Origin of the sequence: Devosia aurantiaca, assembly GCF_011058215.1 — a bacterium.
GTDB lineage: Bacteria > Pseudomonadota > Alphaproteobacteria > Rhizobiales > Devosiaceae > Devosia > Devosia aurantiaca.
Genome location: NZ_JAALFG010000005.1, coordinates 115,344 through 157,961 on the forward strand (window position 1 = coordinate 115,344; position 42,618 = coordinate 157,961).

Here is a 42,618-nt window from a genome sequence, read left to right on the forward strand (position 1 = left end):
GGCTGAAGGACTTCGACACCCCGGAGCCGCAAACGCAGATATGCGGCGGCGATCAGGAAGTAGCTTTGGCTAAGGCGGCGAGCGCTAGAATGCTCGACTTGCTGAACAGCAACGACTGGACGATCAAGTATTTCGGCTACGATCGCACAAGCAGCCGGCGGCGCCTCGCGGCTATCAGCATCGACGGACAGGATGTTAGTAATATCCTGATTGGCGAGCACTTGGCGCGCAGCTGGCCAAACGGTGAAGAGTGGTGGTGCAGATAGGAGAGGAAAATTGGACCAAGACGATGAGATGATTGAAGCAGGTGAGCCGATATATAAGATCGTCCGGGTAACGCCTGGCAGCGGCCGCAATATCGATGTCGAATGGGAGAACGGCCGCTCGGCAAAGATCGATCTAGAAGCCCGCGTCACGCATCGGCTCGTCCTCCCAGCCTTAGCGACAGAGGAAACATTTAGATCAGTAGCCGTAGAAGAATGGGGCTCAGGGATCTGGTGGCCCGGTATCGAAGGCGCTGCCATTCCATCAAGCCTTCTCCATGCTTGGGCGGAAGGCAAGGATAGCGACTTTGACTAGATGAACCATGTCGAACCAGGACAGCGCATCGTCTGCCCTGGTACCTGCGTTTCATTCAAAGTGGTCGTCATCCAGACATAACTATGCGCATGAGGTCTGCGGTGTTGCGGGCATTGAGCTTTTGCATGATGCGGGCGCGGTGAACTTCGACTGTCCGATGCGAGATGTCTAAGATGTTGGCGCTCGCCTTATTGGAAAACCCGTTTACCAAAAGCTGCAGCACCTCGCGCTCTCGCGGGGTTATCTGCTTGAAGCCACTGACCGTGACCTCGCGTTTGCCTCCACCGTCGGTATAAACTCGTACGTTCTGGCCGAGCGCGCCACGGACGATCGCAAGCAGCTTTTCGTTGTCTACCGGCTTGCTCAGAACATCGATCGCGCCTTCTTTCATCGCTGTCACCACTTCCTCCAGTGGAGCGAAGCTTGTCAGCATAACCACAAGGAGTCCGTGACATTCCTTGCGTGCGGCTCTAAGGAGCGACTCACCGTCGTCGCTGCTCATCTTTATGTTCATGACAACAAGGTCGGGCCTTCTCTTCTCAAGTGCAGATAGAAAGTGATCGGCACTCAATGAAAATGTTGTCTCGTAACCCTCAAGTCTAAATAGCAGGCTTAAGCTCTCGCAGATGGTAGGATCCGGATCAACAATATGAATGAGGAAGTCTGCCTTGACTTTCCCTGGGAGCACAAATTCGGTCATCGTTAAACCACGTAAGATGTGTTAGCCGTGGTATTTTGACCTAACTTCTCACACTGGCAATTACCGTTTTGCTGTACGTAACTGCACACATGCGGTCGAGACATACCAAAAAGAACTACGAGAAATGTGCTAGTGAATTTGTGAAGTGTATTGATCAAAATAGCGCCAGGAGTAATCTCACCTGCCGGTGGACGCCGAGGTTTAGCAGTGATTGGACAGTTTTGGTTCAGCGAGGTAGCGCCTTCTGAACACGTGGTTTTGCAGCTTTCTTGGAAAAATGGATTTCCTGAGGGCACAGTGATCTCGCCGCCGGACGTGATCTCTAGTCTAAAACGCCAAGAGATACCTGCACGATCGAAAGATGAGGCAATGCAGCTTGGGATCGCTTTGGGCTATGCGGTGATGGTTTCATCACTCAGTCAAACGCCTTTGACCCTTTCGGGTGATTGCACTGCATGGCCAAGCGTTTGGGGTTCGCTAAAAACAAGGTCTGTCGTCAGTTTTGATCGAGCGCGAGCTCATTAAGCTGTAGAGCTCTAATGACAGCATGAGTACGGTTCATCGCACCCAGCTTCGTAATGGCCCTATTGGACAGCGCGCTTACGGTATGCTGTGAAATTCCAAGCCTGAGCCCAGCCGTCTCAGCTGTGTAACCTTCGGCGAAGAGCTGGAGAACTTGCCTCTCCCTTGCCGTTAGAACCGATGAATTTTGGCCAGCTGACGTATCGTGAGTAGCCCGACTCTGTTCGGCCAGAGCCTCAGCAGTTTTGACAAAGCCCATTAGTCCTAGATAGCTTAGATCCTCATCGAAATGGGGGTGCCATGACCGCGCGAGACTATGTACTTGCCGTCGGCGCGTCGCAGCCGGAAATCCGAAAGGTACTCTACCCTGCCATCAACTGCAGCGTGCAGCGCCCGGCGAGTCGGGATGCGATCATCAGGATGAATGTAGTTGAGCCAGTTAAGGCCTTCGGCGCTTTCGGCCCCGGTGTAAGCATACCATCCTGGACTCAAATAGACGCAGAGACCGTCTGAATCGCAAATCCAACCAAGCAGCCCGGGACCTTCAACTAAGCTTTTAAATAAGTTTCTGTTACTGGTCCACTTTGCTAGACGATACATGAAAGCTCACTTAACGCCGCATTTCTGCCATCTGATCAAGCGTTAGCACTCATGTCAATTGTTGCTTTAATTTTAAACTCAGAGGTGATCGGCACCCCAGACTAATGCATCTCAAGGGCAACGTGTTTGTAGAGCCAGCTAGGATGCCCTGCCCTTGCCGATGCACACCGGCCGACCATCATTCCAGCCACAATAGCTCAGCAGTTCATCGCCGCGCTTCTGCTGGAACGGCGCACCGCGATAGCCACAGCCTTCACAGAGGTAGATCGGTGCCGTCGCTGGCACTCTCTTGCCGTTGACGACGATCTCGGCTCCGGTAGGCTGGTATTCGGTGGGCATGGTCATCGCTATGGTTGAGCAGCTCGGAGCCGCACGGAATCGACGTGACCATATACGCTTGGACGACCTACGACGACGAGCTCGACGAGAAGGCGATCATTATTGGCGTCGGCGGGAGCGACGCATCCATGATTGCCATGGGCTTGAGCTACGTTGAGCCAGGTGCCGACATATACTGGTTCAGCAACATCAACCATCGAGGCTATTTCGTCGAAGGCAGCGAGCATGGCTTCACAGTATCGCAGGCGCTACTGCGCGCGGAAGAGCTTCGCCTGGAGATGGGTTACAGCCGCGTCGTCATCACCATTCAGGAGCGAGGCATGTGGCGTGACGAGTGGGGTGCCTTGGCCGAGCGAGAGGGCCTAAGCTGATGTGTGGACGCTTCACCCATGAGATGACCTGGGCAGACATTCATGCACTCTACAGCATCCACAATCCGCCGGCGACGAACATGCGGCCTCGGTACAACATAGCGCCGACACAGACCGTGGACATGATAGTGCTCGACAAGGGCGGCAATCGGGAGATGATCTCGGGCCGCTGGGGGTTGGTGCCGTTCTTCGCCAAGGAAATTGGCAAGCTCACTACTATCAACGCTCGAATCGAGACGGTCGACACGTCGGGCATGTTCCGTGAGCCGTTCAAGAAACGGCGCTGCCTCATACCGGCTGATGGCTACTTCGAATGGACGACAAGCGAGGCAGACGGGAAGAAGGATCCGTGGCTACTGCACCTGCCCCAGCATCGCGGCTTCAGCTTCGCCGGCCTTTGGGCCCACAACGACAACCTGGGCATCACCAGCTGCACGATCATCACGGCGCCTGCCGTGGAGCACATCGCCCATATTCATGGACGCATGCCGGTGATCTTGGAAGAGAGCGCCTATGACGACTGGTTGTCTGGCGAGGCTCAGGGCGATGACGCCAAGGCGCTTCTGCTGGACAACCACCTCGACAGCGAGCTCGAGTTTCATCGCGTCGATCGCGCAGTGAACAATGCTCGCTATGAAGGCACAGATACCAAGAAGCCTATCCTCAACCCACTCTGAGGCTATCAACCATGATGTCACCCAGGACACCGCTCACCGCTCGAGAGCAGGAGGTCTTTGACATATTGCTGAAAGGCGCGACTTCTCAACAGGTGGCCGAGGCGCTGTCGATATCCAAGCGAACGGTAGAAAACTACCGTGGGGAGATCGTGCGGAAGTATGGCGTTCGCAGGCTGATTGAGATCGCCAATCCCCCGACCGAACGAGTCATTGAGAACGGCGTCCCGAAGACCATAACTCTGGCGGACGTGCTCGCCACCCTCGAAGCGATACAAAGGCGGCTAGACACTATCGATGCAGCCTTGAGAGTGCTGCTCCCAAATACCACCACACCGGAGGCTGCACCCACTATGCCTAGACTATCGGACATCAGGGCCAAACGACGTGCGCGGAAGGCCAGGTAGACTGCCTTAGCCTTCGGGCCCGCGGGGTCGACATGGCCATCTAGGCCTGAGCACGCCCTGCAGTGCCAGGCGCCAACAAAGTTTCAGCAAACATCGCTGGCGCCGAAGCTACAGCTTGGCTTAGTCGCCTTCGTGGCCGAGAGCGATCCCGCCTTCGTTGCAGGCATCGTAGTCGATGGTAAGAGTATCGCCGTCATCGAAAGAAGCTATCAGGCGTGTTGCGCATACACCATCAGGCAGACGCAGAGTGAAGTTCCGGTTGCCACTGGAAGCGACCCTCTGGAAGTCAATTACTTGGCCGCCTTGTACGGCAATGCTGGTGAGGCCTGCCGAGGTCCGATTGCTGACCTCGAAGTCGTGGTCGGCGGCCACTGCCGGCGCGGCAGCAAAGAGTGAAACCGTAAGCAGTGCAGGCAGAAATCTGTTCATGGGAGCCCCTCCGAGTTGATGCTCAATCGATAATACGACCATGACAGCTCTGTCGATGCACTACCCTTCCCCAACACCAAGAAGCCGATCCTCAATCCGCTTTAGGTTTTCCGACGCGAAACCGATTCTGCTCCAGCCACTTAAGACGCTCCTTCTTCGTGGAAAAGTTTGGAGGCCAGAACCCTTTCGAGTTGAGAAGCGCGATCAACGTCGCCTGATCTGTCGTCAGCGGCTCTTCGTGATGGTGACCGCCACCGGTGCCGCCGCTTCGCGATCGAGCGATAGCTTCGCCGGCTGTCTGAGGTCGCTTGACGGGGTTCTGATAAGGCACCTCTCGCCACGCCCATTTCGGGCGGCGGACTTTCAGCACGCCTTCGTCAGCAGCGTCGGGCAGGCGCGTGCCGACATACAGGAAGTCCGAGCGATTGCATCGAGAGCACGAGCGGAAGACGTCGTGCATCTTGGCTGGTGCGCCGTAGACGGTCATCAGGTCGCTGGCAAGGAAGTGGCTGGTGCGCCGGCAATGGTTGCAGCGGACGACGATCAGCCGATTGTCCGCGGCGAGATCACCGAGGGTGATCTTCTCGACGGTGTTTCGGCTCGGCGTCATTCCCATGTCGGACCTCGCGGGTGGCAAGGTGCCGACTCCTACACCGTGAACAGGACAGGAACAAGCGTCAGGGGTTGGGGTATTGATCCGAAAGGGATAGAAGGTCCGTCCCGATTTCGGAGAGCGAAATGGCTGACAGCCACTCACTTCTTCGATTGCCCAATTCGTTTCAATCGTTCGGGCTTATATTGGACCTGCTATCCAAAATGAGCTTCTCCTACATCACGAAGTCGGAGCGCTAAGCCCCGTTGTCCGAATGCAATTGCGGCACCAGCATCATTTTGCCGCTGTCTCCGGCGACCGCTTGCTTGGATATCTGAGCTGGACCGCAACTGACGCTGAAGTTGCTAGCCAATGGGCTAAGCATGACCGTCCGCTTAAGCCTATACTCAATCAGCAAATCGATGCTGCGGCTTTAACAGTAATGGTGACAAGAAATCCTGAGCTGACCCGTCCGCTCATCCGGGCTGCTCGTGATGCGAACAAAGGAAAGCGTGTGTTTTTAAGCAGGACAATGCCGCGGGTAGCGCACCGGACAAGAAAAGGTCTGTCCTGAACAGATAGCAAATCCGCAACAGTAGAAAAAATACCGGCTAAGGCGAAGTAATGCCTCTGTTCGCTGCGCTTCGGTTGTGAGACACCAAATGCGTATGGGGGTCATTATGAAATTCGCGAGTGTTTGCATCACGACCGTGTCACTGGCGGCTATCATGGCATCTGCGCCAGCACTCGCACAGGACCGTGGCATTTGGATCGAAGCAATTGGTGCGGTCGTCTACGGCGACAATAGTGCTGCCGAAAGCTTCATCGCTGACACGACGACCACGGACGATTTCAGCATCAGCGATCTTGATGGTGGTTTCGGATCGCTTTATCTTGGTGTGCCGCTGAGCCCTACATGGGATGTCGCAGCGGGGGTTTCCATAACGTCGCTATCTCCAGGTGAGGCTGAATATAGCGAACCTGGCATCGTGTTCCCCATTGTCGTGCCAGGGGCAGCGGTCAGGTTGAGAACGACCTCGACATTCATGCATTTGATATCGAGATCGGCTACACGCCCGAGCTAGACGACAACCTGGACATTCGCTTGTTCGCCGGCGCGCGCGGTCTTCATGCAGCCAACGACATTTTTGTCACCGAGGATAAGCTTGGTGGTGAGTTTGACGAAAGCACCCTTATTGAAAGCAACTATTTCGGCATTGGTCCGCGCGTCGGCATGGACATTGCAAATCGCTTCGCTGACTCGCCATTCGGTATCTCGGGTTCTTTCGCTGGCGCCGTGATCTTTGGCAACTCTAGCCAGACGATCACCACCGACACTAGCGGCGGTCCCACTTCAACCGAAATCGATGACAACCGCACCGTCGTGAACCTCGAAGCCTCGATCGGACTCGATTATCACTTTACCGAGCAAGCCAGCTTCACCATCGGGTACCGCGGCGAGCACTTCGGCAATGTAAGCAATGTTCCCGGTGGGGAGCCAGAAAGCTTCACTTCGCACGGCCCGTTCGTCAAAGCGGCGCTGTCGTTCTAGCTTAAACGATGGTCGTCTGGATGCATTTCGGACGGCCATCTTTTTCTCTCGCCTAGACGGGGCCAGCGAGCAGGAAATACACGACTGCGGCACCCCCGACGACGCCAGTAATGAACCAGCCGACGATAATGTGGAGATGTTCGCGCCTCGGCAAATCTTCGCTCCCGGTGGCGGGTGCCGACAGTCCGTACATGCCGGCAAGAAATATCGCTGTGGCGATTAGGCCCGGTACAAAGCTGGTGGTGAGCCATTCCGGCAGATCCAGCGCGCCGGCGGTCAAGACGTAGCATCGATGCACCAGCAGCGTCGTCCACGCCAACCAAACGGTGAGGTTAATCTTGTCGGTGCCGCTTGAGCCACCGCGGCTGATGGCGCGAAACGCGGCAGCCCGCCAGGTCCACGCCATACCAGCAGCAACGCCAAGCACAAGCGGGTCGATTAGCCACTTCTCGGTCAAGGATTTGCGGAGCCTCCTTTAAAGACTTCGCAAATCCACGGCACATGAAATGGCACACAGAGTGCAAGAAGCATGACCGTTTAGGTCGCGCAGAGTCGTCGCGACTTAAGTTAAGTCGATCAAGGGCGCGCTGCTGGTTTCAGATCAGCTTTTGTAAACTCACTTGCCCCAAGGATCATTTTGAGGTCTCAGCCAGACATAATCGCCATGCGGAGCCTCCGAGAACATGTACCCCTTAGACAGCGGAGAGGACAATGTGATGCCCCCATCAGCGTTCACCCAAGGCTCTAATCGCCGGACCCGGAAGCCCAGTCCGGACAGAAGCACCCACAATCGCTCGGAAACGCCACGCAACTCTTCATTTTCGGTAAGTCGTGAACCTTGCCATTCTGTGATAATTCTTAGGTTTGGAGACCGCTCGATCGTGGCTTTGCCGCCCAGTAGCGCCTGAGCCTCGGCGCCCTCTATATCAAGCTGGATGAGATCAAGATCACGCCCCGCTGCTAAGTCGTCGATGGTGGTAGTCTTGACCCGGAAGGGAACCATCATCCCCTTTTCCACATCCACCTTCATGTCATCACCAGTCAACGCCTCGATGCTTCGGGCAGACCAAATCGCCTGATCTATCGAAGTTACTGCATGGGTACTCGGACGTTTTGTTACGGCGCCGCCACCGAGAAATTGAGGATCGAACGAGAAATCCAGCGTCAAGCCGCCCTGATCCCAAAGTGCCGCGTTGAACACGTCGACTCGGTCTGGCACTCCTCCCCAGTACCTCGAAAGCTGAAGATAGGGTATAATATGCGGATTGGCGTCAACCGAAATAACCTTTCCGTTCGAGCCCACTAATTGGCCGCAAAGCACCGAATAGTAACCAAAATTCGCTCCTGCATTTAAAACACGGTTTCCGCTTTTTACCAGCTCCTGAACAAGACGCGTTGTCCAAGGCTCGATGACGCCGTCCCTGACCAACCCCACAGCGACGTCGACATTGAAAGTGGGGATCACCAGATATCCACCCCATTCTGCTCGAACGAGCATTCGGTCGCGCCCGAGATAAGTGTTCGCGAATACCGCTGCAGATCCTCCATTAGGTTCTGCCTGTAGATGCATTTCCTTCGAACAAAAGAGCTTTTTAAGTTGACGTAGCAACAGCACCCTCCACTAGCATTCCCATATGCATGTGCAATTTACGTTCAGTCATTTCAGCTAGTAGAGCCTCGTTGTGGGAGGCGAATATGAAGGCCTCATTGCTCTTGATAAACCTGACAAGCCGATCGTGAGCCTTGTGCTGAAAGTCCCGATCCGCAACTCCCATCCATTCGTCCAGCAACAGTATGTCGGCTGATTCAACTGTACTCATCGCAAATTGGAGGCGACTCTGCATTCCTGGAGAGTATGTGCCAACTGGCAGGTCGAAGAATGCCCCAAGCTCAGCGAAGTCCTCCACGTCCCGTACGAAATCCAGCAAGGTCATACTTCTTATTCCAAGCAAGGAATATCTCAGTCGAACGTTCTGCCGTCCGCTGAGAGCCAGAGCCGTTCCGGCGCCAATACTAAGCATTGAACGAACTGACCCCCTCACCTCCATCCGGCCAGATGCTAACGGCAACATGCCACCAATAAGCTTGAGCAGCGTGGTTTTGCCGTTGCCGTTCCCCCTACAATCCCGACACGTTCTCCACGACGAATTTCGAGAGACACATCATTCAAGGCTCTCAGGAAGATACCGGGACCTTTTCGTATCAAGCGCGGATCCGCTCCAAGGTCCTTGTTTCGAAAACCGCGAAGAGGGATGTCGACCGTGGCGTGTATCAACCGCACAACTACATCATCGACAGACAATTTCATGCCACCCACCTGTAGATGACCAAATCCCGGTTCTTAGGGTAAAGCATTGCTGACAGCGCCAAGCCAAGTGCGGCCAGCGCGACTACAACAAAATAGCTAACCAAAGGCCAGCCACCATGAAGCAAGGGCGAACGCGCTGCCTCGATAACATGGTAGAGGGGATTGAAGTTAACAATCCAGATATGGCTATCCAGCCGCGATGGGTCCCATAGAATTGGCGTCATTAGGTAAATGGCAAAAAGCAATTGCGGAAGAAAACCGCGCAGTAAGCGGAAGCGGTCGAAGTAATAAGCAAACGGCAAAGACCAGGACAGCACCAATAGGCACAGCAACGTCACACCCAAAAAGAATCCCGGGTAGTTAGCGCCAACAAGAACATCCGGGCTAACGATCAGGATTACCAGAAACGACGCGCTGATTTTGAGGATCAAAGCAACGAGGAACTCATAACAGTTTACCAGATGCACGATATAGCCGGACACCGTGGGAAAATAGAGATAGCGTTCAACTTTATCGTTGGCGTGCGAAGAAACTGACACAAAGGTTGAAACAGCCTGCCAGAGCGAAAAGGACACTGCAAAGAAAGGGATAAAGGTGTCGACCGGCTCGTTAAACACCAAGGCCATAACACTACCTAACAGAGCAACATGCACCAACACGGAGATGAAGGGAGCAAATAGGCCTAGGCCGGAGCTTCGCCTTTGCTCCGCTACGTCGGCTAGATACAGCTGCCATGCCAAGCGTCGCTGCGTAATGAGGACCATCAAGTCGCGATGAAATGCCCGCTCCACCCATCTCCAGTCGTTACGATGCGGCGAAGTCACCGTCGGGTTTCCCCGAGCAGTGCTGCTGCTGCATCTATATAGAGCTGTGCACGACGCTCCACATTGTGATCGTGAAGGTACATCTCTCGGGCATGTTTGCGCTCGGGCAGCTCTCCATCATGTCGCAGCAGCTTCTGAGCAAGCTCAATGTAGTTGCCGATTTCGAAGAAGCTGATCAGCCCGGGCTGAAATCGATCCAACTCCTTGAAACAGTGGGTTCTTGAGCAATAAACCGGTTGTTGCATATCCAGCGCAAGCGCGGCTGGCCCCGAAGAGGTTTGTCCTACCTCCGCGTATGGAAGGACCACTGCATCGCAAGCTGCCATGACTTGATTGAACTCTTTATTGCCAAGAGGGCCACAGAAATGGACACGCTCCACCAGCTTAGAGTTTCCTCTGACCGAGACGGATCTGAAGCCGTTCGACTGCGCGGCCTTGCCAATCAATTCCGCAAGTAACTTTTGAATGTAGGGTTGTTCTACAGTATGCCTTGCGACACCTTCTGGATGAAGCCCACCAACAATCAACAGATGATATTCTTCCGGAAGGTGTCGCAGGGCTTTCACCGCTGTCTCTATGCCCTTGTATTCAGATAAAAAGCCGAAGCACCCAAGAACCTTTTTGCCTTCAACCGGGTAGCGGCCATTCAACCACTGGCGGTATTTTGCACTGGCACCAAGATCGGTTCGTGCAGACTCACCGATAAAAGAAAGGGGGCCGTGATAATGGTCTCAGGTGGAATGCCAAGCAGTCCAAAATTTGTGGCCTCCCTACGAGTTTGAACGATGTGCCTGAACTTGTACGGGGTTCGACGTACTGCTGAAAAGAGCTGATTGAAGACGAAGCTGCCTCGCCACGCTTGCGCGAATTCTCTAAGCCCCTGCAGGGACAGCTTAGGTCTGCTGCTCACCATAATCGGAACGGTGTGGTAAGTAATGAGCACCCTTTTGCTCACATCGATAATCGACCTCAGTCTCCTCCAAATCGAGAAGGGGCTCATCCCGAACAGGCCGGGCTCAAGTTGAATACTCACCACGTCGGCATCACGAGCTTTCGTGAGAATCTGCTCAAAAATCGCAGCAGAAGCTTTGCGAGCATATGGCCCGTTCGCGCGAAACAAGTCGACCGGAAGGGCAGCTACTTCGAACTGAAAGCTCCCTTTAGCACGAAGTGGGATTTCAAGAAACTCGACATACTGCGCAATGCCGCATGGCCTGCCGTAACTGGTGATCATCAGCAATTTGCGATTGATCGGCGCATTTCGGGCCGTGCCTATTTCTGTATTTTGCTGCACTTCAATCATTCATTCATATCACTCATGCCGACGCTGCGAGGCGCTGGTAGATTTGTAGATACTTGCTCGACATGCCGTCTTCGCTGAAGTGACTACGATAGCGCTCTATAGCGGCAGCCCCCATCTTCGCAGCCAACCCAGGAACGCCAGCGAGTTGTACCATTGCCGCCGACAAGGCGTCGGGATTTGCAGGGGGCACCACGATGCCAGTCAGTCCATCTACGTTTACGAAGCTAGTTCCGGTGCCGATTTCACAAGAAATCATCGGCTTGCCCGCCCGAGCCGCTTCAAGAAGAGCCACACCGAACGCTTCAGATCTGAGATGTGACGGAAAAACAAAGGCGGCTGACAAAGTAAGAAGTGCCTCTTTGTCCACTTCGCTCACTGGACCCAAAACGGTCACGTTGTCCGGAAGGTTTCGACCCAGGGAGCCTACGTCACCGCTCCCAACGATGACCACCCTCAGTCCATTTAGTCGAGCGGCTTCGATAAGATAGCGAAGTCCTTTGTAATATCGGAAGGTTCCGATGAACAGGAAAAAACCCTCGCCGACTTTGCTCTTCCAGTGCCTGACAAGTGATACATCCGGCGCATCACGAGCAGCTATTCCGATAGGGATTACAGAAGCTTTCTGACGGTACCGCTGCAGGATAGGACTGGATTTCAAGTAGTTCGGTGATGTCGCGACTAATGCATCTGCCTGCAACAGAAAAGCGTGCATGATTGGCGCATAGATCGGCTTCAGTAGCCGCTGCCTGACGATGTCGGAGTGGTAGGTGATTACCGAAGGAGTCTGCGAGCAAGAAGCTAGCTGCATAAGGTCCATCAGGGGCCAAGGATGATGGAAGTGAACTACATCCGCCTCAGCTGCCCGCCTTCTAAAATCACCGAAAATCGAGATTGATAAATCCGTTGAATAGAGCTTCCCCGCCCGTTTGACCTGGTAAAGATGATAACCATCCACCTCGAGCGGCTGGCTTGCTGCCGGTTGATCGGCCAGTGTCAGCACTGTGTTATCGCAACAAGTCGAAAGACTTTTTGCGATGCTATGTATGACCCTCGGAACTCCAGTAAAGTCATCAGGAGCGAAGGTCTTGTAGACATGAAGTACTTTGATCAATCGAATCGCGTTCCAGATGACGTGCCGATTGGATCAGGTCCGGCTCTAATGACATGCCCAGATACACGAGCGGATGCCAACGCGCAATCAATTGCGACCTTTCATCATCATCGGCTGGCGGTAACTGAAGCAGCACTTACGGGTCCTCCCTGCAGAACTGAAACATATGCGAAGACAGCACCTACTCCATGCTGGCAGCGCTAGGAGATGAAGAGGCTGTTCAGGATGCGGTACGGCTCCCAGTCCCAGCCGATTAGCGTGCGGTAGGTCGGGCAGATCATCGCCCGCCGGTCAGCATAAAGTAGACAATTGCGCCGCCCCCGACAGCGCCAGTGACAAACCAGCCGATGATCAGGTGCAGCTGCTCTCGTTTGGGCAAGTCCTCTGCGCCAGTTGCTGGAGCCGACAGCCCGTACATGCCGGCGAGAAAGATCAGCGTGGCAACCAACCCGGGCACGAAGCTGTCTACGAGCCACTGGGGACGCCCAAGGGCGCCGGTAGTCAGTACATAGCATCTCTGGACCAGCAGCGTTGCCCAGGCCAGCCACACGGTAAGGATGATTTTGTCGGTGCCGCTTGATCCGCCGCGGCTGATGGCGCGAAATGCTGCAGCTCGCCAGGTCCATGCCATGCCGGCAGCCACGCCAAGCACAAGCGAGTCGATTAGCCACTTCGCGGTCATCTGACTGAAAGCGAAGTGAGTTGCGACGTAAAGCACCAGGGCAAGGAGTGATAGCCAGAGCGTCTGGAAGCGGTAAAGTGCGGCCTTCATGTTCTGCCCCCACGCAGCTCGAGCAGCACGCCGGCCGCTAACGTTTCTTGGATTTGCCCGGCTATTTGCGCCGTCAGGATGCTTTCGCGTTGCAGGGCAAGCCCCGCGACGTCGCGCTGATACTCAATTTCTTCGTCCGGTACCGGCGCGGCAGGGACATCATCCACTAGCACGGCATTGATGGATGGCGATCTGCTAAAGGGCCAAAGCTTCATGGCTGCTTCCCCAGTGTGGCGAGGATGGCTTGCATGGCCGACCGAGCAGACCCAACCACCTCGACAAGCGCCTTGGTGTCATCGAGACGGGACTGCTGAAGATCAGCATTGAGCTTTCGCTCAGCGGCGATCTCCAGCTTGTGCGCCTCGTCCTTGGCGTCGAGCCGCTTCTGCAGCTGCCCTGCATACCAAAGAAGGAAAACGACAATGACGCCGAGCAGCCCCTGCGAAAGAAGCTGACTGACGCCACCGGTGAGGAGTTGATCGGTCATGCTGGCCTCGTTACGGGGCCCGGCCGATCAGCACGTCGCCATTCGGCATGACCGTGCCGGGAGGAACTGGGAGCTTCGGCGTAAGCAGCCGATCGAGCGTGGCGCGGCCGACATCGGTTGCAGCATCAATGCCGAACTTGGCCAGCGCATCAGGGACGGACTGTTCGACGTAACTGCGGGCAGCCGCCAGCAGCCGATCGGTCGGCTGGCCTGGCACCCACCCCATGCGCTGGATGGCAAAGAGCATGCCGTTCATCAGAGCCGATTGCAGCGCAATGCGATGCTGCGCCTCAACATCGATGCCCGTCTTTTGCTTCAGGAAGGCCAGGCCGATGCCGATCAGCGTGGTAATGACCAGGCCGAAGATCGGCACAAGGGCCACGATCAGCTCGGACAGGAACGTCGGATGAGTAACGACGACAGCATCTGTTGCCACAACCTGGGCAAAAGCCGCCGCCGGCGAGAAGGCAGGCACGGCAACGAACATGAGGGCAGCAAAGATCGCCGCCTGCTTGAGCAGTCGCATGGGAAGTCTCCGTTGATGTGAGGGGTTGCGCTAGAGCGCGGCTTCAAGCGCGTCGAGTTCGGCGCGGATGATCTGGATATGCTGGCGGACCCGGGTGTCAAGCTTGACGGGCTTTGGTGCCGGTTCAGCAGTGACGACAGCAGATGTGTCAGCCATCTTCATGGCCAGCACTCTGACACCATCGACGCGCTTTTTCCAGCCGCGACCGAACACAGGGTAAGTCGACAAGCGCTCGAGGAATGCCAGGCGCTGCGAGCACAGGTCAACGATCAGCGTCTTCACCGGCAGCTTTGCGGTCGCAGCAAGGGTGATTGGGCCGACTTCCCCATCGGGCGCGACTCCGACAATGGTTTGCAGCGTAATGGCAGCGCGTGCGGACCCGCTGTTTACGGCGTAGTCGAAGAGCGCATAGTCGAGGCCCGCCGGCAGATCATCGCCACGCACCTCGTCCCAATAGCGTTCTTTGTAGATGGCGGCCACCTCGTCACGGCCGAGCGCCTTTACGGCAGACTTGGGCAGTGCGGTCCAAGGCGAAACATTGCGCCAGCGCGCCAGCGTCTTTTGCGTAATCCCCATATTGGTCGCACCGCCCGGATCGGACGGATGGTCGACATAGCCACCCTCATGGGCGAGCACCGCCGGCAACGCCGCGGCGAAGTTGTTTTCGGCCATGGTGGCCTCCTGTTGCTGTTGGTGGTTGCGTCAGCCAAACCCTTGTGGCCCAATGAAATCCTGAGAAATACAGGACGATTGGCCAAGGGCCGTTCTAGGCAGAGGGTGAGTAAATGAACGTTTTTGTTTTGTGTACCGGGCGTAGTGGATCAACAACGTTCGCGCAGGCCTGTGGGCATTTCACGAACTTTACCGCTGGGCATGAAAGCAGATCATCCATCATTGGGCCTAGCCGCCTCGACTACCCGGACAATCACATTGAGGCAGACCATCGCCTAACGAAACAACTCGGTGCTCTAGAGATGCGCTACGGCGACAACGCCACATACGTCCATCTCTTGCGCGACCGTGAAACTGTGGCTCGCAGCATGGCCCGCCTCATCGACGGGCCGATGTCGAGCGTTAGGGCATTTGCGTCAACTGTGCTGGGGCGACCCAGCCTCACACCGGAGGAACTGATGCCGGTGTGCCTCGACTACGTTGATACGGTCACTACCAACGTGAACGCCTACCTGGTCGGAAAATCCAGAGCTTTCACCATCCACTTGGAAAGCCCGCACGCGTCCTTTGCTGACTTCGCCGAGGCGATAGGCGCAGAGGGCGATTTGGACGCTGCACACCGCGAACTAGACGTGCAGCATAACCAGAAGCGCGACCCATCATACGCCCGCAAGAAAAGCCAGTTCGCTCAGATAGCCATGTATCTAGCTAACCGTATTCCGTGACGTTGAACACCACCGTCATCTTTGCGCTTTGGCAACATTGGCCTTCTGTCGATGTTGGGTCTATCGCCCGCCTGAAAGCGTTGCTCTCTCACCTGCGGGGGCGCATCTCCGTGGGTGAGACTTGCCCCGGCCTTGAGCCGGGGTCTTTTCACAAGCAACTGGAACTTAGTTGGTCGCCCGGCTGTTCTATCGCCTGTCAGCGTGCTACCCTCCGAGAATGCTGGCACTCCCAAGAATAAGGCCCCAGTTCCTCCGAACGGCTGGGGCTTTTTTCTTGCCCATGCTGCGGAAAGCTTGTGCGGATTAACATAAGTTAGTCGATGTGTGTGCTATGGGTTTTGGTGGCGGGTATGAGTGGCGCTGAACGCTCATACCCGCCCCTCTAGGTGGATACCTCGCGGTATCTGCTAGGATAGTCGGGTTAGCCACCTGTTAGGTGCTTTGGGCCAGCCGTTAAGCCCATATTCAGTTTGATCCGGCATGTTTGTATGGCGCGAAATGTACTGTGTGCGCGCATCGTAGTCAGAAGCCTCAGCCGTCCAGGGCTGGGGCTTTTGGTATGCGTTAACCAGATGCTAAAATCGGCATTGCCGGCGCGAAACTAAATTCGATCTAGTGAGTACGTGGGCTGGTGGCGGAAGTGAACGCACGGGATTGCAACCCCCGGTCTCCTGGTTCAAGTCCAGGTCAGCCCTCCATCTAAGGCCTGCTTCTCGCGGGATCGGAACGCCGGTAATCGGTGAACCGATCGCCGGGTTGCTGCGTACACCGGAAGCCTAGCGGAACGTGGTAGCCCTGGGTAGCTCTTAGTCCGGTCCTCACTTGCAGGCGTTGCGTATGACAGATTTGCTGGATCACTACGCAAAGGCAGCAAAGCTCTTGGCCGAGGCTCGACAATGTCGGGAACTGATGGTGTCCAACGAAGGCGCGGCTTTAGAGAAACTGTCAGAAATCCTGAACATGGCGAGTTCAGCCACCTTCGAAATGCCCTTTACTGTCATGAAAATCTACGAACCCGTCTTTGGGCTGGTTCTGGCAGTGCTATCGCCAGACGATCGCTGAAGCCTGCCCTAAATCAGCCCCCTTAAGTTCCTGCTATAATGGGCTATGGGCTCACGATTTTATGGGCGCCAGTAGCTCGTCCGCCCTCTCAATGTTGGGCGCCTCGCCATCAGCCGACAGCGCCATCGCCACGGTCCAATGCAGCACGGCAAAAAGCGGATCGTCGGAAACGAAATATTCGACGGCGTAGAACATCTGGCGCAGCTTGGCATTGCCATGCCCGTTCAGCACCGCCTCGAGCTTGCCGACCTCGTCGATCCCGGCGTCTGGGTCGAATTCCATCCGGCTGATGAAGGTAGAACGATAGACCTGATAGGGCTCCACGATGATCGGCGCATCGTCGAGGGTCAGCACTTCTCGCGGACGGCCGTTGTGATCTTCGAGCGACCGAGCCGTCACGACCTTTCCGGCCGGCACCTCGCCTTGCCCGACCCGATAGAGCCCAAAGGTGCGTAGACGCTGCCAACTATAGGTATTGCCGGCATTGCGCGGCAGTTCCCAGGAGCCCTCGCCATTAAGCGGGCGCGGCTCGCCTTGCCAGCCGATCCACGAACCATCGTCCCCTTTGTATGCGAGCATGTTCTTGCCTCCTAGCGGGTAGCAATGCCAGCGGTGCCGCTGGCGAGTTTGGCGATTTCATCGGCCGTCAGAACCCGGCTCCAGAGGCTGATGTCATCGAGAAGACCGCTCCAGAACGTGGTGGTGTTGTTCGCGCCGATATATGCAGTTCCGGACGGCGTGGTGATCGTGCCAACGGAGACCGAGCCGGCAGCAACGCCGTTCACGTACAGCGTCAGGTTAGCGCCGCTGTTGCCATTCTTTACAAAAGCGACATGGTACCAAGTGTTGAAGGCCAGCACCGGCGTGAAGGTGTAGTCGGCGATATTGTCTTCGGTGAAGCGAAGTCGACCGTCCGACAGAATGGCAAAGCGGGAACGATTGGTCTGTGTTCCGTTGAGGAACAGCGTTCCGGTGGCTGCAAAGTTGATCCATGCAGCCAGGCTGAAGTTGGTCGTCATGGCCGACTGGATCGGAACCGCTATCCTGCTTGAGGATCCGTTGAAGCTGGCCGCACCCCTGATCTTGCCGGGCACGAAAGAAATGCTGGTCGGCGTGCCTGGAAAGGTGCCGTAGGCGTCCGACGCATCTGCGTCGAGCGGATAATAGGCCAGCAGACCAACCGGCGAGATCACCGGCTTCCCGCGCTTTCGACGCTGACGAAACCAGCCCGGAAAGGTCACGCGCCTGTCTCCGCAACGGTGTGGACCCTGACCTTGCCGCTACGAACGACACCCGAAATGAGGTATACGGACCAAAGCGGCGATATGGGCACACCGCCAACCTCGGTGAAGTCGAAAGCTGCCGTGTCATAGGTGTGGGCAAAGTTGCCGGTGAAGACGATCGTCAGCGGCAGGCCGTTTTTGAGATTGCTTGCAGTGATGGTCCGCGCGGCCGTCGCAGTCGCTGTCTGGTTCACTCCAGCAGCCTGGTCGAACGTCATTGTTGAAGCATCAGCTGGGCCCGCCACCCATGCCATTGCCGCCTGGGCGACGTCGGGCGCTATGGCGCGATCAGCGAGGCCGCTTCGAACCTCGCCGGCGGTTGCCTGCTCGATGATACCCGCAGCCGTGGCCGAACTGAGCGAGATCAGCGCCATCAGGGCGCCCTGGCTCGCCAGTGTCAGAAGCGCACGGCCATAGGTCGTGGTGATCAGTGCCGCGATCGCTGTAAGGTCAGTGTCCGCGGGCTGCAGATCGGCGATGGCGACGCTCGCTTGCTCCAGCTGCTTGCCGGTCGCATTGGAGAAAACGGCGATCCGCCCGCTGATCGATGAAGCTGGGCCTTTGACGTCGCCGTCGCCGGAGCCGGCATTGCCCGTGCGCGTGAACTGGAAGCTGACGGGCTGGCCATTGCCAAACGCTGTCGCCCCGGAATGACCTGTGACCCCGACCTTGAAGTATCCTGACGCGGCGACGGCTGAGACCACGGAGAAGATCGCCTGGGCATTGTCGGAGACACGCGTCAGCACAATCTCCCCCTTGATCGGGCTGGTGCTGTCGTCGAGCCGGTCGAGGAAGTTGACCAGGGACGAACCGGCGCGATTGACGTTGTCGACGTAGAGAAAGGCGGCCGCGGAGAGATCAGCGTTGCTGGCTTTGACAATACCATCAGTCGGATCGCTGTCGGCGGTGTTCGTCGACCAGATGAGCAGGATGCCAGGATCTCGGCCATCGATGCCGGCCGCACCCTGCCCGCCTGCAGCGCCGCGCGGCAAGGTGAGGTTGAGTTTGCCGCCCTGGGCCGTCGGCGTGATGCTGAAGCTGGCATCGCTCCCCGCAGGCCCGGTTGTCGTGGTACCGGCTTCGAACGCGAATACAGGGCCGGTCATATAGGCCGGATCGGTCCAGTCGCCCGACGTCGCCGACTTCTTGGCAAAGATCGCCGAGCGACCGGCATTGGCCGCACCGAACGTGTTGCCGACATCGGCAACGAGCACGGCAAACAACGCGCCCTCGGCGTTATAGGCCGCTCGATCTGCCATGGTGCTAACCATGACGTCGTACCGGGCGCCGTTGATCGCATCCTCGATGTCGAGCTGGCCGGCGGTACCGATACCGACATAGCGCCAGATTTGCTCGAAAGCGCCGACCGACGCTTTGACGCGATAAGCGCCGCCGGCGACGTGGAAGAAGACTGTGGCCTCTGCTGCCGTGAAGGGATTGCCCAAGGCCGCCGTGCCATTCGCATCCGAGAACAGCGCCACAAGCGAATTGTCGCTTTCCCGCCGCACCTCGACCTGCGCTCCAGCCACGGCGTTGCCGTTGCCGTCCTGCACGAGGCCGGTCCATCTTGCTAAAGCCATTGCTGTTTCCTGCTAGTTGATCAGACGACCGCGAAGGGTGTTGGTCGGGCCGGTCTTGGTCGAATACGAGTTACCGTCGATGGCAGCACCCGCGCCGCCGCCGTTGCCGCCGCTCAGTGTCGGATTGGTGCCGGTGCCGCCGCGATCACCTGCATTGCCGGGATTGCCGCCGCTGCGACCACCGCCAGCTTCGCCCCCGCCGCTGCCGCCACTACCGCCACCGGTGGCAGAGCCCCCTCGACCAGGGTTGTTACCGCTACCGCCAGCGCCTGCAGCCACACCAGCCCCGCCGCCGCCCCCGCCGCCGCGACCACCACCTGAGATGCTGCCAGATGGTCCGCCAGCACCACCGCCGCCCCCGCCGCCACCGCCCCAGAGTGACGCACCTTCAAAGAGCTCCAATTTAAAGGCATGACGAGCGTAAAGTGCCGTGCCGCCAGCACTACCGTTACCACCGCCACTACCCGCACTGCCGCCCTTACCGCCGGCACCGCCTTTACCCCGGATGCCGCCGCGTAAGCGGATGGTCAGGTTCGCAAAAGCTGGCCAGTCGCCCAGGACAAAGGCCGCAAGAGACGTAGAATTTGACCCGACAAGCACGCCGGGATTGATGATGCAGATAATCTCATCGTCGACAGTCGGCGCCGGGTAGAGCCGATCGTAAGAGGCACGCCAGTTGAAGTTCTGAACGTTGGAATTGATGATGATCGTGCGGTCGCCGAGGTCGATCGGCTCACCGACAAAGCGAAGCTCGGGCGCCTCTATCAGAAAGCCACTCTCCTGCGGCGTGATCCGGGTGATCTGAGAGGGTATGACTGCCGGCGCTCCGGTGTCGGTCTGCATCGGCTGGGCCATGACATTGCAGCCCATTCCAAGCTCGGGCAAAGGCTCCACACCGCGAAAGGTTTGAAACGTCATCAGCCGCGGCGGGAAACGGTATTGGCCGAGCACGATGTCCCCTGCCCGCTGTGCCACCTGCCGGCCGAACTCTGGAATGAACCGGGCATAGATTTTCTTGACCGCCGGCTGGCCGTAATCGGCCTCTGCCAACAGGTCGCCGGAGACATGCAAGGAGCGATAGTTGGTCGGGTCGTCAGCTTTGGTCAGCGGATTGACCAGCCCATAATATACCCACACCTGCGACAGGCGCTTCTCGTGCTGGTCCTTGATCCGCATCGAGCGCGACAGGATGTTCTGGTCATCGAAGAGCGCAGCGTCAGACAAGATCGGCCGCAGAACGCGCATGCGCATCTGTCGGTGCAGATCGTCCCACCAGACCGCCAGCGCAGCTTGCTGGACGAGTTCGGACGCAAGCTTGTTGACCCCTGTCGGCTCCGGGATCAACGCGCTATACAGCACGCCCAGGAAGGCGCTCGCCTCCTCCTGCCAGTCGTTCAGATCGATATAAGCAGCCGGCACGCCGGCATATGTCACGAACAGATCGCGCAGGATCGTCGCCGGGCTCTGGCCAACATATTCGAGGCACAACTGCACGCGGTCCTGAGATTTGTGCGCTACGGCCGCGGTGTTGTAGCGGGCTCGGGTGAGCGTAAGCACGTCGCCCGATCGGGTGAAGGCGCAGATCTCCTTGCCGCCGATGCTGACATAGCCCGAGGCGGGATATTCGAGGTTGCCGATGCCCACCGGCAGGAGCGTGACGGATGTCGTGCCGGAGCCGATATCTGCTGTCAGGTAGCCACGCGAAGGCTTCGGCGCCTGGGCCCGTTCGTCGTCTGCCAGCTTGAGCGCGTCCTTGGCGACGATGGTGAACCGCCCTTCGGGGCTTGGCCCATCGAAGCTTTCCATGACGAAGTGGCGCGTCTCCATCTCCTCGAGCGGCTGCCCGAGCTCGCCGCGAATAAGCCGGATCGCCCTGCCGCGAAGAAACGGGTGGCGTGACCGGAACTTCCCCAGAACTTACCCTGCTTGAACGGGTCGTAAGGGCGCTCGGCCACATACTTGTCGAAGCCGATGCCTGTGTCAGGCCAGCGGAAGTCGGAGAATGTCACCGACAGCGAGGCCCGCGTACCAAGGTTCTCCCCAGCGACACCGTCGGCGGCGAGAAGTTCTCCGCCTCGATCGCAGGGATGGCCTCAATGCCGCTTTCGGCCAGATAGGCTGTGCCTTTAGCAAAACGCAGCGTGACCGGCTGGTTCAAGAAAGCTTCGCGGACTTGGCACGTGGCTGGCGTGTTAAAGCACTTGTGGTCGCCGGTCGGACTGGCGCCGCTCATGGTTGCCGGGCACGCGCCTTCGCCATAGCGCAAGGAGCAATAGTCGAGGTCGACCTCGACGAAGGTCAGGAGCTTCTTGGTCATATCGCCAGCGCATCGAAGGAAAAGTCGAGATTGACGAAGACGCCGCGCGCCAACATCAGCGTCTCTGGTCGAATGTCGGACGTTGTCCAGGCGTAGGATGCTTCGTCAGGGTAAAGGTCGGGCATCCACGCAAAGAAGAACGGCGCGCCACGAGCCACGCGCACGAAGTCCAGCATGTTGGCATCGAACCAGTGCTTGCTGATGAACTTGAAGGACACGCCCGAGCTGAGTGCCTGGCGCGTCACCAGCCGGCCAAGATAGTCCCCGCTTTCGGCCAGGCCCGTTACGATGTCGTCGCTCGACGCTAGATGCGCCGGCACATGGCCCTCCTGCAGGCCGCGCGGCATCTGCAGCAACCGCCCGACATGCATCACCGCCAAGCGCGGCGGAACACCATTGGGCACGATGCGCAGCCGCACTCCTCCAACCGGTTGCCGCTCGAAACGAAGGATCGTCGGCTGGTCGTTGGGGAGCAACCGCTCTTCCGACACGGTCTGCCATGCTGACGTCGTCCCTATCGGCAAGGCCTGAACCTCGACCGTGGCGCCCGTCGATCCGAAGTTGTGCCGTGCAAGCCCAACGTAATCGACGCCATCACCATCCTGCACATCGATCGTGATGTACTGAACTGTGGACTGGGTCGACTGCCACCGGGCCGCGGTAGACGGGTTTGCAAGATTGGTGGCGGGATACGCCTCGTTCTCGTAGCTCGCAGAGACGTTGTTGATGGTGATCAGGTTGTGCCAGCCGATGACAGGGAAGTTCCCGTTCTCATCCTCGTCCCAAGGGTCGAAGGTGAGGACGAGATTGCGCGATAGATACAACGGCATCGGTCAGGGCCTCGTAAGAATGATCTGATGCCCATCGGATTGCAGATCGAGCAGCTTGCCGATCAGCTCCTCCACTTGTTGGGTGGGGTGATAGTCGCCCTGCAGGGTGATCGCGACGGCAGTCGACGTCTTTGCCTGCCCACTGCCCTGCCCCACGGAAGGAGCCGACGCACCGACGGTTGGTCGGGAGCCGCTGCCCTTCTTCGCAGACATGATGGTGCTGATCTGCGCGATGCCTGCAGCGGCCACCGCAGCGGCGCCTGCAAAGCCCAGAATGCCGCCCTGCGCCAGAGCCTTGGTGATACCCTCGGCAGTGTTGATCACCGCAGCTGCCACAGCGAAGGCCTTCGACGCGCCAAGGTTGTCCTCGCCGAAGTTCTCCATGATCGTGCTGAGCGAACCGAAAATGCCGGCCGCATGTCCCACCAGGCCGGAGCGGATGCGCGCCTCGTCTTCAACCTGCCGTTGCGTGATCTGCGACATGCGATCGGAATGCTGCTGATGGGCAGCCTCCATCATCGCGTCATACTCGGCTTTGAGGATCATGCCCTGATCGTAGAAGGCCTGGATTTGCTCAAGACGCTTTTCGTGGCTGGCGATCTCGGCCTGCTCTTCGGTCATCAGCGCCGTGCGCATGGCCTCCAGAGCGGTCGCCATCTGGTCGCGAACCGCGCCGCCCGCCCCGCCGGCCGCAACGCCAGTATTCGTCACGGTGTCGTTAAGAGCAGTCAGCGCGAGATTTGTCGTCTCAGCCTGAACGCCAACACCTTCCACTGCCTTGCCGAGTTCGCCGAGATAGTTGTGGCTGAAGCCTTCGGTGAAGGCCGACTGCACCACTCCACCAAGCTCCGCTAGAGCGCCCGAGGGCTCTCTGATGAAGCCCGTCAAATTGGCGTCCTGCAGGCCCTCCATCCCAGGAATCTTCCGAAGTGCACCTATGATCCCATTGACGCCGCTTTGAACAATCTCGATCGAGCCGTTCATTGCTAGGGTGAAGATATCCCCGAAAGCCGCTGGCAGCATGCCCTAAGCCGCCGTTACCGCTTTAAATGCACCGACGAAGAGTCCGATTGTGTTGTTCGCCGCACCTTGAACTATGCCGACGAAGTCGACACCAATGAGTTGTTTAATTTCGTCGCGGAATACAATCGCCGCTGTAACGGCTGCCGCCAGAGCGGTCACCAGGAGGCCAATGGGATTAGCCGCCGCAGCTTTGCCGACAGCAATGAAGGCGGCCTGAGCCGATGCCCCAAACGCAACGGCGGCGCCCGACATCGCTGCCCAAACAGTCGGCCCAAGCGCAACCGCTATGGCCGAGCCAACAACTGCTGCCGACTTCGCAAGAACACCCATGTTGGCAGTTACAAAGTCGAGCGCCCCAGCCACGGCGATCAGCCCCATCTCCATGCCGGCGTTTACGCCGAGGCCGGTTGCTACAGCTTCGAAGAACCCCTCAAGAGCCATCGTGGCGTTGGCCTGAGCTTTCGTTAGGCCGGTGAAACCAGCCTCAGCCACCCCCGCAACCTGCTCCTGCAGCGTGTCGAGGATGACCCCTTGGGCGCCGAGGAGATCGTTCGACTTCATGAAGCCGGCGATCATTTCCTTTTGCTGATCGGTGAAAGTGATGCCGCGCTTGGTGAGCATGGCAAGACCCTTTTCCGGGTCCGCCAGGGCGCGTGCCAAGCCCTCGACGTTCTGCTTTAGGTCTCCGCCCCAGGCCGCAGACATGTCGTCAGCCAACTCGATGGCTTCGAAGAATACCTGGCGGTTGAAGCCGAAGGTGGCTAGATTGGTAGACACCGCCATGATTTCTTCGGCAGCTCGTCCGGTTGACCGTTCAAGCCGATCGGCAAAGGCAGCCACCTCAGACCCGCTGGTCTTGGCAGTGTTTCCAACATTGGTTAAAGCCTGGTCCAGCTGGGCCGTAAGCTTCCGCATCTCCTCCATGCGGCCGACGCCTGCCCTACGCCCGTCGCCACGCCAGCAAACAAAGCGACGCCGCCCAGTGCGGTAAACGCCTTGGTCAGCCCGCCCAATGCGCCCTTGGCCCTGTTCATGCCCTGCTCAAACTCAGCAGAATTCAGGCCTAGATCGACTCGAAGGGCGCCGATGACAGCCGCCATTGTTGACTCCCCCATAATCCGATGTCACCCATTTCGGCTTTGGGAGGCGAAATGAGACGGTTTGCGTGCAGTGTTTTCGTTTTGATAATGAGCTCAGCCGCCGCGTTGGCTTCGGAGTGTCAGCAAGGATCGGCCACGCCCCTGAAGCTCATTTCATGGACGGCCGAAAATCGAGAAACGCCGTTGGGGACAGCCACCGATATCGGGATCAAGATTGGGAACTCGACAGACGTCGAGTACCGCCTTCTCACTACGTCGGTGTTCATAGACGACGCGCTTGGAAACCATATTGGTGGCTGGACAGTGCCAACTAATGGCCAAATCAAAGCCCGCGATCAGTTCAAGCTTGAGCTTACTTCTTTCGGGATCACCAATCTGCCCTCGCTCACTGCTACGGACGTGGCGATAACGATCTGTGCAGAGTCGGCGATTACGGCTGATGGCGAGAAAGTCGAGTTTTAGTGCACCGACTTCGAAGCCCAGGCTGACATGGCGGCAAAGTCGTCTTGCCAGTCTCGATTATGCGCGGGCGCACCCTTCTTGGCTTTGATTTGCAGCCTGTCGAGCTTCGTGAAGCGTTCGGGTTTTGGTGGGTGATAGCTGGTGAGGAATGCCGTTTGATGCGCCAGCCAGGCGCGGTCATTGTGGGCCCGGCGATCCCGTTCCGCGCAGGCGTCAAGCACCAGCAGGATTGTGCGCGGCGTCTCCCGCCAGAACGCCGAAGGGTCTTGGCCTGCCTCGACCCATTGCGATAGCAGGCCGAGAGGATCTAGCCCCGCGGCGCCTTGCGAGGGTTTGGCTTGGTGCCCGCCTTGGCCTGCGGAAAGGCAAGATGGATGGCCTTGATGATGGCCTCCATGACGATCGGCAGTCCTGCCTCCCCCGCGATGACGCCGGCCCGCTTTAGGTCAATATCGGGGTGATGATCCTGCAGAGCCCCCCACACCAGCATGCGGATAGTCGTAATCCGCAGCCCCTTTGGATCGGCCTGCGCTGCCTGGAGGTCGCCAATGACTTCTAGCAGCGGGCGTCCGAAGGCGTCTTCCAGTTCGCACATGGCGTTGAGGGAAAGCGAGACCTTATAGGTCGCGTCGCCGGCGATGAGGGGCACTTCGCCCAGATGCGGATTGGCCATCAGGTTGCCGCCACCACGTCTGCCGTTTCGGCGGTCGTGACCACCGTTTCGAAGTCGTCATTGCCGCCTGTCACCACCGCAGTGATCGGCTTGCCGACATCGGCCGCCACCGGCACATAGGCGCTGCCCGTTGCACCGACGACATCAACGCCGTCCACCTGCCACTGCACCGTGGCATAGCGGGCGCCAGCCCAGATACCCTGGTCGAGCTCCACCACCGACCCGACCTGAGGCGGCGTGGTCGAACTACGGAGAAGCGGCGCAACCAATGCGCGTGGAGCGGTGACTGGTGTCTGCAGCGGCTCGCCCGAGACTTTGAAGGACACACTTGCAGTCATGGCGTTTTCGGTTTCAGCCGTCTTCTCGTAGGACTGGCGCGATCCGGTGAACAGCACCTGCACGCCATTGGGGAAGGTGATGCGGATGCGCTTGCGCTTGCCCTTGGCTGCGATCAGCAGCGTGTCGGAAGGCGAGCCGGGAATGTAATTCATTTCGCAGCCGAATTCGCCCGGATCGCTGAAGCCGTCGATAAACTCGCGGGTCTTGTTCGGCGACTGCATATGCGACACGTCCTGCTGATCGGTCGTGTCGGAAGGCAGCGTAAAGTTCTTCACCTCTGCCACATATTCAAAGGCGTTCGGCAATTCGAACGGCGCCAGCTCGAGCGTCGAGCCATAGCCAAGCATTGCACCGGTTTCGGTCATTGCTTTTCTCCAGGGTGTGAATGTTGCGCCAGCCCACGGCGCGCTTGGGCTACGTCAGGCCGGAGCCCAATGAAGGAAGTAATCTCGGCTGTCGGTGAACCAGGTCACGTTGCCGTCTTTGTCGAAGCGTGTCCGCTGGCTCTCTTCGAAGCATCCGAGAAATTGAAAGCCGCTGTATTGTCCGCGGAATCCGGAGAGCCGTTCTCGCAAGGCATTTGCTACAGATCGCGCTTGGGCCGATGTAAGCCCCCGACTGTCGAACTGGACGCGCGTCTTAACGTACCCGCTGGGTCCTGCCATAGTGTAATCAGCAACACCCGACACGACGAACATGACTATGTTCGGCAAAGGAGCGCCCTGCACCATCGTATCCCAGTGCAAATTTGTGCTGATCAGATCCTTCAGCGGCGGATGGTCCAGCAGAAGGTTCGCAAGGACTTTCTGCATCATTTCCCCCTTGCCGCTCGACGCGCCGCAGACTGCACCGCCTTTTCGATCCCGACGATAAGCTCGTCCTGGATGCGCTGCAGCACCGCGTCCTTTGTTTGATCCCAGGCAGGCCGCATGAACGGCTGGGGCGGGTTGCCGTCGCCACCGAATTCGCGAAGGTGCCCCTGAGGCCGGCCGTCAGGTCCGACGAAACGTTCTTGTTCTGCTCGCTTGTTGTGTTGTGACTTCTGCGCCCGGGAAAGCGTGCCGCCGACTTCTATGCTTTCTCGCAGGCCACCGCTATCGACGGGCACCAAAGCTCGCGCCGCCTTGGCAGTAATTTCCCCGGCGTTGTCGAGCGCCACGCGGCCGATGGCCCGGCGCTTTGTTGGGGTGAACTGTGACAGCGCCTGATCGAGTTCGCGGAGACCCTCGACCTTGACGACGGTCTTCACGGCGCCGGCTCCACTGGCACCAGATTGTCATTTGAGCGCGCCGCGGTGATCTCGATCTCGCGTCGGCGGCCATCGCCCTCTTTGGTGCCGGAAATCTGGTACTCAACGTCCTCGCAGATCAGCCGATCAGCAGCGGTCAGCGTCTTGGTCAAGGCATCATAGCGAACGCGGAATCGCGCAGAGACAGAAGCCCCAACCTGGGCAGCCCTAACCTTCTCTCCATCGCTGACATCTTCCTTCGAAGCCCAGCGTTTGCCGAGATCTGTCCAGCCGCTTTCTGGCTCATTGAACTCATTATAGGTTGTGCCGTACCGCTGGAGGGTGATGCGGCGATCAAAGTCCCCGGAATCCATTACACGCGCAACCAGCGGTATGGATTGATTAACGTGCGCGACGACGCCGGCAACTCAGCTTCGGCATTGCCGGAACGCTTATCGTACATTGCTGAAATCGCCATGAGCGCAGCGACCTTGAACGTCGCTTCTTTACCATGCGGGACCAGGGAGATGTTGCAGTACTGGAGCACCTGCTGCTCGGCAGCATCCATCATGGCCTCGATGAGCGTGTCGTCATCGTCGCCCTCGACGCGCAGGTGCTCCTTGACCTCGTCGATGGAGTAGAGCGGGCCGAGAGTGGCGATGACGACGTTGCCCATGGATTAGTCCTCGGACTTGCTGTCGCGGGGATTCTTGTCAGCGACATTGACGTCCTGCTTCCGCAGATTGTCGGCGACTGCATCTTCGTCCGACTTGGTCGGATCGTTAAAGTCGATCTTGTTCTGATCGATCGTGGTGCCCTCGCGAGGATTGTTGTCCACGGCAGGATGGTTCGGATTGACGTCTGGTACCACTTGCTCAGGCGCACCGGACGGGCTGAAGGTGGTAGCCGGAGCAATGTCAGCAGTCTGCTGCTCCGGCGCCGGTGTTTTCGGCGAAGAATTCTTTGCGGCCATTTAGGCCTCCTGGGATCAAAAGGAATAGGGGCTCGGCGACGAAGTCGCCGAACTGATGGATCAGCTGTTGACGGCGATCTTCAGCGCGCGCATCGGCTCTGGGTTGTAGACGCCGCCACCAACACGCTTGACCGTGTAAAAGTGGACAAACGGCTTGTTGGTGTAAGGGTCGCGCAATACCGAGATGCCGATACGGTCGATGACCAGGTAAGTGGCTTCCATGTCGCCATAGAGTGCCGAGATGTTGCCGGCAGCAACACCAGGCATGCCAGGAACTTCGACAATCGGAGCGCCGTTCAGAGTTGCAGGCTCGCCAGCGACATACGATGGTTGCCATAGGTAGTTGCCCTGGCCGTCCTTCAGCTTGCGTGCAGCGCCGAGCGACATGCGGTTGATGTAGAGCTTGGCACGAGCGGCGAACTCGGACGGCAGATCGTACATTAGATCGATGAAGCCGTCGCCGGTCAGTGCCGCGGCAGCGCCGGTGTTCACTGCCTTGATGGCACCCCAGGGGTGGCGAGCAGCATTTGCAGCACCGGTCACATACGTCAGGATGCCATAAGGCTTGTTGGTGCCATCACCCGAAAGGAAGGCGATGCCTTCTTGGCGAGCAAACTCGGTGTCGACCTCGTTTGCCAGCCATTCTTCGAGGTTGATTGCTGCGTCATCAAGCAACTGCTGGCTGATCGCTGGATTTGCGTAGAGCTCGCCAGGAGAAAAATCGAGCGAGCCAAAGGTCGGCGTAGACGTTGCCGGCCGCGATGCCGTTTCGCCGACCCAGCCGGATCCGACTGCACGATCATTGAACAGCTTCTTGAACCCGGCGACCGAGATCGAAATTACACGAGCATTCTGGCGGATCATAGAGATCTGCTTGAGCTTGTTGGTGATCGTGCGATCCCATTCCACCGGTGCAACATAGCCGCCTTCACCGTCCGTGCTCTTTGTTAGAGCGGAGCTGGGAGTGCCGTGACGCATATGCGCCTTGAAAGCGGCAAAATACTCCGGCGACGTCGCAGGAAGGTCGCCGAGAACAGGGTCGCTGCTGTTGGCTTTCAAAGCAGCGATCTTTGCATTCAGATCGTCGATGGTGGACTGAAAGTTGCCGACGGCATCGTTGATCCGCTCGACCTTTTCGTCGAGCAAGACATCGGCCTTGCCCTTGAGCTTTTCCTCGTGAGCGGCCTTGAAGTCTTCGAATGCCTTCTGCAGCGCCGAGATCATGGCGGCCGGATCGTTTGCGTCGGCACGAATGCCGAAAGGAGTGACGGCACGCGGCAAGGGGCGAGCGCCGTCGAGCCCGCCAGAATGGCGAGCGCGGGAGAGTGCTTCATGATGGTCCTCCTAGGACTGAAGCGTTGCGAGGAGGCCGGAAAGTCCCGACCAGTCGGCGCCAGCGCCAGGCGTGGCTTCATTGAGGGCAGCGCCGGGCGTGCCCTTGATCTTGTTGATACGAGCGCGAGCTTCGGTGCGAGTATGCCCCGCAGAAACTAGTTCGAGCTCGAGCGCGCGCACTTCGTTGACCTGACGATCCCGGGCTTGGGCGTTTTCGTCGACCTTGACCTCGTCAGCATTGAGAAGCGCGTCAGCGAAGCCGCGTTCGATAGCCATGGATCCGGACATAAAGGTTTCATCGTCCATCCATTTGGCCACGTCAGCAGCTTCGCTTCCCGAGCGCTGTGCGTAGACATCGACCATTGCCTGGTCGAAGGGTTCGAGGAAGTCCGCCGTCTCGCGCATGTCGTGCCGGTTACCCATGGCGAGCACCCAGCAATTGTGGATCATGATGAATGACGCGGCGCCGATCTCGATTGTGTCGCCGGCCATCGCGATAATCGAGGCCGCAGAAGCGGCCATCCCCATGACCTTCACGGTGATGGGTTGAGAATGTTCGCGAAGGACATTGTAGATGGCGATGCCTTCAAACATGTCACCGCCGGGTGAATTGATCTGCACTTCGACGGGCCGGTCACCGATCGCGCGAAGCTGAGCCGAAACCTTTTTCGCTGTGATCCCGCCGCCAGACCAAAAGTCTTCCCCGATCACATCGAACATGGTGATGATGTTGTCGCCCTGCTCGATAGCCGTGGGACGAATGCCAGCGGCGTCTGCAGACCACTTGTCGAAAACCTGAGGTTTGGTCAGCGCAGACACTGCCCGGCTAGCCGGCAGAGGCATCGCGCCAGGGCGAGCTTTGGCAAAAACCCGCAGTTCATGCTTGGCCATCCTGGCCTCCATTGTTGGTTGGCTTCGTGCCCATGACACCCTTGCTTACGGTGTCACCGTCGGCGGTAGCTGGCATATCGTTGATGCTGCGCACTTCGTTCTGCGACATCCAGCCAGGGGCGCCCCCGTGCCCAGAGCCTTCGCGAAGAAGTCGGCTTGATCCTTGGTCGATCCCCGCAAAAGCGCGGCTGGATTGAATTTTACCGAGAAGAGGTCTTTCTCATCGTCAAGAAGCAGCGACCTTTCGGCCGCCTGCTGCCAGGCTTCGAACCATGGTCCCAAGGCATATTGGACGAAGAACCGGCCAAGAGCTTCGATCCCAGACCCCCAGCTGGTTTCGTCAACCATCAGCAGCGGCCGCGGAACACCGGTGACTCGAGCAATCTCTTCGACTTGCATCCTCCGGACTTCGATCAGCTGCGCATCCCGCGCATTCTGACCGATCGAGACCCACTCAAGCCCTTCTTCTCCGATGAGCGTCTTGCCGGCGTTTTCCGCACCTTCTTTTTCGGCTATGCTCTGCTTGAGCCGCTCAAAGGCAGGGTCGGAAAGCTTGCCGGGATGTTTCAGCATTCCGCCGACGAAGGCGCCGTTCTTGAACAGGCGGCTCGCAGCAAGTTCCGCACTGATGGAAAGCCCGATCGCGTCTCGTGCCTGCTTTACGATTGAGAGGCCGGAAATGCCGTCGAGTGACAGACCGCGAAGGTGGAAAACTTCCTCACCCTTGTAGACCCGAGCCGCACCTTGGATTGGCCGATAAGTGTAGCTGATCGACCAGTCGTCGTTTTGCTCGATGGAAACCTTATCTGGATCCAGAGGGACGAGTCGCACGACCTTCGGCTTGGCTGTTCTAACGTCTTTGGAGCGGATGATCAGAGCGTAGGCGTTGCCTTTTACCAGGGCTCGAAGCTGCATCAGCGTCCGGAAGTCAAATGCAGTCTGATAGTTGTTTGGCTCACGGTGCAGTAGCCGGTAGAGCGGATGCCCTGTGGCCTTTTCTTTCGTCTGCTCGTCGATGAGCTGCAGCGGCAGCATGCCTATAGCGTAAGAGATGAGCGACACGGCCCGGAAAAGGGATGTGTTGCGCATGGCGCTTTCAACATTGACCGTCGCGCCAGACGAAGACGCGTCCCCACTACGCATCAAATCGATGAGCCGAGGGTCATCCAGGCCCAGAAACACGCCGCCAATGCTGGACGCGTGCACATCGACTTTTCCCGCCGGCGCGGAACGACGGCGAAGGAAGTCGAAGATAGCCATCGTGCTAGATCATCCTCATTCCGCGCTCTTCGTAGACCGACGGGCCGCCTTGAGCTTCGGGGTTCCTCACCATGACCGTGACGGCGTTGAATAGCGCCATCATCGGGTCGATCTTGGCGTCGCCAGCATTCTGCTTGGTCGCCCGGATCGCTGTCGCCGTCGCTTCAATCTTCAGATTGCCCACACACCAGGCCATCATCGGCGAGGCCGCGTGCTTGAATGTCCCATTTGCTAGCCGGCGCTCAGTCGTCTTGATGGCGTTCATCATCATGATGCCCTGCGGGGCGCCGATGATCAGGCCCGCATCGTCAGTAACGTCGATCTCTGCCAGAGCCTCGACCATTTCGCCGAGACCAGCAGCGTCGGCTGCCACACATGCCAAAAGCCCGCGATCCTTGATGTCGCGGATGATCTCGATGATAGCCGAAATGTCCTCGAGCTCGTCGCTGACGATTGTCAGCTCACCGGCCTTCTTGAAGTCCAGCAGCCGCGGCGCGATGCTCTTGCGCCGCTCCAGCACGCCCATGTGAGCCCAGGCGTGGGTCCACGAAATCCAGTCTTTGCTGACCTTGTGCCGACCTACCAGCGTCAGCCCGTAAAGATCGTCGAGGCCGCCACCGTCGATGCCCGGCACCACCACCTCGCACATGTCGAGGAAGGCGCCGAGATCGGCCAGAGTGCAGCCGATTTCTGCCGTTTCGCCCTTTTTCCAGTAGTCAGCACCTGGCCATCGGTTCGCCCGCAGGTTCATGCCGATTTCGACATTCAGGTGCTTGGCGAGGAACACGCGCCGCGCGTCCGGATCCAAAGCCTTCTTTAGCTCGTCCTCAAGCCACTCCTGATCGACCGACCGACCCATGTTCGGGTTGGTGACATAGAAGTTTTCCGGCTCTAGGTATTGTTCCGCAGCCAGCATCTTGGGCGGGAACTCGTACAGGAGCCCGAAGCTCTTCTTGTCCTCGATCTTGCCGTCGCGAATATCGCGATAGTAGTCGAGCTTCGCTTTGAACACGCCCGCTGGCGGCTCGTCGCTCTGCGTCGACAGGTAGATCACGAAGCCTTCCGGCCTCGACACCAGGCCGCCGGTCGCTTCGCGCAGCATCGCGTCTGCATGAGGCCGCTTGCCAAACACCCACAGTTCATCGACGAGCACCCTGCCCGCCTTCTTGCCCGACACGGTGTCCGAGTCGGCGGCGACCACCTTCAGCGCGGCCTTGTTCACTCGGTGCGTAATGGTTCGCATGTGGTCCTGGACGTGAAGCAAGGCTTCAAGCTCAGGCTCCGCGCGCACCATCGCCGCTGCAGGCTTGAAGCTGTTCTGCGCGACCTCGATCGTCGGCGCCAAGATCAGCAGCTCTTCCGAATGCCTCTCGTTCAGCAGCAGTGCGGTGACCATAATCCCTGCTGCCAGGGTCGATTTCGTGTTCTTCTTGCTGATCAGAAGCAAGAACTCGCGGATCATCTGCCGGCCTGTGTCCGGATCGTAAGCGCCAAAGATGGCTGCCACGAAATCGAACACCCACTGCTCGCACGCTTCACCGAACGTCGGCTGACCGGGCACATCGACGATGCGAAGTTCCTTGAAGATGCGAACTGCTTCAGCGGCTTCGTGCGGAAACAGTGGCTTGAACGGCACCAGGCTCCGACCGGTAACGATGCGTCGTTCCCAGTCAGGGCAGGCCGTAGTCCATTCCATCATTTAGTGTTGTCGACAGCGATCTGCGGTCGCCGGCCAAACCGGCTGGCAACCTCTTCAGCGCGGCGCTGCAGCTCGTCCTTCTTCCCGCCCGGCGGCGCCGCGGCTTCGTTCAGCGTCTTCATGGCCGTGGCCAAATTCTTCAACGTCGATGCGCGCTCGGCCAATGAAATCGCCCTGAGCAACGCCTGACGACGGCGAGGATCGCCCTCTTCGTTGCAGATGAGCTCTTCGAACTCGCCGAGATGCGATGTCACCGACTCCAGTTCGTCGAGCATTCGGCCGGCGATGCCCCGGGCCCGATCGCTCAACGCTTCGGGCTTGATGCTCGGTGGCGGCAGGATCTCGGCTTGCACGGTGCGCTGCGTCTTCGCTTGGACGAAGGGGCTTTCCGGCTTTGGCTTGCGCTCCCAGCCTTCTGCCTTGGCCTTTTTGTGCACGGCGGTGTCGCTGATGCCGTACCAGCGGGCGATCTCGCGAACACCCATCACACCGGCACGGTAGTCGCGCTCCACTCCAGCCCAGTCTATGGCTTTGTTTTGCTTACGCTTTGGCACTGTAGTTTGCACCTTGGTTTGCAGTTGCAAACTTCCACAATGGAAAAAATCTCTGTGTGAGGGGGACGCGGGTGCGGAAGGCGAAGACCTTCCAGACTTTCAGATGCCCCCACCACTTGATCGCTGGCTGCTGAGGCGAGGAGAGGGCAGGATGAAGCAGACGTATTGGGGGATTCGATGACAGCTGATGCAAAGCTGCTGGCCGTTGTAGTGTTTCTTTCGGCGCTGCTTTTGGCCACTGCCCACATAATCAGACGAACTGATTACGAGAGTTGTGTTGCGACGACTACAGCAGCCTTGATTGCCTTCAACAAGGACATGGCATCGAACCCTCGCTTAGCCATTGGGGTGGCTAAGCAGTGCTCAGGGTTATCGATGTAGTCCCCGCTCTTCCCTCTGCGCCTCACTATCGTGCCATTCCTTCGACACGGCTTCGAGGTTGTTAATGTCCCAGAACAGCTGCTCATCGCCCTTGTGCGGCACCTTGTGGTGGACGACAGGGCTGGTCGGTGCCGGCGCCTTGCCGGTGAGGATTACGCCAGTGTGCTGGCACGTATAGAGGTCGCGCTCGATCACTGCCTGCCTGAGCTTCTGCCACCGGGTCGAGTGGTACCAGCCGCGCACCGTTGCGTCTGGGCTGTACTTCATGTCTCGGCGCTCACGCGGTGTGGCTAGGCGGGGCGGAAGCTTGGTCAGCTTAGGCTTGAGTACCTTCAGCGCCATTGCTTACCCTGCTCCGATTAGCAACGAACCTCGGCACAGGCTCTATTCTGGCCTGACGCTTTCCGGCTGCCCTTGCTCTAGTCCTGTGGACTGGAAGTAGCTCATACCGGCTGCCGCCACGCCGATGATGACGACAATCACAACGGCAATCAGTATTCCTCGGCTCATGCTGCAGCTCCCTTGATCAATGGCCGCCAACGGGCGCTACCGACCAAGGTTCATGAGGAACGCCTGTGTTAAAGTCCCGTTTCTCAGCCCAAAGCCTAGCCATACGTAGTTTTCCGAACTGGTCGATTGTGGTGCATCGCACGCACTATCTGTTCAGGAGGTCCGACATGGTAAAAGTTTGTAGATTGAATCAAGCCGTCGCCGATGAGCTCGGAACCATGACCGGTCCAGAGTTTAAGGGTGCGATGAAAGAGCTCAACGCAACCCTGGATCAGATGGCAAAGTTGCTTGGCATTGGGCGGCGCATGGTTGCTGCTTACCGGTCAGATCACCCAATTCCGCCGCATATTGCTCTGGCGACTCGGCAACTTCGAAGTTTGCTGGAGTAGGTATACCCTGCTGCTGACTTTGGCTTCAGAACTTCAAAAACATCAGCCAGCTAGGGGCTGGAACACCGTTTGATCCCAGTAGCGATGCCAGGCGCGCCTGTCGCGGAACTGGTAGAAGCCGCTCTTCCGTTCATGCAGACCGGGCAGAATGATCGTGGTGCACTGGCCCAACGGCAGATCGACGATGCGGTGAATGTGGTTCGCCGCAATTTGGAAGCTTTGACCGGGCTCGCGAAGGATCATCTCGCTCGATCCATCCAACTGGAACACCTGCTCCATATAGCCGCCGCTGATGACGAAGCTGGTGAACGGCCAGGGATGATCATGCGGGTCGCCATAATCGGCCTGGTTAAACTGGTGAAACACCGCGGCGGCCGGAAGGCCTTCAACGTGGTGTTTTACGAAATGGTCGGCCATCCGCTCTTCACGAAGATGAAGCATCGGTAGCTCCTGCAAGATTACCGTCAAGGTGTTAAGAAGAGAAATTTGGGAGATCTTCAAATGCCGACAGAATTAGTTGCCAGTCAATTTCACGTCGCCGCCGTCTTCAATTGCATCTTCACCGGCGGCCGCGGCACATGTTTTTCGTGGGCCGACTCCAAAGGAACCTACTTCGTGAGCGCGGCGCATGTACTCAAGGGCGCATGGTCCGGGGACAAGATCGGATTCGCCAGAAGTGGAGCTGATCCGTTCTTAGTAGAGATAAATGACATCGTCTTTGCGGAAGACGGATCTGACGTGTGCATCTTCAGCTCAACAAACTTTCGATTGAGCTGGCTGCTCCCACTGAAGGACGACGAGTTCACAAGCATTCAGCTTGGACAAGAGATGATGTTTCTTGGGTTCCCGCACGGCCTGAGCAACACCATAAAAGGGATGAACGGCTTTTCTACCCCGCTTGTTAGAAAGGCGTTTTTAGCGGAACCGTCGACTTAGGCGGCGTACAAACCATGATTTTGGATGGCTTTAATAACCCTGGCTACTCGGGAGCGCCCATCTTCATCCAGTACCAGGGACAGGTGGTGCCTTTTGGCGTGGTGTCCGCCTATCGACACGAGGTGGTGGGGCACTCGTCTGTCTACAAACTAATCGATGGTGAAGAGCAAGCGCTGCCAGACACGTACGTTAAACCGAACAGTGGAATGATTTACGCACACTACTGGGATCGCGTTACCCGGCTTCTGCCTAAGCTAAACACCCGAAACCCAACGGTAGCTGAGGAAGACATGCAAACAACAATTGCAGAGGCAGAGGCCATCGGTTGGACCATCAGGTCCTATCAAGACATCACAGCAAAAAAATAAAGGCCCGCCGAAGCGAGCCCATCTGGTGACTACAATTCGTCACCCTGCATTACGGACATTCTACTGCTTCGCAGTAGCTGTCAAGCGGCCTTGCTTCGACTCTCCAATCCAAAGTGCTTTGCGAGACCATTGAGCGCAGTCCGCAAGGTGCCGTGCATGCTGGGCTGATCAACACCCTCGATCACGATCGTTCGCATCGCGATTAGCCGCGCCTTGCACTCTTCCACCGGCGCATGGTCCTCGATCGCATCATTGGCCTTGTCGTAAGCGTCTTTGATCGCCTGATACTTGGCTGCTTCGAGTTCTTCCGAGATGGTCATGGGCGTGCAGCTGCCGGCCGTCTTGAACCCACGAGGTGACTGGAGGGCAGCCGACATCGCATTGACGATATCGAGCCAGTTCTCGGCTGCCTGCCATTGTGCCTGGCTGATGGCGCCCTGAAGGCACAGCCGACCGTGAACGGTCGATGCCTTCTGGTCCATTGCGTCTTTGGGAGACAGTCCGAACACGCTCTGCCGGTACTCTACCGCAGCCCGCATGTTCTCCTGCTCTGTGGTGATGCGCTTGCCGGCGCGGCTGGGCTTGCCGTTCTTCTCTCGCAACACGCCGATCTTACGCTTCCGTCCTGCTCTCGCCATCGCTTACGCCCCCTGCTTTTCTGCAAGTGCGCTGCGGCCTGCCGGCGGGTCACCCATCATGCCTGCGGTTACGCTGCGTGTCGGGCGCTTGAAGTTGGCAGCTTCGGCAATTGCACGCGACGCTGGGACGGTCTGAGCTGGAGCCTGGCCGGTTTTGCGCGGCGCGGTCTCATCTGCCCAACTGGGCAGAACAAACTCGACCCAGCCATCTTCGACGACCTCCGCATTGATCCAACGCTTCGGCTCACTGCGATCGACGTAGGCAGATAGGTGGCCGAGCGTCAGCGTGAAATAGTGGCTGTCGTGAACGCCCGCACGCTTGACGACATCGACCGAACCGACCGAGTTGTTTTTCCGATACCGCACCAAGCCGTGGTGCTCACCTTCGCCTACCATGACTTCCAGCTTGTCACCGGCACCCCAGCCGAACTGGACAGCCAAGTCTGGCCGAATGGTGAAGTTCATCTTGGCCGCGCCGGTCTTGCCCTTCCGCAACGAGGCGGTGACCCCGGTACCGGTTGATGCCTTTTGCGGTGCTACAAATTTTGTCCACGCCATCGCTATTCCCTCTTCTCTGCCTGGGCCCCTGCCCGTTGATCTTCTGTCAGCATCGCTATCTGCCGACGCACTCTGGCTGCTCTGGTTCTGATGCCCTCTGGCATCCAGCCACCACGCTCGAGCTCGCGAAGTTCATCCTTCAAGAGGTCGAGCCGCTGCTGCACTGAGACGCTCATGCTTGAGCCCTCGCCTGTTCGATTTCTTCGATGCGGAAGGTGCCGTTGCCAGACTTGCCAATGACGACTTTGCCGCCAGTCTTTGCGCGAAGCCGTGCCACCGCTTGGAAGTCTGGATGATCAGGCGGCACCACGACCAATCCGTTGGCCAGCGGCGGGACCGGATCGGACTTCAACGGAATATGCAGTGCTTCCACCCAGGCCGCCGTCCGGATCCACTTGCCCATGCCGGGCCGGAACTGGAGCTGGCTTTCAGGGGAGACGTTGCGGGCTGCTGCGTCCTCGATGTGCCACTGGGCGAAGCGGAGCGCTGCGGTGTAGAGGCGCAGCTTCTCGTCTTCCGACAGCCGATCGAATTCGCGTCGAGCTTCCGTCCGGTTGGCACCAGGCCGCTGTGGAAACACATCATAGGCTTCCTCAAACGACACGCTCTCGCGTTCCAGTTCGCTCTTCCGGTATTCTTCCGGTTTCTTTAGAGGCGCGCCACCAGTGACACCCTCGTCCGTGCCAACAGTGTCACCCTCGGGGTGACAGCAGTGGCACTCCCGGCCTTGGGGGTGGGTGTCAATTTGGCACCCCTAGAGAAGCCGACAATCCGGTACTCGTTTGCCTGCTGCCGACCACTCGCGTCAGCCTTACAGACCACCTCGATCAGGTTCTGATCTACAAGCCATTTCAGCCACCGCTGGACGCTGCGACGCGACATGCTGCTCTCAGCTGCCAGCCGCGCAATTGAGGGGCAGCAAAGGCCCGTTGTGTGGTTGTGCGCGTTCGCCAGCGACACCATGAGCATCTTGGCGGCGACTTCCGGCACATCGGTGTCGAGGACAAAGGCGACTGCTTGAATGCTCATGATCGAAGAGCTCCGGTCATGGTCTTGCCACCCCAGCGCAGTTCGTTCTTGTCCTTGCCCGCGAAGCTCAACCGTCCGGGGCGATGAGGCTTCGGCCGCTTTCCGTAATTCGGATGTCTGATGCCCATGTGGTGCGCAATGACCTTCACCGATCCGGGTGTGCTCTGGCAGTCCCGGGCTATGTCAGCAACCGGCCGGCCAGCGGCATAGCCTGCACGGATGATCTCGCGTCCGTCGGGCGTCATTGCTGATCGCCCCGCTGCTCTGACGCCATCCGCCGCTCATGCTGCTTGTAGCCGTGAATGATCGTCGAATGGTCGCGGCTGAACTTCTGGCCGATCTGCGGGAAGCTGAGGCGTGTCTCTTGCCTGATGCGCCAGATTGCTTCGTGCCTGGCGGTCACAACCTTGCTGTCGCGGAAGCGGCCAAGAATATCTTTCACAGCAACGCCATGCTCGGCAGCCACTTCGGCAACGATCCGCGAACTGTCTGGCCGGTACGTCTGGACCTCTGCCGGCACCGGCTGCGGCACCTGCGCACGAGCAACAGGCGCAACGAGCTGGGGCTTTGTCTTCGGAGGCCGGCCCCTTTGGCCTAGGGCCTTACGAGCGCCTCGTTGAGCACGGCGCGCGAAAGCGATCCGCCGGGCGTCATCATCGAGATCCCAAATGCGATCAGTGCCTCCCGGAACAACGCCTGGGACATCCTCACCGGTCTGGGTCAGGATGGCCCGCACATGCTTTGGGCTAAATTCAGTTTCTGCCGCGATGTCGTCGATACACACGCCTTCACGGAAACTGTCGATGACCTGCTGGTGGCGTCGGGCGACCAGAGCAGAATCCTTGTTGTACGCTGCACGGTTGGTGCCAGCGCCTATGACGGAGATGGTCATGCTGCGCTCCCGAACAGTTCACTCTGCCGGGCGTCCTTGCGGTCGAGCATGCGAAGGACGGTTTCGCCTTGGTGCTGCTTGTCCCAGACGAACCAGGCATTGAGCATCGGCGGGGCGCCTTGCCCGGTGAAATCGATCTTCCACCGCATGAGGTAGACTCGCGCCGGGGGATGGGCGGCGTAGAATGGCGCAAGGCCGCCAGCACCAGGCCAACCCCAGTTCATCAGCAGCGCCATGCAGTCGACGTCCAGAGTGTCGAGGGCATGCTTTAGCCAGCGCGCCTTGCCATTGCCCCAGCCGCACTCCGAGAATGGCGGATTGGTGACAATGGCTTTCGGGCCGGAAGTGAAGCTGTAGAAGTCGGCAATGTTAGCGCCGCAGCCGCGGTCGACCAGATCGCTCCGGATCACGGTCAGGCCGAGTGCTTCCATCTCGCGCACCATGGCGCCATCGCCGCAAGCCGGCTCCCAGACAAACCGAAATTCGCGGAGGCGATCTATTTCGGCATGCAGCAGGGCACGGGTAGGCTCAGGCGGAGTCGGATAGAAATCATCCTTTTCGCGCTCGAGCGTATCGACCTTCGACCACTCGCCATCGAGTAGCTGCGGTACGGGCTTCGATGTCTTGCCGGTGGCGCGGAACAACCCACGTGCAGATGCCGCACTCATTCGCACGCACCCCACTGGTTGCAGGCGGTGCCGAACTCCAGAAATGTTTCTAGGTTGTACTGACGGCCGCCTTTGTCGGTCTGCGCCCACTCCACAACCTGCCTGATGCCAGGCGCTGCTATCGTCTTGTCGTAGGTGTGGGCCCCGGGTGTCTTGTCGTAGGAGAAGAAGGTGGTGGCACCACGCTTGGATGCCTCACCCGCGAGATATTCCCACTCAGCGATCCGCTCGACGTGCTCAGGAAAGCGCCGAGAAATCTCGGCCACTTCCTGCTTCTTGGCCATGATGCATGGCATGCAGCCCACACGCTCCATACCTTTTTCATAGAGCGGGTTTCTGGCCAGTCCATGCTTCTCATGCATCGCCCAAACGTCGGCAAGCGTCCAAAGAAGCAGAGGCCGATACGCCAATGACGGAATGTCATTTTGCTCGAGCCGCTGCCACACGGGCAACAACGACCGGGCCAGGCTCTCTTCTGCGCGCACTCCCTGCCAGGAAACAACCTGCCGCCCTGCATCAACAATGGGCCGGTACACCTGCTCGTTGATCGGCCCGTGACCTTCAACTCTTCGGTGCAGAAGCGAGCTTTCGTCGACGGGAAGCGGCCCTTCCAGAGCACAAGATCGAGGAAAGGGTTGCCGGTCGGAGTAAGAACCGCTAGCGCCCTCTCGATTATGTCGGAAGGCACGCCTTCCTTGACCCATTTGCCGAGCACCACATCGCGCTTGGCGAGGACCCTGCTGGACAAGTCAGCCTTCACCCAGCGGGTCTCCGGACCACCGGTTTTGATGGCCAGCGTTCTGACGAAGTCGTACGTCCACTCAAGTTCGTTACCAGTGTCAGCAAAGACAGGCATGAACGCGCGGCCTTTTGCCTCCAACCGCTCAAGAGCGAGCAGATAAAGCGCGGCACTGTCCTTGCCGCCGGAAATGTTGACGACGTGCACCCAAGGATCGGTCACAGCTTCACCGACGCTTTCTCGACCGCAGCCTGGCGCTTCGTCTTGGTCGTGCAGCCCTTGGTTCTGAGAAACTTCTTCAGCTGGGCCTTTACGGCTTCTTGCTTGGAGTGGAGCTGGCGGGTTTTGGGCATGGAGAGGGTCATGACCGGCCCCTTGCCTTGGCAATTACCGCCTCTAACGCCAGCATTTCTTCGAAGGGGACGATCCACATCTTCTCGCCGGACTCGTCCTGGATGCCCATGTCGCGGCCGTTCCGAGCTTTGTAGGTATCGGAGCGAGATGCGACGATGTGCTCAGCGGCCTCTAGCAACTCTGGTGACGCGCCTATCAACCAAGCGTCGGCTTCCTCTAAAACGCATGCGAAAGTGCTGCTGCCCTCTTCAACGAGCGTCAGGATGGACATGCCAGAAGAGGCCGGGGTGAACTTCTGAATGCTGTCACCAACAAGCACGAGATCCCATGGGCCTTCTGTGTGTGTTTTACGGTTCAAGATCAGAACTCCAGTTCGATCGCCGGCGGAGGAGGCTTAGGACGCCCCTGCCCCTTCGGCTTGTTTCCGAGATGGAACTGTCCGCAGTGCGGGCAGCGATAAATGTCGAGACGGTCAGATGGTCCTCGGGCATCCCGAGCGAGACGCCAGGTTGAGTAGGCCCGCTTGCCTTCGCACTGCGTGATCTGGGGGCGGCGGAGCGGTTTCATTCATCCGGTCCTCGCGGCTTCTCACGCGGCTCGTTCGGAAGCTGGCCGTGCTTCCTCGCTCGCCACAATTCCCAGAAACTCCTCCAGTTGAGCGATAAGCCGCGCACGAGCCGGAGTAGTCGGGAGAGCTTTGAGGGCGATGAGGTTCTCGGCACTTTTACCCTCCACCGATTTGATCAGCCGGTTGTATGTGTTCTGGAGCTTCAGGTAGGGCGAGGCGTCGATGCTGGCGGGCGGCCTATAGCGCAGGCTCCACAGCAGGCCCGGCGTCACACCGGCCCACCGGGCGGCAGTGTGGCGGGCGTTTTCGCTGCCCATGCTTTCTAGACCTTCAGCACGCTCCCAGAGCGCGATAGCCCATTCCCTTGCCTGTTCGACGAGAGTTGCTGGCTCTAGGTCGTTTGCGCAGAGATCAGTCATTTTTTGATCCTCGTGCAAAGAGATTTTGCTCATGTGCAAATGGTTTCCCGATAGTTTTTGAACCATC

General features: G+C 58.4%; 65 protein-coding genes, 1 tRNA gene and 1 pseudogene (1 of these 67 cut by a window edge). 14 read left to right on the forward strand and 53 right to left on the reverse strand.

The window, feature by feature from the left end; translation table 11 throughout:
* Both G5575_RS17930 and G5575_RS17935 read left to right on the forward strand, forming a co-directional pair.
* Positions 1 to 266: the 3' portion of a thermonuclease family protein gene (locus G5575_RS17930; protein ID WP_164535513.1), read on the forward strand. Its footprint begins 154 nt before the window's first position; the window shows 266 of its 420 coding nt (coding positions 155-420); its start codon lies off the left edge, out of view; the stop codon is at positions 264 to 266.
* Positions 267 to 276: 10 nt separating this feature from the next.
* On the forward strand, positions 277 to 579 hold the full coding sequence (locus G5575_RS17935; protein ID WP_164535514.1) for a DUF2442 domain-containing protein: 303 nt from the start codon (positions 277 to 279) through the stop codon (positions 577 to 579).
* Between the two features lie 67 nt (positions 580 to 646).
* Here the strand turns inward: G5575_RS17935 and G5575_RS17940 are convergent, their stop codons facing one another.
* From G5575_RS17940 to G5575_RS17955, 4 genes are all read right to left on the reverse strand, one after another.
* A complete protein-coding gene (locus tag G5575_RS17940) occupies positions 647 to 1,279 on the reverse strand; it encodes a response regulator transcription factor (RefSeq protein WP_164535515.1) in 633 nt (210 codons plus the stop codon).
* Positions 1,280 to 1,775: 496 nt separating this feature from the next.
* Complete coding sequence (locus G5575_RS22435) at positions 1,776 to 2,060, reverse strand: LuxR C-terminal-related transcriptional regulator (RefSeq protein ID WP_164535516.1); 285 nt, start codon at positions 2,058 to 2,060, stop codon at positions 1,776 to 1,778.
* Positions 2,061 to 2,074: 14 nt separating this feature from the next.
* Positions 2,075 to 2,401, reverse strand: coding sequence for a PAS domain-containing protein (locus G5575_RS22440; RefSeq protein ID WP_164535517.1), 327 nt, complete (start codon positions 2,399 to 2,401; stop codon positions 2,075 to 2,077).
* Positions 2,402 to 2,539: 138 nt separating this feature from the next.
* Positions 2,540 to 2,740, reverse strand: coding sequence for a hypothetical protein (locus G5575_RS17955; RefSeq protein WP_164535518.1), 201 nt, complete (start codon positions 2,738 to 2,740; stop codon positions 2,540 to 2,542).
* Positions 2,741 to 2,784: 44 nt separating this feature from the next.
* On the opposite strand from G5575_RS17955, the gene G5575_RS17960 reads away from it, so the two are divergent.
* Genes G5575_RS17960 through G5575_RS17970 form a run of 3 tightly spaced genes read left to right on the forward strand, consistent with a single transcriptional unit; the run spans position 2,785 to position 4,192 of the window.
* Positions 2,785 to 3,111: a hypothetical protein gene (locus G5575_RS17960; RefSeq protein WP_164535519.1), complete on the forward strand. Its 327-nt coding sequence runs from the start codon at positions 2,785 to 2,787 to the stop codon at positions 3,109 to 3,111.
* A complete protein-coding gene (locus G5575_RS17965) occupies positions 3,111 to 3,788 on the forward strand; it encodes an SOS response-associated peptidase (RefSeq protein ID WP_164535520.1) in 678 nt (225 codons plus the stop codon). Before G5575_RS17960 ends, G5575_RS17965 begins: the two co-directional genes overlap by 1 nt.
* Positions 3,789 to 3,799: 11 nt before the next feature.
* On the forward strand, positions 3,800 to 4,192 hold the full coding sequence (locus tag G5575_RS17970; RefSeq protein ID WP_164535521.1) for a helix-turn-helix domain-containing protein: 393 nt from the start codon (positions 3,800 to 3,802) through the stop codon (positions 4,190 to 4,192).
* A gap of 120 nt (positions 4,193 to 4,312) precedes the next feature.
* Here G5575_RS17970 and G5575_RS17975 read toward each other — a convergent pair whose 3' ends face one another.
* Together G5575_RS17975 and G5575_RS17980 are read right to left on the reverse strand one after the other, a co-directional pair.
* Positions 4,313 to 4,621 carry a hypothetical protein gene (locus G5575_RS17975; protein ID WP_164535522.1) on the reverse strand — a complete coding sequence of 103 codons (309 nt, stop codon included), beginning with the start codon at positions 4,619 to 4,621 and terminating at the stop codon, positions 4,313 to 4,315.
* A gap of 91 nt (positions 4,622 to 4,712) precedes the next feature.
* The gene (locus G5575_RS17980) at positions 4,713 to 5,258 is read right to left on the reverse strand and encodes a hypothetical protein (protein ID WP_164535523.1); all 546 of its coding nucleotides are present in this window, start codon (positions 5,256 to 5,258) and stop codon (positions 4,713 to 4,715) included.
* A gap of 683 nt (positions 5,259 to 5,941) precedes the next feature.
* On the opposite strand from G5575_RS17980, the gene G5575_RS17985 reads away from it, so the two are divergent.
* A complete protein-coding gene (locus G5575_RS17985; protein WP_164535524.1) occupies positions 5,942 to 6,298 on the forward strand; it encodes a hypothetical protein in 357 nt (118 codons plus the stop codon).
* Positions 6,277 to 6,765, forward strand: a complete 489-nt coding sequence (locus G5575_RS17990; RefSeq protein WP_328766575.1) for an Lpg1974 family pore-forming outer membrane protein — start codon at positions 6,277 to 6,279, stop codon at positions 6,763 to 6,765. Before G5575_RS17985 ends, G5575_RS17990 begins: the two co-directional genes overlap by 22 nt.
* A 52-nt stretch (positions 6,766 to 6,817) precedes the next feature.
* Here G5575_RS17990 and G5575_RS17995 read toward each other — a convergent pair whose 3' ends face one another.
* From G5575_RS17995 to G5575_RS18050, 12 genes are all read right to left on the reverse strand, one after another.
* A complete protein-coding gene (locus tag G5575_RS17995; RefSeq protein WP_164535525.1) occupies positions 6,818 to 7,222 on the reverse strand; it encodes a hypothetical protein in 405 nt (134 codons plus the stop codon).
* A 159-nt stretch (positions 7,223 to 7,381) separates the two neighbouring features.
* Positions 7,382 to 8,374 carry an FkbM family methyltransferase gene (locus tag G5575_RS18000; protein ID WP_164535526.1) on the reverse strand — a complete coding sequence of 331 codons (993 nt, stop codon included), beginning with the start codon at positions 8,372 to 8,374 and terminating at the stop codon, positions 7,382 to 7,384.
* On the reverse strand, positions 8,358 to 8,837 hold the full coding sequence (locus tag G5575_RS18005; protein ID WP_207633256.1) for a P-loop NTPase family protein: 480 nt from the start codon (positions 8,835 to 8,837) through the stop codon (positions 8,358 to 8,360). The genes G5575_RS18000 and G5575_RS18005 overlap by 17 nt, the downstream gene beginning before the upstream one ends.
* Before the next feature lie 232 nt (positions 8,838 to 9,069).
* A complete protein-coding gene (locus tag G5575_RS18010; RefSeq protein ID WP_164535527.1) occupies positions 9,070 to 9,897 on the reverse strand; it encodes an ABC transporter permease in 828 nt (275 codons plus the stop codon).
* Entirely contained in the window at positions 9,894 to 10,547 is a 654-nt protein-coding gene (locus G5575_RS18015; protein WP_164535528.1) for a glycosyltransferase family protein, read from the reverse strand. The genes G5575_RS18010 and G5575_RS18015 overlap by 4 nt, the downstream gene beginning before the upstream one ends.
* The gene (locus G5575_RS18020) at positions 10,544 to 11,200 is read right to left on the reverse strand and encodes a glycosyltransferase family protein (protein ID WP_164535529.1); all 657 of its coding nucleotides are present in this window, start codon (positions 11,198 to 11,200) and stop codon (positions 10,544 to 10,546) included. The genes G5575_RS18015 and G5575_RS18020 overlap by 4 nt, the downstream gene beginning before the upstream one ends.
* A 13-nt stretch (positions 11,201 to 11,213) precedes the next feature.
* Positions 11,214 to 12,311, reverse strand: a complete 1,098-nt coding sequence (locus G5575_RS18025) for a glycosyltransferase (protein ID WP_207633248.1) — start codon at positions 12,309 to 12,311, stop codon at positions 11,214 to 11,216.
* Positions 12,312 to 12,588: 277 nt separating this feature from the next.
* Positions 12,589 to 13,083 (reverse strand): hypothetical protein, encoded by a 495-nt coding sequence (locus G5575_RS18030; protein WP_164535530.1) that lies wholly within the window; start codon positions 13,081 to 13,083, stop codon positions 12,589 to 12,591.
* On the reverse strand, positions 13,080 to 13,298 hold the full coding sequence (locus tag G5575_RS18035) for a hypothetical protein (protein ID WP_164535531.1): 219 nt from the start codon (positions 13,296 to 13,298) through the stop codon (positions 13,080 to 13,082). Before G5575_RS18035 ends, G5575_RS18030 begins: the two co-directional genes overlap by 4 nt.
* Positions 13,295 to 13,570 carry a hypothetical protein gene (locus tag G5575_RS18040; RefSeq protein ID WP_164535532.1) on the reverse strand — a complete coding sequence of 92 codons (276 nt, stop codon included), beginning with the start codon at positions 13,568 to 13,570 and terminating at the stop codon, positions 13,295 to 13,297. Before G5575_RS18040 ends, G5575_RS18035 begins: the two co-directional genes overlap by 4 nt.
* Before the next feature lie 10 nt (positions 13,571 to 13,580).
* Positions 13,581 to 14,096, reverse strand: a complete 516-nt coding sequence (locus G5575_RS18045; protein WP_164535533.1) for a hypothetical protein — start codon at positions 14,094 to 14,096, stop codon at positions 13,581 to 13,583.
* A 30-nt stretch (positions 14,097 to 14,126) separates the two neighbouring features.
* A complete protein-coding gene (locus G5575_RS18050) occupies positions 14,127 to 14,768 on the reverse strand; it encodes a glycoside hydrolase family 108 protein (RefSeq protein WP_164535534.1) in 642 nt (213 codons plus the stop codon).
* A gap of 113 nt (positions 14,769 to 14,881) precedes the next feature.
* Between G5575_RS18050 and G5575_RS18055 the strand changes: the two genes are divergently transcribed.
* The 3 genes from G5575_RS18055 (at position 14,882) to G5575_RS18065 (ending at position 16,555) form a co-directional block, all read left to right on the forward strand.
* Positions 14,882 to 15,493: a hypothetical protein gene (locus tag G5575_RS18055; protein ID WP_207633249.1), complete on the forward strand. Its 612-nt coding sequence runs from the start codon at positions 14,882 to 14,884 to the stop codon at positions 15,491 to 15,493.
* Between the two features lie 625 nt (positions 15,494 to 16,118).
* A tRNA-Cys gene (locus G5575_RS18060) sits at positions 16,119 to 16,191 on the forward strand.
* Positions 16,192 to 16,330: 139 nt separating this feature from the next.
* Positions 16,331 to 16,555, forward strand: a complete 225-nt coding sequence (locus tag G5575_RS18065; protein ID WP_164535535.1) for a hypothetical protein — start codon at positions 16,331 to 16,333, stop codon at positions 16,553 to 16,555.
* A 51-nt stretch (positions 16,556 to 16,606) separates the two neighbouring features.
* Here the strand turns inward: G5575_RS18065 and G5575_RS18070 are convergent, their stop codons facing one another.
* The 8 genes from G5575_RS18070 to G5575_RS18105 form a co-directional block, all read right to left on the reverse strand.
* On the reverse strand, positions 16,607 to 17,134 hold the full coding sequence (locus tag G5575_RS18070) for a hypothetical protein (protein WP_164535536.1): 528 nt from the start codon (positions 17,132 to 17,134) through the stop codon (positions 16,607 to 16,609).
* An 11-nt stretch (positions 17,135 to 17,145) separates the two neighbouring features.
* Entirely contained in the window at positions 17,146 to 17,796 is a 651-nt protein-coding gene (locus G5575_RS18075; RefSeq protein WP_164535537.1) for a LamG domain-containing protein, read from the reverse strand.
* Positions 17,793 to 19,418 carry a carboxypeptidase-like regulatory domain-containing protein gene (locus G5575_RS18080; protein ID WP_164535538.1) on the reverse strand — a complete coding sequence of 542 codons (1,626 nt, stop codon included), beginning with the start codon at positions 19,416 to 19,418 and terminating at the stop codon, positions 17,793 to 17,795. Before G5575_RS18080 ends, G5575_RS18075 begins: the two co-directional genes overlap by 4 nt.
* Positions 19,419 to 19,430: 12 nt before the next feature.
* Entirely contained in the window at positions 19,431 to 21,245 is a 1,815-nt protein-coding gene (locus tag G5575_RS18085) for a hypothetical protein (RefSeq protein ID WP_164535539.1), read from the reverse strand.
* 178 nt (positions 21,246 to 21,423) lie between these two features.
* Positions 21,424 to 21,735: a hypothetical protein gene (locus G5575_RS18090; RefSeq protein WP_164535540.1), complete on the reverse strand. Its 312-nt coding sequence runs from the start codon at positions 21,733 to 21,735 to the stop codon at positions 21,424 to 21,426.
* On the reverse strand, positions 21,732 to 22,565 hold the full coding sequence (locus G5575_RS18095; RefSeq protein ID WP_164535541.1) for a hypothetical protein: 834 nt from the start codon (positions 22,563 to 22,565) through the stop codon (positions 21,732 to 21,734). Before G5575_RS18095 ends, G5575_RS18090 begins: the two co-directional genes overlap by 4 nt.
* Before the next feature lie 3 nt (positions 22,566 to 22,568).
* A complete protein-coding gene (locus G5575_RS18100; RefSeq protein ID WP_164535542.1) occupies positions 22,569 to 23,477 on the reverse strand; it encodes a hypothetical protein in 909 nt (302 codons plus the stop codon).
* Positions 23,478 to 23,591: 114 nt separating this feature from the next.
* Entirely contained in the window at positions 23,592 to 24,512 is a 921-nt protein-coding gene (locus G5575_RS18105; RefSeq protein WP_207633250.1) for a phage tail length tape measure family protein, read from the reverse strand.
* Positions 24,513 to 24,739: 227 nt separating this feature from the next.
* Between G5575_RS18105 and G5575_RS18110 the strand changes: the two genes are divergently transcribed.
* Entirely contained in the window at positions 24,740 to 25,150 is a 411-nt protein-coding gene (locus G5575_RS18110; RefSeq protein WP_164535544.1) for a hypothetical protein, read from the forward strand.
* On the opposite strand, the gene G5575_RS18115 is transcribed toward G5575_RS18110, so the two are convergent.
* The 15 genes from G5575_RS18115 to G5575_RS21320 all read right to left on the reverse strand — a co-directional run bounded on the left by G5575_RS18115 (position 25,147) and on the right by G5575_RS21320 (position 34,993).
* The gene (locus tag G5575_RS18115) at positions 25,147 to 25,371 is read right to left on the reverse strand and encodes a hypothetical protein (protein ID WP_164535545.1); all 225 of its coding nucleotides are present in this window, start codon (positions 25,369 to 25,371) and stop codon (positions 25,147 to 25,149) included. The two genes, G5575_RS18110 and G5575_RS18115, sit on opposite strands and share 4 nt — an antisense overlap.
* 86 nt (positions 25,372 to 25,457) lie before the next feature.
* Positions 25,458 to 25,823: a hypothetical protein gene (locus G5575_RS18120; RefSeq protein WP_164535546.1), complete on the reverse strand. Its 366-nt coding sequence runs from the start codon at positions 25,821 to 25,823 to the stop codon at positions 25,458 to 25,460.
* On the reverse strand, positions 25,823 to 26,527 hold the full coding sequence (locus tag G5575_RS18125; protein WP_164535547.1) for a phage tail tube protein: 705 nt from the start codon (positions 26,525 to 26,527) through the stop codon (positions 25,823 to 25,825). Before G5575_RS18125 ends, G5575_RS18120 begins: the two co-directional genes overlap by 1 nt.
* 54 nt (positions 26,528 to 26,581) lie before the next feature.
* The gene (gene gp17 / locus G5575_RS18130) at positions 26,582 to 26,974 is read right to left on the reverse strand and encodes a tail completion protein gp17 (RefSeq protein ID WP_164535548.1); all 393 of its coding nucleotides are present in this window, start codon (positions 26,972 to 26,974) and stop codon (positions 26,582 to 26,584) included.
* A complete protein-coding gene (locus G5575_RS18135) occupies positions 26,974 to 27,411 on the reverse strand; it encodes an HK97-gp10 family putative phage morphogenesis protein (RefSeq protein ID WP_164535549.1) in 438 nt (145 codons plus the stop codon). Before G5575_RS18135 ends, gp17 begins: the two co-directional genes overlap by 1 nt.
* Positions 27,408 to 27,764 (reverse strand): phage head closure protein, encoded by a 357-nt coding sequence (locus G5575_RS18140; protein WP_164535550.1) that lies wholly within the window; start codon positions 27,762 to 27,764, stop codon positions 27,408 to 27,410. Before G5575_RS18140 ends, G5575_RS18135 begins: the two co-directional genes overlap by 4 nt.
* Positions 27,764 to 28,066, reverse strand: a complete 303-nt coding sequence (locus G5575_RS18145; protein WP_164535551.1) for a head-tail connector protein — start codon at positions 28,064 to 28,066, stop codon at positions 27,764 to 27,766. Before G5575_RS18145 ends, G5575_RS18140 begins: the two co-directional genes overlap by 1 nt.
* 3 nt (positions 28,067 to 28,069) lie before the next feature.
* Entirely contained in the window at positions 28,070 to 28,363 is a 294-nt protein-coding gene (locus G5575_RS18150; RefSeq protein ID WP_164535552.1) for a hypothetical protein, read from the reverse strand.
* A 60-nt stretch (positions 28,364 to 28,423) separates the two neighbouring features.
* Positions 28,424 to 29,587: a phage major capsid protein gene (locus tag G5575_RS18155; RefSeq protein ID WP_164535553.1), complete on the reverse strand. Its 1,164-nt coding sequence runs from the start codon at positions 29,585 to 29,587 to the stop codon at positions 28,424 to 28,426.
* Positions 29,588 to 29,707: 120 nt separating this feature from the next.
* Complete coding sequence (locus G5575_RS18160) at positions 29,708 to 30,589, reverse strand: head maturation protease, ClpP-related (RefSeq protein ID WP_164535554.1); 882 nt, start codon at positions 30,587 to 30,589, stop codon at positions 29,708 to 29,710.
* Positions 30,590 to 30,634: 45 nt separating this feature from the next.
* Positions 30,635 to 31,849 (reverse strand): phage portal protein, encoded by a 1,215-nt coding sequence (locus G5575_RS18165; RefSeq protein ID WP_235936129.1) that lies wholly within the window; start codon positions 31,847 to 31,849, stop codon positions 30,635 to 30,637.
* Between the two features lie 4 nt (positions 31,850 to 31,853).
* Positions 31,854 to 33,545: a terminase large subunit gene (locus G5575_RS18170; RefSeq protein ID WP_164535578.1), complete on the reverse strand. Its 1,692-nt coding sequence runs from the start codon at positions 33,543 to 33,545 to the stop codon at positions 31,854 to 31,856.
* Positions 33,545 to 34,060, reverse strand: a complete 516-nt coding sequence (locus G5575_RS19630; protein WP_207633251.1) for a hypothetical protein — start codon at positions 34,058 to 34,060, stop codon at positions 33,545 to 33,547. Before G5575_RS19630 ends, G5575_RS18170 begins: the two co-directional genes overlap by 1 nt.
* A gap of 411 nt (positions 34,061 to 34,471) precedes the next feature.
* Positions 34,472 to 34,825: an HNH endonuclease gene (locus tag G5575_RS18180; protein WP_164535555.1), complete on the reverse strand. Its 354-nt coding sequence runs from the start codon at positions 34,823 to 34,825 to the stop codon at positions 34,472 to 34,474.
* Positions 34,826 to 34,867: 42 nt separating this feature from the next.
* Positions 34,868 to 34,993, reverse strand: coding sequence for a hypothetical protein (locus tag G5575_RS21320; RefSeq protein WP_268904459.1), 126 nt, complete (start codon positions 34,991 to 34,993; stop codon positions 34,868 to 34,870).
* 167 nt (positions 34,994 to 35,160) lie between these two features.
* On the opposite strand from G5575_RS21320, the gene G5575_RS18185 reads away from it, so the two are divergent.
* The gene (locus tag G5575_RS18185; protein ID WP_164535556.1) at positions 35,161 to 35,382 is read left to right on the forward strand and encodes a hypothetical protein; all 222 of its coding nucleotides are present in this window, start codon (positions 35,161 to 35,163) and stop codon (positions 35,380 to 35,382) included.
* Between the two features lie 42 nt (positions 35,383 to 35,424).
* Here the strand turns inward: G5575_RS18185 and G5575_RS18190 are convergent, their stop codons facing one another.
* Complete coding sequence (locus tag G5575_RS18190; protein WP_164535557.1) at positions 35,425 to 35,823, reverse strand: cupin domain-containing protein; 399 nt, start codon at positions 35,821 to 35,823, stop codon at positions 35,425 to 35,427.
* A 60-nt stretch (positions 35,824 to 35,883) separates the two neighbouring features.
* On the opposite strand from G5575_RS18190, the gene G5575_RS18195 reads away from it, so the two are divergent.
* Entirely contained in the window at positions 35,884 to 36,318 is a 435-nt protein-coding gene (locus tag G5575_RS18195; RefSeq protein WP_164535558.1) for a hypothetical protein, read from the forward strand.
* 14 nt (positions 36,319 to 36,332) lie between these two features.
* A complete protein-coding gene (locus tag G5575_RS18200; RefSeq protein WP_164535559.1) occupies positions 36,333 to 36,686 on the forward strand; it encodes a hypothetical protein in 354 nt (117 codons plus the stop codon).
* 80 nt (positions 36,687 to 36,766) lie between these two features.
* Here G5575_RS18200 and G5575_RS18205 read toward each other — a convergent pair whose 3' ends face one another.
* The 11 genes and pseudogenes from G5575_RS18205 to G5575_RS18255 all read right to left on the reverse strand — a co-directional run.
* On the reverse strand, positions 36,767 to 37,324 hold the full coding sequence (locus G5575_RS18205; protein ID WP_164535560.1) for a hypothetical protein: 558 nt from the start codon (positions 37,322 to 37,324) through the stop codon (positions 36,767 to 36,769).
* A 3-nt stretch (positions 37,325 to 37,327) separates the two neighbouring features.
* Positions 37,328 to 37,789, reverse strand: a complete 462-nt coding sequence (locus tag G5575_RS18210; protein ID WP_164535561.1) for a hypothetical protein — start codon at positions 37,787 to 37,789, stop codon at positions 37,328 to 37,330.
* 265 nt (positions 37,790 to 38,054) lie between these two features.
* A complete protein-coding gene (locus G5575_RS18215; protein WP_164535562.1) occupies positions 38,055 to 38,486 on the reverse strand; it encodes a hypothetical protein in 432 nt (143 codons plus the stop codon).
* Positions 38,487 to 38,530: 44 nt separating this feature from the next.
* Positions 38,531 to 38,911, reverse strand: a complete 381-nt coding sequence (locus G5575_RS18220; RefSeq protein WP_164535563.1) for a helix-turn-helix domain-containing protein — start codon at positions 38,909 to 38,911, stop codon at positions 38,531 to 38,533.
* Complete coding sequence (locus tag G5575_RS18225; protein ID WP_164535564.1) at positions 38,908 to 39,156, reverse strand: sigma-70 family RNA polymerase sigma factor; 249 nt, start codon at positions 39,154 to 39,156, stop codon at positions 38,908 to 38,910. The genes G5575_RS18220 and G5575_RS18225 overlap by 4 nt, the downstream gene beginning before the upstream one ends.
* Complete coding sequence (locus tag G5575_RS18230; RefSeq protein WP_164535565.1) at positions 39,153 to 39,803, reverse strand: helix-turn-helix domain-containing protein; 651 nt, start codon at positions 39,801 to 39,803, stop codon at positions 39,153 to 39,155. The genes G5575_RS18225 and G5575_RS18230 overlap by 4 nt, the downstream gene beginning before the upstream one ends.
* Positions 39,800 to 40,471, reverse strand: a complete 672-nt coding sequence (locus G5575_RS18235) for a hypothetical protein (RefSeq protein WP_164535566.1) — start codon at positions 40,469 to 40,471, stop codon at positions 39,800 to 39,802. The genes G5575_RS18230 and G5575_RS18235 overlap by 4 nt, the downstream gene beginning before the upstream one ends.
* A complete protein-coding gene (locus tag G5575_RS19635) occupies positions 40,468 to 41,007 on the reverse strand; it encodes a phosphoadenosine phosphosulfate reductase domain-containing protein (protein ID WP_207633252.1) in 540 nt (179 codons plus the stop codon). The genes G5575_RS18235 and G5575_RS19635 overlap by 4 nt, the downstream gene beginning before the upstream one ends.
* Before the next feature lie 421 nt (positions 41,008 to 41,428).
* Positions 41,429 to 41,575, reverse strand: coding sequence for a hypothetical protein (locus tag G5575_RS20830; protein ID WP_164535567.1), 147 nt, complete (start codon positions 41,573 to 41,575; stop codon positions 41,429 to 41,431).
* Entirely contained in the window at positions 41,572 to 41,922 is a 351-nt protein-coding gene (locus G5575_RS18250) for a hypothetical protein (RefSeq protein WP_164535568.1), read from the reverse strand. The genes G5575_RS20830 and G5575_RS18250 overlap by 4 nt, the downstream gene beginning before the upstream one ends.
* 230 nt (positions 41,923 to 42,152) lie before the next feature.
* A pseudogene (locus tag G5575_RS18255) lies at positions 42,153 to 42,618 on the reverse strand (hypothetical protein); the annotation flags it as partial.

Bases quoted from the DNA above. Each gene is read 5' to 3' on its own strand.
- G5575_RS17940 (WP_164535515.1), bottom strand. From the start codon at position 1,279: ATGACCGAATTTGTGCTCCCAGGGAAAGTCAAGGCAGACTTCCTCATT.
- G5575_RS22435 (WP_164535516.1), bottom strand. From the start codon at position 2,060: ATGGGCTTTGTCAAAACTGCTGAGGCTCTGGCCGAACAGAGTCGGGCT.
- G5575_RS22440 (WP_164535517.1), bottom strand. From the start codon at position 2,401: ATGTATCGTCTAGCAAAGTGGACCAGTAACAGAAACTTATTTAAAAGC.
- G5575_RS17955 (WP_164535518.1), bottom strand. From the start codon at position 2,740: ATGCCCACCGAATACCAGCCTACCGGAGCCGAGATCGTCGTCAACGGC.
- G5575_RS17965 (WP_164535520.1), top strand. From the start codon at position 3,111: ATGTGTGGACGCTTCACCCATGAGATGACCTGGGCAGACATTCATGCA.
- G5575_RS17970 (WP_164535521.1), top strand. From the start codon at position 3,800: ATGATGTCACCCAGGACACCGCTCACCGCTCGAGAGCAGGAGGTCTTT.
- G5575_RS17975 (WP_164535522.1), bottom strand. From the start codon at position 4,621: ATGAACAGATTTCTGCCTGCACTGCTTACGGTTTCACTCTTTGCTGCC.
- G5575_RS17985 (WP_164535524.1), top strand. From the start codon at position 5,942: ATGGCATCTGCGCCAGCACTCGCACAGGACCGTGGCATTTGGATCGAA.
- G5575_RS18005 (WP_207633256.1), bottom strand. From the start codon at position 8,837: ATGTTGCCGTTAGCATCTGGCCGGATGGAGGTGAGGGGGTCAGTTCGT.
- G5575_RS18020 (WP_164535529.1), bottom strand. From the start codon at position 11,200: ATGATTGAAGTGCAGCAAAATACAGAAATAGGCACGGCCCGAAATGCG.
- G5575_RS18030 (WP_164535530.1), bottom strand. From the start codon at position 13,083: ATGAAGGCCGCACTTTACCGCTTCCAGACGCTCTGGCTATCACTCCTT.
- G5575_RS18035 (WP_164535531.1), bottom strand. From the start codon at position 13,298: ATGAAGCTTTGGCCCTTTAGCAGATCGCCATCCATCAATGCCGTGCTA.
- G5575_RS18040 (WP_164535532.1), bottom strand. From the start codon at position 13,570: ATGACCGATCAACTCCTCACCGGTGGCGTCAGTCAGCTTCTTTCGCAG.
- G5575_RS18045 (WP_164535533.1), bottom strand. From the start codon at position 14,096: ATGCGACTGCTCAAGCAGGCGGCGATCTTTGCTGCCCTCATGTTCGTT.
- G5575_RS18050 (WP_164535534.1), bottom strand. From the start codon at position 14,768: ATGGCCGAAAACAACTTCGCCGCGGCGTTGCCGGCGGTGCTCGCCCAT.
- G5575_RS18055 (WP_207633249.1), top strand. From the start codon at position 14,882: ATGAACGTTTTTGTTTTGTGTACCGGGCGTAGTGGATCAACAACGTTC.
- G5575_RS18065 (WP_164535535.1), top strand. From the start codon at position 16,331: ATGACAGATTTGCTGGATCACTACGCAAAGGCAGCAAAGCTCTTGGCC.
- G5575_RS18070 (WP_164535536.1), bottom strand. From the start codon at position 17,134: ATGCTCGCATACAAAGGGGACGATGGTTCGTGGATCGGCTGGCAAGGC.
- G5575_RS18080 (WP_164535538.1), bottom strand. From the start codon at position 19,418: ATGGCTTTAGCAAGATGGACCGGCCTCGTGCAGGACGGCAACGGCAAC.
- G5575_RS18085 (WP_164535539.1), bottom strand. From the start codon at position 21,245: ATGGAGACGCGCCACTTCGTCATGGAAAGCTTCGATGGGCCAAGCCCC.
- G5575_RS18090 (WP_164535540.1), bottom strand. From the start codon at position 21,735: ATGACCAAGAAGCTCCTGACCTTCGTCGAGGTCGACCTCGACTATTGC.
- G5575_RS18095 (WP_164535541.1), bottom strand. From the start codon at position 22,565: ATGCCGTTGTATCTATCGCGCAATCTCGTCCTCACCTTCGACCCTTGG.
- G5575_RS18100 (WP_164535542.1), bottom strand. From the start codon at position 23,477: ATGGAGGGCCTGCAGGACGCCAATTTGACGGGCTTCATCAGAGAGCCC.
- G5575_RS18105 (WP_207633250.1), bottom strand. From the start codon at position 24,512: ATGGAGGAGATGCGGAAGCTTACGGCCCAGCTGGACCAGGCTTTAACC.
- G5575_RS18110 (WP_164535544.1), top strand. From the start codon at position 24,740: ATGAGACGGTTTGCGTGCAGTGTTTTCGTTTTGATAATGAGCTCAGCC.
- G5575_RS18120 (WP_164535546.1), bottom strand. From the start codon at position 25,823: ATGGCCAATCCGCATCTGGGCGAAGTGCCCCTCATCGCCGGCGACGCG.
- G5575_RS18125 (WP_164535547.1), bottom strand. From the start codon at position 26,527: ATGACCGAAACCGGTGCAATGCTTGGCTATGGCTCGACGCTCGAGCTG.
- gp17 (WP_164535548.1), bottom strand. From the start codon at position 26,974: ATGCAGAAAGTCCTTGCGAACCTTCTGCTGGACCATCCGCCGCTGAAG.
- G5575_RS18140 (WP_164535550.1), bottom strand. From the start codon at position 27,764: ATGGATTCCGGGGACTTTGATCGCCGCATCACCCTCCAGCGGTACGGC.
- G5575_RS18145 (WP_164535551.1), bottom strand. From the start codon at position 28,066: ATGGGCAACGTCGTCATCGCCACTCTCGGCCCGCTCTACTCCATCGAC.
- G5575_RS18150 (WP_164535552.1), bottom strand. From the start codon at position 28,363: ATGGCCGCAAAGAATTCTTCGCCGAAAACACCGGCGCCGGAGCAGCAG.
- G5575_RS18155 (WP_164535553.1), bottom strand. From the start codon at position 29,587: ATGATCTCGGCGCTGCAGAAGGCATTCGAAGACTTCAAGGCCGCTCAC.
- G5575_RS18160 (WP_164535554.1), bottom strand. From the start codon at position 30,589: ATGGCCAAGCATGAACTGCGGGTTTTTGCCAAAGCTCGCCCTGGCGCG.
- G5575_RS18165 (WP_235936129.1), bottom strand. From the start codon at position 31,849: ATGGCTATCTTCGACTTCCTTCGCCGTCGTTCCGCGCCGGCGGGAAAA.
- G5575_RS18170 (WP_164535578.1), bottom strand. From the start codon at position 33,545: ATGGAATGGACTACGGCCTGCCCTGACTGGGAACGACGCATCGTTACC.
- G5575_RS18180 (WP_164535555.1), bottom strand. From the start codon at position 34,825: ATGGCGCTGAAGGTACTCAAGCCTAAGCTGACCAAGCTTCCGCCCCGC.
- G5575_RS21320 (WP_268904459.1), bottom strand. From the start codon at position 34,993: ATGAGCCGAGGAATACTGATTGCCGTTGTGATTGTCGTCATCATCGGC.
- G5575_RS18185 (WP_164535556.1), top strand. From the start codon at position 35,161: ATGGTAAAAGTTTGTAGATTGAATCAAGCCGTCGCCGATGAGCTCGGA.
- G5575_RS18190 (WP_164535557.1), bottom strand. From the start codon at position 35,823: ATGCTTCATCTTCGTGAAGAGCGGATGGCCGACCATTTCGTAAAACAC.
- G5575_RS18195 (WP_164535558.1), top strand. From the start codon at position 35,884: ATGCCGACAGAATTAGTTGCCAGTCAATTTCACGTCGCCGCCGTCTTC.
- G5575_RS18200 (WP_164535559.1), top strand. From the start codon at position 36,333: ATGATTTTGGATGGCTTTAATAACCCTGGCTACTCGGGAGCGCCCATC.
- G5575_RS18205 (WP_164535560.1), bottom strand. From the start codon at position 37,324: ATGGCGAGAGCAGGACGGAAGCGTAAGATCGGCGTGTTGCGAGAGAAG.
- G5575_RS18210 (WP_164535561.1), bottom strand. From the start codon at position 37,789: ATGAACTTCACCATTCGGCCAGACTTGGCTGTCCAGTTCGGCTGGGGT.
- G5575_RS18220 (WP_164535563.1), bottom strand. From the start codon at position 38,911: ATGAGCATTCAAGCAGTCGCCTTTGTCCTCGACACCGATGTGCCGGAA.
- G5575_RS18225 (WP_164535564.1), bottom strand. From the start codon at position 39,156: ATGACGCCCGACGGACGCGAGATCATCCGTGCAGGCTATGCCGCTGGC.
- G5575_RS18230 (WP_164535565.1), bottom strand. From the start codon at position 39,803: ATGACCATCTCCGTCATAGGCGCTGGCACCAACCGTGCAGCGTACAAC.
- G5575_RS18235 (WP_164535566.1), bottom strand. From the start codon at position 40,471: ATGAGTGCGGCATCTGCACGTGGGTTGTTCCGCGCCACCGGCAAGACA.
- G5575_RS20830 (WP_164535567.1), bottom strand. From the start codon at position 41,575: ATGACCCTCTCCATGCCCAAAACCCGCCAGCTCCACTCCAAGCAAGAA.